Here is a 57,671-nt window from a genome sequence, read left to right as displayed (position 1 = left end):
CATAATGATATCCTATTAAAGTTGATGATGAACTTAGGTATTTTTCGATGTAGATTTTAGCATTTTGACAAGCTGCTTCAATAGTTTGATTTAGGGCTAAATTGGAAGCGATTGCCGAAGAAAGTACACAGCCTGAGCCATGTTTTTCAGAACAGTTTTTATTAGTTGGAAGTAAATCGATGATTTTGTTTTTCAAAAACAATTGATCCTTTCCAACTTCATTTAAATTATGGCCGCCTTTTAAAAGAATTGCACTAGAAGTTTCATTATCAATCCAAAGATGATCTTTTATGAAACCAGGAAGTAATTTTTCAATTTCTATATAATTTGGCGTAATCAAATCAATTTTTGAAAGGATTTTGTTTAAATCTAAGCGATCTTCAATATTTAAAAACTCGAATTTTGTAGTCGATTTTAAAACAGGATCCCAAACAATTTTGGTCGTTGGTGACAATAGTTTTATGGTCGAAAGAATTCGGTTTAAATAATGTAAAGAAGGAACGATACCAATTTTGACCACATTGATTTTATAGGTTAGAAAAAAGGTCTCAATAGATCGAATAACAAAGCTTAAATTGACCCACTGGATTTCATAAAATTTATTTTCGGTCTGAATAGTATTAGCAGTCGCAATGGCAAAACCAGTAACTTTATGCTGTTCAAATGTTTTGATGTCAGCTAAAATACCGGCACCTCCAGAAGGATCTAAACCTGCGATTGTAAGTACGAAAGGACGATTTGCTGACATAATTTAAATTGTTTTAATGGATTTTTGGCATTCCAAATTGTTCCTAAAAGTGCAACATCATCAAAACCATTTTTGAGCGTTTCTTGAATGTTTTCAGGAGTAATTCCACCTAAAGCGATCACTTTTGTTTTATAATTTGTTCTTGATTTTAAGGCTTCGAATAAATCAGTTTTGGGCAGATAATTTTTTTTGGAAATACTTTTAAAAACAGGGCTTAGAAAAGCATAATCAAAACCATTTTCCAAAGAATTAAAATCTTCAATTGAATGTGTTGATGTTGAATTATACCTACAAGGTTTTGGAAACCTTGCAGGATAGTCATCAATATGTTTTCTTTCTTTTTCAGAAAAATGAATTCGATTGATACCAAAGTCTTTAGCCAAATCATGATGACTGTGCAAAACCAATTTTGATCTAAATTCCATTTTTATCGGATGAACAAACTGCACCATTTCCAACTCAGAAAAATCAGGTTTCCGAATATGGAGCAAAGACAGACCTTCTTCAAATAAAGAATGAAGAATGTCTATTTCATTTTCAATTGCAGAAGGATTTGTAATGACAATCATATCTTTCCTCTTTCTTCTAGATTCTTAATTTTTCTATATTCTTTATTCTTTGCTCTATTTTCTTTTAAATATAAATCTCTTTCCCCTGTTCAATAAACTCCTCTGATTTCTCCTGCATTCCTTTTTCTGCGGCAGCGACATCTCTAATTTCCTGAGATATTTTCATAGAACAGAATTTCGGTCCGCACATCGAACAAAAGTGAGCTACTTTTGCACCATCGGCAGGAAGCGTTTCATCGTGGAATTCTCTTGCAGTATCTGGATCTAGAGCCAAATTAAACTGATCTTCCCAACGGAATTCAAAACGGGCTTTGCTCAGTGCATTATCTCTATATTGTGCTCCTGGATGACCTTTGGCCAAATCGGCAGCGTGAGCAGAAATTTTATAAGTAATCACACCATCTTTCACATCTTTTTTATTTGGTAAACCAAGATGCTCTTTTGGCGTTACATAACACAACATCGCACAGCCGTACCACCCAATCATTGCAGCACCAATTGCAGAGGTAATATGATCGTAACCCGGCGCAATATCTGTTGTTAAAGGCCCTAAAGTATAAAATGGCGCTTCATGGCAATGTTCTAATTGTTTGTCCATGTTTTCTTTGATCATGTGCATTGGTACGTGTCCAGGACCTTCAATAAAAACCTGAACATCGTGTTTCCAGGCAATTTTGGTTAATTCACCTAAGGTTTCTAATTCGGCAAACTGAGCTGCGTCATTCGCATCGGCAATGGAACCCGGACGCAAACCATCTCCTAAAGAAAAAGCGACATCATATTGTTTCATGATTTCGCAGATTTCTTCGAAATGTGTATACAGGAAGTTTTCTTTATGATGAAACAAACACCATTTTGCCATGATGGAACCGCCTCGAGAAACGATTCCGGTAACGCGATTTGCTGTTAGATGAATGTAGCGAAGTAAAACTCCGGCATGAATCGTAAAATAAGAAACGCCTTGTTCTGCTTGTTCAATTAAAGTATCGCGGAAAATTTCCCAAGTTAAATCTTCGGCAATTCCTTTTACTTTTTCCAATGCCTGATAAATAGGAACGGTGCCAATTGGAACAGGTGAATTACGAATAATCCATTCTCTGGTTTCGTGAATGTTTTTCCCTGTAGATAAATCCATAATGGTGTCAGCGCCCCATCGGCAGGCCCAAACAGCTTTTTCAACCTCTTCTTCAATGCTTGAAGTTACTGCACTGTTTCCAATATTGGCATTGATTTTTACAAGAAAATTACGTCCGACAATCATCGGTTCGCTTTCGGGATGGTTAATGTTGTTTGGAATGATAGCTCTTCCGCAAGCCACTTCAGAACGTACAAATTCAGGAGTGATTTTGCTTTTTGGAGTGTTGGCTCCAAAACTGTGACCGCCGTGTTGGCATTGCATGGCTTTGGTCTGTTCGTTTAAAAGTTCGATTCTTTGGTTTTCACGAATCGCAATATATTCCATTTCAGGCGTAATAATTCCTTGTTTGGCATAATACAATTGCGTTACGTTGGCGCCTTTTTTTGCTCTTTTTGGCTGATGTAAATATTCAAAACGAAGATGATGCAGCGTTTCATCTTTTAATCGGCTTTGACCGTAATCTGAAGTTATTTCGCTTAAAATTTCAACATCATTTCGGTTTAGGATCCAGCTTTCGCGTAAGCGTGGCAAACCTTTTCTAATGTCAATTTCAACATTTGGATCAGTGTAAGGACCAGAAGTATCGTAAACGGTTACGGGTGGATTTTTTTCAATTCCGCCATTTGAAAGTTTGGTGTCGCTAAGATGAATCTCGCGCATCGCCACTTTTATAGGGTGAATTTCACCATCTATATATACTTTTTTAGAATTAGGAAATGGTGTTCTGGATATTTGTTCTTCTGTAGTCATAGGGAAAGAAGTTATGAGTTATGAGTTATGAGTTATGAGTTATGAGTTATGAGTTATGAGTTATGAGTTACTGTAGAGGCGCACTGCAGTGCGTCTGCGTCCTAAATGGAATTGGAATTTGGATTTTTTTTATTGGAATTTATTTCTAACCTCCCTGCGTAGCAGAAATAATTAAAATTTCGTCAGTTTCTTGTACGAAGAATTCGTTCCATTTGGTTTTTGGAACAACGGTGTTGTTAATAGCAACGGCGATTCCGTTTTGTTTGTGCGGAATTTCGAGATCGAGCAATGATTGAACGCTTAGCGATTCAGCATTGAAATGTTTAGTTTGTTGGTTGATTTTTAGTTCCATTCCTTCTAAGTTTAGTATATAGTTATACTTTAGGAATGGCTACAATTACGCATAAAAATGCGCGCATAAGTCATCTTACTTTTCCCTACGCTAGTATGAACTAGATCAGGTTCAGAGGGTAAAATCTCAGCCTACAAGTTGTAGACACCCCTAAAGTGTGAAGCAAATATATGTAATTTTTTTTAGTTTTCAGTCGCGGTCTCAGTTTACAGTCTCTAATTTGTAATTTCAAGTTTTAAAAAACTGAGACTGCCACTGAAAACTGAAAACTATTTCGTCCTCGTCCAGCAATCTTCGGCGTGATCATTGACCATTCCGGTGGCTTGCATGTGCGCGTAAATAACGGTTGAACCAACAAATTTAAATCCTCTTTTCTTTAAATCTTTGCTGATTTCATCAGAAAGGGGAGTGGTTGCAGGAACTTCTTTTGAAGTTTTTGGGCTGTTTAGAATAGGTTTTCCGTCAGTATATTTCCAGATATAATCAGAGAAACTTCCAAATTCTTCCTGAACTTTCATAAAAGCCTGAGCATTTGAAACAGCGGCCTTAATTTTTAATTTGTTCCGAATAATGCCGGTATTCTGCATTAGTTCTTCAATTTTTTCTTCAGAATAATTAGCCACTTTTTTATAATCAAAATAATCAAAAGCGGCTCTGAAGTTTTCTCTTTTATTTAAAATCGTAATCCAGCTTAATCCTGCCTGAAAAGTTTCCAGAATTAAAAATTCGAATAGAGTAGGATCGTCATAAACAGGAACTCCCCACTCTTCATCGTGATATTTTTTGTATAAATCGCTGGAAGTACACCAGCCACATCGAATTAAATCTTCTTTTTCCATTATCTTCCTATTTGCCAGCTGTATCCTTTAACACTTGGAATATACGCCGAACGGCCAATTATTATTAAGTCGTTATAGATTTTTCTATTGTATTTTATGCCGATAGCATTACCGGACATATACATTTTATTTGCTTTGAATTTTACTATCATTTTACCGTCTTCAAGTTCGGCATCTGACACTTTTTCGACAAGCCAGGTTGACTTCCATTTTACGGATAGCTCATTTTCAGCAGTTTTAGTAACGCTTTTAACTAGTTTAACTGCTTCTTCAGGAATTTCAAAGTTTTGTGTCAGCTCTTTTTGAGATAAAGTCTGACCGATTTTGCAGTTATTGAGTATTTTTCTAACATTTACAAAATTCAGTAATTTATCATTGACTTCTTTTTTAATGTTAGGTTTCGAATTTTCTGTTTTGCTTGTTGGACTTGGAAGTGGCGTTATGCTGATAGTACTTTTTACTGCAAAAGTTTTTTGATTTACAGGAGGTTTTTTTGTTCCAATTTCTTTTGGAGCCTTAATATTTTTGGACGCGATTTTTACGCTAGTTTTTACGGGAGCCGGTGTCAGCATATTTACAGGCATGAGTGTTTTTTTAGGAGGCTTTTTTTCGTCACGGCCACAGCTAAAAGAGAGACATATTAATGCGAATAAAATAAGTAAGCTGACATTTTTCATAATCCAGATGTTTTTATTCTTTGTGAGGAGGATCTTCTTCTAAATATTTTTTAATCAAATGATGTCCGGCGTATATTAAAGGAGTTAAAAGTATTGCAATTGACAATTTAAACGTATATCCAATTAAAGCTGAAGAAATGAATGTATCAAAATTAATTTTTCCAGGCAGCCAAAACGCAATTCCGAGCACAATAAACGAATCAAATAATTGCGAAATTACAGTTGATCCAGTTGTTCTGAGCCATATTTTTCTTTCACCAGTACGTCTTTTGAAAAACCAAAAAATCCAGACATCGATTAATTGCGATGCCATGAAAGCAATCAAACTGCCGACAATAATCCACATACTCTGGCCGAAAACAGCTTGAAATTGATCGTCGTTTACGGGACTTATTCCTTTGGCAGCAGGAATTACAATAGCCATAAATAAAATCAAAAAAGCATAAGCAATTAAACAGGCTGTTATAAAAGAGAGTTTTTTTACTCCTTTTTCGCCAAAATATTCATTTATTAAATCGGTTGTCAAAAAAACTACAGGCCAAGGCAAAATCCCGATACTCATTACAAATGGGCCAATTTGAATCAGTTTTCCTCCAATTAATTCAGCTACAACTGCATTAGTTATAAATATTCCAGCCAAAATAACAAAGACAATTTCTTTTTTGGTTTTAAACATATACGCTTATAATAAAATCTGTTTTATTCAAAGTTAATTATTTTAAGCTGAAAATAAATTAAATATTCTTTTGCAAGTAGGATTTCATTTTCAGTTTTTTCTTTTTTGATGCTATCTAAGTAAATGAGTTATAAGCAGAAAGCTAATAATTGTAATTTGTTTTGGTTAGTGTATTGTGTTTTATTTCAATGATTTATGGGTTTTTCGTTGTGTTTTATGTTCGAAAACTTTTTAAAAAAAATCAGATTGTTTTATTTGTATCATTTTTTTAACATATTGTGATATGCTGCTGGTACATAAATTTTAGGTATTTTTGGAAGAAGAACAAGTTTCTATTATTTATAATCAAATTAATGAGAATGAAAAAATTAATGTCAATTTTTATCATGAGTACAACTTTCCTTGCGGCTTCCGCACAAAGCAATTCTGATAATCCGTTGCTAAAACCTTGGGCTGGGCCTTATGGAGGAGTTCCTGCCTTTAATGAGTATAAAGTTTCAGACTTTAAACCGGCAATTCAGTTTGCAATTCAGGAAAAATTAAATGAAGTAGATGTTATTGCAAACAATCCAAAACCTGCTACTTTCGAAAATACGATAGTTGCTATGGAGCGTTCAGGGCAAACCATCGAAAGAATTTTGACTGTTTATGGAATTTACAGATCAAACTTAAGCAGTCCTGAATTTAGTGCAATTGACAGAGAATTGTCGCCTAAATTTTCTGAGTTTTCAGATAAAATCAATCAGAATAAAAAATTATTTACCAGAATTGAAACGGTTTATAATTCAAAAGAAAAAAGCAAACTTACAGGAGAACAGCAGCGTTTAATTTGGTTGTATTACACCAATTTTGTTCGTCAAGGAGCTCAGCTGAATGAAGCAGATAAAGCAAAAGTTGCAGGAATAAACAAAGAATTGGCTACACTTTTTACACGTTTCAGTCAAAATTTATTGGCAGAAGAACATAATCAATATGTAGCTTTAAAAACAGAAAGCGATTTTGACGGTTTGCCAGCAGAAGTTAAAAATGCAGCTATAGCTGAAGCAAAAGAAAGAAAGTTAGATGCTTTAGGCTGTATTGCCAATACGCGTTCTTCAATTGAACCATTTTTGACATTTTCAACTCGAAGAGATTTAAGAGAAAAAGCGTTTGATATTTTTGTTAAACGTGGAGACAACGGAAACGAAAATGACAACAATGCAACACTTGTTTCAATTTTGCAATTGCGTACTCAAAAAGCAAAATTATTGGGTTATCCAACTTTTGCCGACTGGAGTTTGTCTAACAAAATGGCAAAAGATCCAAAAAAGACTTTGGCTTTAATGGAGTCAGTTTGGGAGCCAGCTGTTGAGCAAGTTCATAAAGACGTTGCCGAAATGCAAAAAATTGTTGATGCTGAAGGTGGAAACTTTAAAATTCAGCCTTGGGATTATCGTTTTTATGCTGAGAAAGTTAGAAAAGCAAAATATGATTTAGATCAAAACGAAGTTAAGCCTTATCTTCAATTAGAAAACTTACGTGAAGGTATGTTTTGGGTTGCTGGTGAATTGTTTAATTTAAGTTTCAAACAAGTTACAAATGTTCCGGTTTACCATCCAGATGTTCGTGTTTGGGAAGTAAGTAATAAAGTAACAGGCAAAGTAGTTGGTTTGTGGTATTTTGATCCTTATGCCCGCGCAGGAAAGCGTTCTGGAGCTTGGATGAATGCATACCGCGATCAGCAAAAACTTGATGGAAATGTACTTACAATCGTTTCTAACAACTGTAATTTTGTTAAAGGAGCGCCAAATGAGCCAATTTTAATTTCTTGGGAAGATGCAAGTACATTATTCCACGAATTTGGGCATGCACTTCACGGATTATGTTCAAATGTAACATACCCAAGTTTAGCAGGAACAGCTGTTGCGAGAGATTATGTTGAATTCCCTTCACAGTTATTAGAGCACTGGCTGGCAACTCCAGAAGTGTTGAATAAATTTGCTTTACATTATAAAACAAATCAGCCACTGCCTCAGGCTTTAGTGGACAGAATTGAAAAAGCATCTAATTTTGGTGAAGGTTTTTCTACTGTAGAGACGATTTCAAGTTCTTTAGTTGATATGAAGCTTCACTTAGCTACAGAACCTATTGATCCTCATAAATTTGAAAAAGAAACTTTAGATGCGCTTCATATGCCTTCAGAAATTGTAATGCGTCACCGTATTCCGCAATTTGGACATATTTTTTCAAGTGATGGATATGCTGCAGGTTACTACAGTTATTTATGGGCAGATGTTATCAATGCAGATGCATGGGAAGCTTTTACAGAAGGAAAAGGTCCTTATGATAAAGCAGTAGCAAAACGTCTTTATGATACTGTTTTTAGCGTTGGAAATACTATCGATCAGGAGAAAGCTTATGAAAATTTCAGAGGAAGAGCTCCAAAATCAGATGCTTTGATGCGTGCAAGAAATTTTCCAATTAAGGATAAAAAATAATAAGATGAGAATCTGATAAAAGTCCTCGAATAATTAGTTATTCGGGGATTTTTTATTGAATTGTATTGGAATTAAAAGCTCTTCAGTAGTTCCGGAAAGAACGAATTATATTGTAGAGATGGACTTCAGTCCAGTTTATGTCGAATAAAAAAAAGCCCTGAATCGTAAGATTCAGGGCTTTTTATATTGAAATAATAATATATTAACCTAAAGTAACTCTTTTGAAACCTGAGATTTCAACGTTGAATCCTTTAACGTAATCACCAACTTTTTTACTGTCATCTTTGATGAAGTTTTGATCTAGTAATGCTTTTTCTTGATCTAAAGTAGTGTTGTCAGAAATGAAACGTTGTACTTTTCCTGGGATAATTTTGTCCCAAATTTGTTCTGGTTTACCTTCAGCTTTTAATTCAGCTTTAGCATCTTCTTCAGCTTGTTTTAAAACTTCTGGAGTTAATTGAGAGAAAGAAATGTATTTAGGAACATTTTTCAAAGTTTTTCCTAAACGTTTTGCTTCTTCATTATCTTTTTCGATTACAGCAATACGAGCAGCAAGTTCAGATTCAACGAAAGCAGGATCAAAATCTTTGTAAGATAATGTATCAGCTCCCATAGAAGCAACTTGCATAGAAACATCTTTAGTTAAAACGTCAGCGTTAGGAATTGCAGCAGAAATTGCAGTTAAAGCAGCAATTTTGTTAACGTGAACATAAGATCCAACAAAAGCACCTTCTAAGATTTCAAAACCACCGATTTCGATTTTTTCACCGATAACACCAGTTTGCTCGATTAATTTTTCAGCAACAGTAATTCCGTTGAAATCTGAAGCTAAGAATTCTTCTTTTGAAGAAAAGTTGATAGCTTTTTCAACTAAACTTTTAGCTAAAGTTACGAAAGCTTCATTTTTACCTACGAAATCTGTTTCGCAGTTTAAAGTGATGATAGCTCCTTTAGTGTTGTCAGCATTAATGAAAGAAACAGCAGCTCCTTCAGAAGACTCACGGTCAGAACGGTTAGCAGCAACTTTTTGTCCTTTTTCTCTAAGGACTTGTATAGCTTTATCGAAATCTCCATCAGCTTCAACTAAAGCTTTTTTACAGTCCATCATTCCGGCACCTGTAGATTGTCTTAATTTATTTACGTCTGCAGCAGTAATTGTTGCCATAATATTTTGAATTTTAATGTTAAAAGTAAAAATTCCATCTTCTAAATCCCAAACTCCAATTTTATTAAATTATCAACATAACGTTTTTAATTTTGTATTTGGAATTTGGAATTTAAAATTTGGAATTTAAATTTGATTTATTCTTCAGTTGCAGGAGCAGCTTCAGCAGCTGGCGCAGCTTCAACAGCAGCAGCAACTTCTTCAGTAGCTTCAGTTTCTTTTTCAGAACCTCTGTCAGAAAGACCTTCGATTACAGCAGCAGTTACTAAAGATAAAATTTTGTCAATTGATTTAGAAGCATCATCATTTGCTGGAATAACGTAATCAACCTCTCTTGGGTCAGAATTCGTATCAACCATTGCGAAAACTGGAATGTTTAATTTTTGTGCTTCTTTTATTGCGATGTGTTCAGCTTTGATATCTACTACGAACAATGCAGCTGGTAGTCTAGACATGTCAGCGATTGAACCTAAGTTTTTCTCTAATTTAGCACGTAGACGATCAACTTGCAAACGCTCTTTTTTAGATAACGTCATGAAAGTACCATCTTTCTTCATTTTATCAATAGAAGACATTTTTTTAACTGCCTTTCTGATAGTTACGAAGTTCGTTAGCATTCCACCAGGCCATCTTTCAGTGATGTAAGGCATGTTTGCAGCTTTTGCTTTATCAGCAACGATGTCTTTTGCTTGTTTTTTGGTAGCTACGAATAAGATTTTTCTACCTGATGCAGCGATTTTTTTCAAAGCTTCATTAGCTTCTTCAATTTTAGCTGCAGTTTTATATAGATTGATAATGTGAATACCATTACGCTCCATATAAATGTAAGGGGCCATATTTGGATCCCATTTTCTAGTCATGTGTCCAAAGTGAACACCTGCTTCTAGTAAGTCTTTTACTTCTATTTTGTTTGCCATTTTTGTACTAGTTTACGTTCTGTTGATTAGCAATGTATAAATGGCGGTTTCCCAGGCTTTATACATTTAGATGCTAAACTATTTCCTACCTCGATAGGAGAGCAACAACAACTGTGTTTTTTAATTTCAATAAATAATTGATAGTCTTGTACCAATGTACAAGACAGGTAATATTAACGTTTAGAGAATTGGAATCTCTTACGAGCTTTCTTCTGACCGAATTTCTTACGTTCAACCATTCTTGGGTCTCTTGTTAATAAACCTTCTGGTTTAAGGATAGCTCTGTTTTCGATGTTCACTTCACACATTACACGTGCTAATGCCATTCTTACAGCTTCTGCCTGACCAGTTGAACCACCTCCGTAAACGTTTACTTTTACATCAAAGTTACCAGCATTTTCTGTCATAGATAATGGTTGTAAAACTTTGTATTGTAAAGTTGCAGTTGGAAAGTAAGTTGCGAATTCTTTTTTGTTTACAGTGATTTTTCCTGTTCCTTCAGAAACATATACACGTGCAACAGCGGTTTTTCTTCTACCGATTTTGTGAATAACTCCCATTACTTAAGATCGTTTAGGTTAACAGTTCTAGGTTTTTGAGCTCCATGTTTGTGCTCAGCTCCTACAACAACATTTAGATTTCTAAAAAGTTCAGCTCCTAATTTGTTTTTAGGTAACATACCTTTTACAGCTTTTTCTACTAGTAATGCAGGGTTTTTAGATTGCAATACTTTAGCAGTTAAAGTTCTTTGTCCTCCTGGGTAACCTGTATGACGCATGTAAATTTTGTCATTCAATTTTGTACCTGTAAGGTTAATTTTTTCTGAGTTGATAACAATTACGTTATCTCCACAGTCAACGTGCGGTGTGTAACTTGGCTTGTACTTACCTCTTAAGATCATTGCAACCTTTGAAGCAAGACGTCCTAAGTTATGACCTTCAGCGTCAACAACAATCCACTCTTTAGTTACAGTGGCTTTGCTAGCTGAAACTGTTTTGTAGCTTAATGCGTCCATAATATTATTTTAATTAAACATTCCATCCCCAATAAAGGGGATGCAAAAGTACAATTAATTATTTTAAAACCAAATACCTGAAAAGAATATTTTATATCCTGAAAATCAGGCCATCAGTTTTATATTTAAATCATTAAAAAAAAAACCACCTTCACGATAACGCGAAGGTGGTTCAATATTTTGATTTTTTTGTGTTAAACTATGAATAAATTTGCAATGTCAACAACTTGCTGTGTGTTCAGCGGTTCGTCATAAGCTTCTGATCCTGCGGCTGCTCCAAACAAACTGGCCGTATTATAGCCTGCCTGCATGGTAACACCTTCGCCATCATAAACGGCTTGTGTTGCTGGTGGCATACCGGCGCCTCTTTCTGCATTTGAAATCCATCCCTTTAATCCGCGCAAGCGTCGCACTTCAGATGCATGTCGTGCTTCAACTGAATGTATCTGCAATGCGGCAGTCAATAAATCGGGTGTTGAAATTAGATTGGCAGCCTGACCTTTATAAGCTCTTACGCCTGTATCTTCGAAGGCTTGTGCCAATGCCAAAAAGGTTTGGTAGTTGTGAAAAGGATCAAATGCTCCTCCTACAGTAAAGTCAAAAGTTGGTTTTGCAACAAAATTAGGACTCATTGTGCCGCCTAATCCAGCTATTAAAAATTTAACATGATTTGATTCATGTGCTGCTATTTGCTGAAAAACTTTTAAATCACGTCCGCCATTTTCAGAAGCTGGAATTACTCCGGAATCTAAGGCCATAGCATAAAATTCGTTTTCAAGATATTCTAAAGTCAGTGCAAACTGTAAAGCTCCAATTGGAGTTGCTGGTGTTGGTGTTATATCTTTTGCAAGCGCTTTATTGGCCATAGCAGATAATCCAAAAGGGATTGAGGCCAGCGCGAGATTTCTTCCAATATTTCCAAACTGATTAAAACTGTCTCTTCGTGAACCAGTGCTTCTCATTAAACTGTCATCAGTAAAGGTTTCTATAAATTTTAAAATATTCATAATTTCTAAGTTTTAGCTAGTTAATATTAAGGTAAGTATTTGGCAGTAAATTTTGTAGTAATAAATCCTCCGGCAATAGGTAATATCTTAGAAGGATCTTTCGCTACGTCTAAACCAGTTGATGTGCTTATAATATCGTCACCAGCAAAATCTTTAGAATTTGGGTTTATTAAGCTTCTTATGGCGGAGGCGTGTCTTGCTTCAACAGAAACAATTTTTCCGGCCAATAATAAATAGTCAGCGCTTTTAATTAGTTTTCCAGCACCGTTATATGCCGCAACTCCGGTGTCTTCCAGTGCTTTTGCAGTAGCAAGAACTTCGTTGCGGCTGTTAAAATTCATAGAGCCATAGTTAAAAGCTAAGGAGGGAAGCAATTGTGTGCTAGGATCAGGAAGAGCTCCAGTCAAAGCAGCTTTAAAAAAATCTCTATGAACTACTTCGTGATGATATAAATCGGTCAGAACTTGACGTTCAATATCATTAAAGGTAGAATTGAAACCGGAGGCATTTACAACTTTCGTGTAAAAATCGGCTTCTAACTGTTCTAGAGCATACGCGTACGTTAATACGCCAAAATCTCCTGAACCCAGATCAAACACTCCGTTCTTTATGCCTGGCAGGGTATTATCCTGCATATCGTTATCATCATCATTGTTGCTGCAACCAGCTAAAACCAAACCTGCGGTAACTAATGTTAGTCCACTGAGCTTAAGAAAGCTCCTTCTGCTATCCAGTGAAGGGTCAACTTCATGAATTTTAACTTCGTTTTTCATAATAAAGGTTTTTATTAAGGTTAATAACATGTATTAGGTTATTAACGAGATTTAGCGGCATGCGGTTTTGGATAATCATTCTTTTTTAATTTTATTTTAAAAAAGGCTTTATAATTTCAAATAGTGGTAGGGCTTTTTTGTTTTATTTTAGGTAATTCTACTATATTTGTATTAATTACATAAAATTTTAATAGATGAAAGCTAAAGCAACTCTTAAACAAATTGCGAAAGAACTAGGTGTTTCTGTGTCTACAGTGTCTAAGGCATTAAATGACAGTCCAGAAATTAGTGAGCAGACGAAGGTGAAGATTAAGGAGTATGCCAAACTCAAAAATTATAAGCCGAATGTTATTGGTTTGAATTTAAAGAATCGTAAAACCAAAACGATTGGTGTAATTATACCTAATATATTAAACTCTTTTTTCGCGAAAGTGTTTAGCGGTATCGAAAAAGTGGCAGACAAAAAAGGATATAATGTAATTACTTGTATTTCTAATGAATCTTTAGAAAAAGAAGTGCATACACTTGAAATGCTGAGCAACGGAACAATTGACGGATTCATTCTTTCTGTTTCTGAAGAAGCTCAAAAACTGCAGGATTACAATCATTTTTCGGCTATTATTAATGATGGAACACCAATTGTAATGTTTGACCGAATTGCAGATGAAGTAGATTGTGATAAAGTAGTAGTTGATGATTTTGATTCGGCTTTAAACTCAACACAGCATTTGATCAATTTAGGATGTAAACATATCGCACTTATTTCTTCAGTAGATAATTTAAGTGTTGGAAAATTAAGAGCCGATGGATATTTGAAAGCTTTAAAAGACAATAATATTCCGGTTGACGAAAATATCATTTTAAGAACGGATTCTGAAGATGATATGAAAGCTAAAATTGATGGACTTTTTGATCATAAAATCGACGCTATTTTTGCTTTAGATGAAAATGATTCAGTTGCCGCTTTAAGAGTAAGTTTGAAAAAAGGTTACCGAGTTCCAGAAGATATTTCAATCATTGGTTTTGCTGACGGAATTTTAGCTTCAAGACGCTTGTCTCCAAGTTTGACAACAGTAAGCCAGCACGGAATTGAAATTGGTGAAGTTGCTGCAAAACGATTGATCAAAAGATTGGAAGAAAGCGAAGAAGAAACTTCAGATTATGAAACAATCGTAATTAAGACAGTTTTGAAAGAAAGAGAATCGACTAGAAAAGTTAAATAATAAAGAAAAAACCATCAGCTAAAACTGATGGTTTTTTTGTGGTATGAAAAGATTATTTATTTTCATCTACGACTTGAGGGCTATGTGAATTTGGACCAGACCAATCAGTGTAGATTTTTAAATAATCTAAAAGAATTTTTTGATTTTTAGTGTCATATTTCTTGATATAATCTATGACTGAAGCTATATCTTTCTTGTTATAATAAAATAAATGTTTGTTGTTCTTTTCAAGGATTCCCCAATAATCATCTGCTCCTGAACCAAGGGAATAAAACCGTACTAGTAAAATGCTATCTTCTGATTTATTGGAAAAAATTTCAATGCATTTAGTTGTACCAATCGCATTTGAGTATTTTTTAATCAATGATTTTTTTGTTTCGTCTTTTGTTCCAAATTGATTATGATCAATTAAAAATTGAATCATTTCTTCTTGATACTTTTTTATACGATAATCTTTGTCTACTCTAAAACCTTTCTGGCTGTAAATGAATGATGTAGAAATAGAAAAGAAGAGAATTGAAATCAATTTAATTTTAAACATAAAAAAATCTAAAATAAATTAATGCGCTTCCAACCAATCTTTACCTAAACCTAATTCAACTTCCAACGGAACTGCCATTTTAAAAGCATTTTCCATTTCGTGTTTAATCATCGGCTGGATTTTTTCTAATTCGTCGTTGTGTACATCAAACACAAGCTCATCATGAACTTGAAGCAACATTTTAGACTTCCAGTTTTCGTCCTGTAATTTTTTATGAATGTTGATCATAGCGATTTTAATCACATCGGCAGCGCTTCCTTGAATTGGTGCGTTTACGGCATTTCGCTCGGCTGCGCTTCTCACAACTGCGTTTGCCGAATTAATATCTTTTAAATAACGGCGACGTCCTAAAATAGTCTGTACATATCCTTTTTCGCGGGCAAATTCAATTTGTTCTTGAATATAAGATTTCAGTCTTGGATAGGTTTTATAATAAGCATCGATCAAAGCAGCACTTTCACTTCGCGATAATGAAGTTTGATTACTTAATCCAAAAGCAGAAACACCATATATAATTCCGAAGTTTACGGTTTTGGCATTGCTTCTTTGTTCGCGGGAAACTTCTTCTAAAGCAACATTAAATACTTTTGCAGCCGTTGCTTTATGAATATCTTCTCCGTCCTGGAAGGCTTTAATCATGTTTTCTTCACCGCTTAAAGCAGCGATAATTCGTAATTCAATTTGCGAGTAATCGGCAGAGATTAAAGTATGGTTTTCATCGCGTGCTACGAAAGCTTTACGAATCTGACGCCCTCTTTCGGTACGAATCGGAATATTCTGCAAGTTCGGATTATTCGAACTCAAACGTCCCGTTGCAGCGACAGTCTGCATATAATCAGTGTGAACGCGTAATGTCTTTTTATCAACTTGTTCCGGCAAAGCCAAGATGTAAGTACTTTGCAGTTTCACCATTTGGCGCCAATCCAAAATTTGTTTTACAATTGGATTATCGTTGGCTAAATAAGTCAAAACTTCCTCTCCAGTTGCATATTGACCCGTTTTAGTTTTCTTTTGTTTTGCACCGCCAATTTTCATTTTATCAAATAAAATATCTCCTAATTGTTTTGGAGAAGCAAGGTTGAATTTCTCGCCTGCGGTTTCATAAATTTGCTGTTCCAAAGATTTGATTTCGACATCCATTTCTTTTGACATGGCACTTAAAAAATCAACATCTAAACGAATTCCTTCTGTTTCCATTGCTGCTAAAACGCTTACTAACGGAATTTCGATTTCATCAAATAACTTTTTAGTTTCTGTTTTATCTAATTCGGTTGTAAAGATTTCTTTTAATTGAAGTGTAACATCAGCATCTTCAGCGGCATATTCTTTAATGTCTTCCAATGCAACATCGCGCATCGAAAGCTGATTTTTCCCTTTTTTACCAATTAAAGTTTCAATAGATTTTGGAGAATATTTCAAATACGTTTCGGCCAAAATATCCATATTATGACGCATATCTGGATTGATCAAATAATGTGCAATCATCGTATCAAAAAGTTTTCCTTTTACAGTAACACCGTAATTCGCAAGGATTTTTAAATCGTATTTTAAATTCTGTCCTATTTTCTCGATGTTTTCATTCTCAAAAAACGGGACAAATTTATCAACTAAAGCTTTTGCTTCTTCCTGACTTTCCGGAAACGGAACATAAAATGCTTTTCCTTTTTCATAAGAAAAAGACATCCCAACAAGTTCAGCATGCAAGGCATCAATTCCTGTTGTTTCAGTATCAAAACAAACTGAAGTCTGACTTTGTAAATTCTGTAAAAGCAGTTTTATTCCTAAATCGCCTTGAATGGTCTGGTAGGAGTGAGGTGTGTTTTCTAAAGTATTATAAAATGAAGTTCTTGGAGTTTCTGCATCTTCATCTGCGGAAGCGCTTCCAAACAAATCAAATTGGTCTTCATTTTTAGGCTGTGGCTTTTTGTATAGTTTGGCATCTGGTTCTGCCGGCGCAGTTGTTTGAGTTCCGTCAGTTTTAAACAAATTATCAAATTGTTCGGCCATTCTTCTGAATTCCAATTCCTGAAAAATAGCATCTGTTTTTTCAATGTCAGGACGCGTTAATTCATAATCATTTTCATCAAAAGTTACTGGACAGTCTAATAAAATAGTGGCCAGTTTTTTAGATAAAAGTCCTTTTTCTTTATTAGCCTCAATGTTTTCTTTCATTTTTCCTTTTAGCTTATCTGTGTTAGCCAAAAGGTTTTCCATTGTACCAAATTCCTTCAAGAGTTTTTTGGCTGTAACTTCACCAACACCAGGAAGTCCCGGAATATTATCGGCAGCATCGCCCATCATTCCAAGAAAATCAATTACTTGTTCTGGACGTTCGATTTCAAATTTTTCTAATACTTCAGGAACGCCCCAAATTTCAATTCCGTTGCCCATACGAGCCGGTTTGTACATGAAAATATTTTCAGAAACCAACTGTGCAAAATCCTTATCGGGCGTTACCATAAAAACTTTGTAGTTTTCTTTTTCGGCTTGTTTTGCAATTGTTCCAATTAAATCATCGGCCTCAAAGCCGGCAACTTCAATAATAGGAATATGCATTGCTTTTAATAACTCACATATATAAGGTACAGCAATTTTGATTGCTTCGGGTGTAACATCACGATTTGCTTTGTATTCTGGAAATAAGTCGTTTCGTAATTGACTTCCGCCTTTATCAAAAGCAACAGCTAAATGATCTGGTTTTTCTCTTTTAATAACATCCAAAAGCGAGTTCATAAAACCCATAATTGCAGATGTATCCATTCCTTTTGAGTTGATTCTCGGGTTTTTTATAAAGGCATAATAACCACGAAAAATTAATGCATAAGCATCTAGAAGAAAAAGGCGTTTTTGAGTTGACATATTAAAAATATTAGTCTGTAAAAATAAACAATTGGGTTCTCAAAAATTAGACTAACAAGATTTTTTTTCCACCATATAAGTTATATAAGTTCAATTTAGCAATGTGCGCACTGTAGAGGCGCATAATGTAGAGGCGCACAGCAGTGCGTCTAATTTAATTCCCTTAAATTAAATGAACTTATATAACTTATATGGTGGAAAAAAACAGCAAAAGTTAATGTCTAGTTAAAAATATTTTATTCAGGGATTTCTTCACTTTGTCTTCATTTTGCGTAGGTAATTTTGATCTGTAAAATAAAAGGTAATTAATTTAAATCTTAGAAATCATGAGAAATTTATTGATGGTATTAGTGGCAGTTTTAGGAACAAGCGCAATGGTTCATGCGTTTCCTGCAAAAGATGGTAAAACAGTTCCTGTAAAAGAAATTAAAGCAACAAAACAGTCAAAAAGCAAAACTGATAAAAAAACAAAATCAGTAAAAAGTGAAGCTCCAAAAAAAGCTGAAACAGCAAAAGTAAAAAAATAAGAAAAACAACTTAAGAGAATAAAAAATAATAATTTAAAAATTAGAAATCATGAAAAATTTATTAATGGCAGCGGTATTGATTTTAGGAACAAGTGCAATGGTGAATGCTCAAACTGCGCCAACTCAGGCTGCACCGGCAAAAGAGGTAAAAGCAACTAAACACCATAATCACAAGTCTGATAAAAAAGAAAAATCAGCAAAAACTGAAGCTCCAAAAACAGAAGCGACTATGAAAAAATAAGGATTGTTTTTGATTTGTTTTCGATGCATTGTAAGGAAACAAAATAGAAATAATGGTTTATGGAGAATGCGGTTGGAAAAGGCTGATGAAGAAATTTGTCAGCTTTTTTTGTTCGTTAATTTTTTAATAATGCGCAACAGGGTTTTTTAAAATTGCTTAAATTTAATTGCGCTTAATAGCTGTATTTATGAATATTTTGATTGTTGAAGATAATAAAGAACTTGCTGCAGAAGTTTACGACTTTTTGTGCAATGCAGGTTATGTTTGTAAAATAACGCATACCTGCAATGACGCTCTCGAAGAAGTCGCTAGCAATGATTATGACGCAATGTTGCTTGATTTGGGTTTGCCAGACGGCGATGGCTTTGAGGTCTTAAGTGCCGTTCGAAAAACAAAATCAAAAATGGCTGTAATTGTGCTCACCGCCCGCGGTGAACTAGATGACAGAATAAATGGTCTTCATTTAGGTGCCGACGATTATTTGACGAAACCTTTTGCGCTAACGGAACTTAGTGCGAGATTGTTCGCTGTGATTCGCAGAATGCATGGTTTTACAGTAAATAGTTTGAGTATTCATGGATTTTTGCTGCAGCTTCAGGATTATAAAGTCACTTATAACGACGTGCCGCTGAGTTTGACCAAAAAAGAGTTTGATATTTTTCAGTATTTGGTTTTGAATAAAAACCGAGTTATTACCAGACTTCAACTAACAGAGCATATTTGGGGCGATATACTTGAAGTTAATTCTGATTCCAATTTTATAGATGTTCACGTTCGTAACCTCCGAAAAAAATTAGATAAACATAGATCTATAGATTGGTTTGAAACGGTTCGAAATGTGGGTTATCGCATAAGCGAATAAAAAAGTAAACTTGTGAAGATAAAACACCAATTAGCGATTTTTAATGCACTGACACGTTTGTTGGTGATTTTGGTTTTATGGCTGATGCTGCCAATTTTAGTCGAAAATGTCGTGTACAGACATATTAATAATGGGCTGATTGAAAAAAAGAAAAAATTTATAGATCATTTGAATCAAAATGAAATCAATGATTTTATTGAAGATGCTGATGATTCGACCGAAACGTATTCTCAGTTTTCTACTTTGCACAGCGAATTTCTTGTGCTGTCAAAGATTCCTGTAAAAGGAAATGAGAAAAAAACATTCTTTAATAACGAATACCGAATTATTGAAGGAGAAGAAAATGAATATCGAATTCTGCAATATCATTTTACCTACGAAAATCAAGGTTATCAGCTGGAAATTGGCAGCAGTTTGAGCGAAGTAAACGACCTTACGTTTATTATCAGGTTCTTTATTATTATAGTTTTAGTCGTGATTCTGCTCGTTACTTTTTTGGCCGATACTGTTTATATTGAATATCTTCTCAAGCCCTTTTATAAAATTATTGATACAAAAATAAGGCGTGTCAACGAACCTGAAGCTTTTGATCATACACCAATAAAAGCAAAATCTAGAGATTTTAGAGAACTGGATTTGGTTTTAAATCAAATGATGGATCGAATTGCGGAGCTTTTCAAAAAAGAAAAACAATTTATTTCCAATGTTTCTCATGAATTGCTGACGCCAATTGCATTATTGAAAAACAAATTTGAAAATTTATTACAGAATGAATCTTTAGATGATAATGCGGTAGATAAAATTGCAGGCTCATTGAAGACGCTGGATATGCTCAAAAAAATCATAAATAATTTATTGCTGATTTCCCGTATTGAAAACAATCAATATGAGGCAAATGAGAAAATAAATTTTCATGAAATTATTGATGATCTGCAGTCAGATTTTCAAGACCGAATGGAAGATCGCGAAATTCATTTTGAAAATCGTATGAAACAGGAATATGCTTTTACCGGAAATAAAACGCTAATTCATATTTTGATTTACAATTTGGTTACCAATGCAATAAAATACAATCGCCCGCAAGGAAATATAAGCATTGAAGATGGTTTTGAAAAAGGCCGTTATTTTATTTCAATAACAGATTCCGGACTCGGAATGAGTGAGGCACATCTTGAAAAAATATTTAATAGGTTCGCCAGAATCAGTTCAGATCAAGACGGGCAGGGTTTAGGACTTGCTATTGCTGAAAGTATTGCTTCTTTTCATCATATCGAAATCAAAGTTGTTTCAAAAGTAAATGAAGGAACAACCTTTACATTACTGCTTCCTGAAGGTGTAAAACATAATTAAAAGTTAATTTTTTCAGATGCATTCAATCTTCATTTAATCTTCATTTTGTGATTCTATCTTTGAAGTATAATAATGAAACAATAATCAGCAAAAAATTTAAAATTATGAAAAAAGTAATAATGTTAGCAGTAGCTGTTCTAGGAACAGTAGCAATGGTAAACGCTCAAACAACTCCAGCTCAAACAGCTCCAGCAAAAGAAGCTAAAGCTCCTAAAAAAGACAAAAAAGCTGATAAAAAAGCTAAAAAAGCAGAGGCAGCTAAGCCAGAAGCTGCAAAAACTCAAAAATAAAAGGCACAAGTTTGTTCAGCAAACTTTGTTTTGGTTTATAAAAGGTTTTAAAAAATTTGGTAGAGAAAAAGCTGGCAGAGAAATCTGCCAGCTTTTTGTTCTTTATATTGAGTTAAATTTTTGATAATAAAAAGCAATAAAATTTTCATTCTTTGTTTCTTTGCTTAAAACTATAACTGATGATCCTTCGTTTTGTAATTCTTTGCGCCCTTTTCTTGCTTATTGAATTTTATTCCTATCAAGCCTTTCGTACCCTTATTAAATTAAGATGGGTTTTAATAAGCTACCAAGTTATTAGTTTTTTGCTTTTAGCATTTATCATATATTCTTTTTCTCAGGTAGATCGTTCTGTTGGTCAAACCAAGCAATTTATGTTTACAACAGGATTGATGCTGTTGATTTATGTTCCAAAAATTGTACTGACATTAATAATGTTTGGTGAAGATATTTTTAGAATCGGAGCAAGTATCTTGAATTATTTCGTTTATAATGCTCCAAGAAAAGAGATAATGCCAGACAGAAGAAAATTTATCAGTCAAATTGCATTAGGCTTGGCTGCAGTACCTTTTTTGTCTTTGATTTATGGAATTTTTGAAGGAAAATATAATTTTAAAGTAATCAAGCAAACAATCTTTTTTCCCGATCTTCCAGATGCTTTTGATGGTTTTAGAATCACTCAGATTTCAGATGTTCACAGCGGCAGTTTTGATAATCCAGAAAAAATAAATTATGCGATTGATTTGATAAATGAGCAGGAAGCAGATATGATTTTGTTTACTGGCGATATTGTAAATACACATGCAAAAGAAATGCATCCTTGGCTGGAGACTTTTAGCAGAATCAAGGATTATAAATATGGTAAATTTTCGGTTTTAGGAAATCATGATTACGGAGAATATGTTACTTGGCCATCTGAAAAACAAAAAGAAGAAAATTTTCAGCAGATAAAGAACTTGTACGGCCAAATTGGTTTTAAACTAATGTTGAACGAACATACTTATATTCAGAAAGGCAATGATAAAATTGCTTTAATTGGAGTAGAAAACTGGGGAGTTAATTTTAAGAAAGCAGGCGATTTGCACAAAGCTTCTGAAAATGTTGCAAAGGAAGATTTTAAAATTTTAATGAGCCACGATCCAAGTCATTGGGATGCTGAAATTAACCAACACCCTAAGAATTTTCATTTAACGCTTGCAGGTCATACACATGGCATGCAATTTGGAATCGAAATTCCAGGTTATTTTAAATGGAGTCTTGCGCAATATATTTACAAACAATGGGCAGGTTTGTACGAAACAGCCGGAAGATACGTTTATGTTAACCGTGGATTTGGTTTTCATGCCTATCCAGGCCGAGTTGGTATAATGCCCGAAATAACAGTGATAGAACTAAAAAAAGGCAACAATGTGGCTTAATTCGTTAAAAATGCTACATTTGTAGAATATTTGCCTCGATGTAGTAAATTAAAAAATTTAAATTTTTGGTTTTATGTCAAAATTTGGAGAACTAATAAATGCTCAAGTCCCTGTGTTGATTGACTTTTACACAGATTGGAACGAATCTTCAGTTTCTATGCATCCGGTAATTAAGGATGTTGCGGCTGCACTTGGTGATAAGGCCAAAGTAATCAAAATTGATGTAGATAAGAATCAGGAACTAGCTGAGGCTCTTCGTATTAAGGGTCTTCCGACACTTATGATTTATAAAGAAGGACAGATGATCTGGAGGCAGTCAGGTGAGCTTGATGCGAATACAATTATAGGAATTGTTCAAGAGCAATTTAATCAATAATAAAATTTCTTTATTGATGTTTTTTAATGAATAACATCAAAAGCATATCCATTTTCTTTTAAAAAATGTAAAGTTTTAGGCAAAGCAAATTTTAAATTTTGTGATGCTTTTATACTGTCATGAAAAACAATTACACTTCCTGAAGTTACATTTTTAGTAACGTTTTCAAGGCATTTCTCAGGCGTAATCGATTGGTCAAAGTCGGCGCTTAAAACATCCCACATTACTATTTTATAACCAAGATTTCGCAAAATTTTAGACTGCGCTTTTTTGATTTTTCCGTACGGAGGACGAAATAGTAAACTGTTCAGTTTTTGCTCATTGGCTAAAATAGAGGCACAGTTTTTTACGTTTTCAATATAATCATTGGTTTGACTTTTCCATCCGTTGATATGATTCATTGTATGGTTGCCAATGGCATGTCCTTCGGCAATTAATCTTTCAAATAAAGTGGCATTTGCGTTAATGTTTTTTCCAATACAGAAGAAAGTAGCTTTTGCATCAAATTTTTTCAATTCAGATAAAACCCATTCGGTAATCTCTGGGGTAGGGCCATCATCAAATGTGAGGTATATTTTCTTTTCTTTGTTTGGAATGTCCCAACAATACTTAGAAAATACCCTTTTTATAAATGAATTTGTTTTTACCCAATAAAAGCTCATTTTGAATGGATTTACAGATACTGTAAAATTAAAAAATGCAGTGCTATTTATCTAACAGCACTGCATTTTTTTAATCAGTATATTTTTCGTATATTATTATTCTTTTTCACGTCCAAAACGTTCGAATACATTTACATACGTATTAAAAGTCTTTTTGTGCTTTTCGTAAAAAGCTTTGTCATGGTTGTGGCTCATTACTTGTAAAAGACTTCTGTATCGCTCAATATCAGTAATGATATCCATCGCAAGATCAGTCTGGTCTCCTGGAGGCAATGTTGCATAATAATTTAGGTTTTCATTGTATTTTTTAACCAATTTATTAAGCAAGTCCTGGGCTTTTGCAGTTTCTCCTACTTTGTAATATCCATTTGCAAAAGGTTCTACTAATGAATAATAGCCAAATTTGTCTAACGGCAGTTTCGTCATTGCTAAATTGATAACATTTTTAGCTTTGTCAATTTTACCTTCAGCAATAAGCTGATCCATTAAGCGGGATAAGTTTGTACGGTAAGTAATACTGTTTCTTCTGGTTTCAGGATCATGATAAATCTTATCACTTTCGCTGTTACCCCAGTCCCATTTCATTACAATATCATACATTTTATCAGCATCAATTTGTCCCATATCCATTGGTCCGCCATCTTTTGATGGAACGTTTTTAACAGGAACTAATTTGTAAACCATTCCATCTAATTGCAGATAATCTTTCAGCCATAAATAATCTTCATCATCAAAAGCACCTCCACTAAAATAAATTGGGCGTTTCCAATTATTATTAGCCAAAATATCAAGCATCATTAAGCGGTTTTTGTACAATGCGCTTCCTTTAATGTCAATATCTAAATAAGGTACAATAGAATCGTTGTATTTAGGATTTACGACCTTGTTCTTGATAATTGCATTTTTATCAACAGGAACTCTTATCTTATTTGTTGGATAGAAATGAATTGTCTGACCATTTTGAAGACCAACAGTTGATTTTGGATTTTTAATAAAATTGATAAAATCAGTGATGTTCCAGCGTGTGTCAATTTTTTCAATATGCGCAACGTAATCCAATTTATCTCCAACATAATCATCATGCGTGAAAGATATTGGCAATGGATCAGATTCGTAAGCTTTGGCTTTCATCTGGTCAATATACCAATCTGTCATAAATAAACTTGTATTTACGATTTTAACATCGGTTCTAAAATGCTCAATTTCCTGTGCATACCATAACGGGAAAGTATCATTATCTCCAATCGTGAATAGAATCGCGTCTTTGTCACAAGAGCTTAAATATGCTTTTGCCATAGCAACAGCAGTATATCTTCCTGATCTGTCGTGATCATCCCAGTTTTGAGAAGCCATTAAAACTGGCGCTGCTAATAAAGTTCCGGCAATAATTACTGGTCCGGCAATTTTTGGTGCAATATATTTTTGAATGCTTTCATATAGCGAATAAACTCCAAAGCCTATCCAGATCGCAAAAACATAAAATGATCCTACAAGGGCATAATCTCTTTCACGAGGTTCAAACGGTCTTTCGTTCAAATAGATTTTTAAGGCAATTCCGGTAAATAAGAATAATGCTAAAAGCACGTAAAAACTTTTAAGGTCTTTATTAGCATGGTACATTATTCCGATAAGACCTAAAATAAAAGGAAGGAAATAGTAAACATTACGGCCTTTATTGTTTAAAACATCTGAAGGCAGATTATCTTGAGAGCCCAAATGTAGAGAGTCAAGTGCTTTAATACCGCTGATCCAGTTTCCGTCTAAATTGTCGTATTTTCCTTGAACATCGCTTTGGCGTCCAACAAAATTCCACATTAAATATCTCCAGTACATATATCCAAATTGATATTCGAACATAAAAGAGAAGTTATCTGTTGCAGTTGGTTTTTCAATAATTAAATATTGACCGTAGCTTTTTAAGAATTTAACATAGCCTTCGTTGTCAATTTGTTTTTGAGCAAATGCCTTTCTGAATTCTGAAACTGTTTTTTCAACTTCATTTCTCAATTGAGCGGTAGCTTTATTGTATTCCTCTTCACTTAATTGGCTTGCGTCGATTCCATATTTGCTTAATTCCTCTCCGAAATCATAATTCGGATTGATTTTAAACTTAGGCGGATTTGTAAAGTTGATGTAATTTTGAATGTGTGCCATTTCGGTGCTCCACATTCTTGGCAGAATCGTTTTTTGATTGTCATCAGAATTTTGATCTGCGTTTTTATAGTTATTGGTAATGATATATTTACCAGTTTTATAATCTCTTTCGTAGTTTGGCTTTTTGTCCAAATAAGGAGTTTTTTCGTCAAGACCGGCAAAGTATTCTGTGTACTGCGGTCCATAAAACAATGGATTTACACCATATTGTTCACGATTGTAATAAGCAAGAACCTCAATCGCATCTGATGGTTTATTTTCGTTGATTACCGTATTTGCGTTAGCACGAACAGGAAGCATCATCCAAGTAGAGAAACCAATCAGGATGAATAAAATACAAAGTATAATTGTGTTATAAAAAATTAAACCTTTTTGTTTCGTGTATTTTAATCCAAAATAAAAGAAAGCCACAAAAAGCAGGGCAACAAAAATAGTTCCTGAATTAAAAGGAAGTCCTAAACTGTTAACCATGTATATCTCGGTTTTTCCGAAGAAGGCCATGGTTAAAGGCAGTAATAACTTGAAAATGAATAATAAAATTCCAATTACAACAACATTTGCAATAAGGAAATTTTTGATCGTAACTTTTTCGTAATGTTTAAAATAATATAGAAAACCTATAGATGGAATAGTCAGTAAGGCCATAAAGTGAACACCAAACGAAAGACCTATAACTAATGAAATAATCAAAAGCCATTTGTTTCCTTTTGGTTTGTCCATATCTTGTTCCCAACGAAGACCAAGCCAAAAAAGCAATGCAATTAAAAGAGAAGCCATTGCATAAACTTCGGCTTCGACTGCATTAAACCAAAAACTGTCAGAGAAAGTGTAAGCTAGTGCTCCAACAAAAGAACTTCCTAAAATAACAATAGAATTACTTTGATCAATTTCGGCAAAACGAGCTACAATCTTTTTTAAGATCATAGACGAAGACCAAAACATAAATAGAATTGTAAATGCACTAGAAAAAACAGACATCATATTTACCATCACTGCTACATGTTGTGCGTCTATAGCAAACATTGCAAAAAAGGCGCCCATCATTTGGAATAAAGGTGCTCCTGGAGGGTGGCCAACTTCTAGTTTAGCTGCTGTGGCAATATATTCGCCACAATCCCAAAAGCTCATTGTAGGTTCGACAGTTAAAGTGTAGGTAATTAAAGCGATTGCAAATGCAAACCAACCAATAATTGTATTCCATTTATTGAAATTGAATTGTGCCATATTTAGGTGTTAAAATTTTGTATGTTTTCTATCCTACAAAGAAAATGTTTTTTTATGTAAAGAAACGACCATTAACAAAAAATTCTGTAAAACTATCTATGAAAAGTAATTTGTTGTCTATGAGTAGTTTCCGTTGTTCTAGGGAGTTCTAAAGCGAAAAAAAAATAAAAAAATGATTTTTTTTCGTTAAAAAGTTTGCACAAACTAAATAAAGCCTTAAATTTGCACTCGCTTAACAGCACTGCTGGTCTATGGTGTAATGGTAACACAACTGTTTTTGGTGCAGTCTTTCTAGGTTCGAGTCCTAGTAGACCAACATAAAAAGCCTCTCAGAAATGAGAGGCTTTTTTTTATGTAAAAAAGTTTTCTAAAAAACTTGCATAAACTAAATAAAGTTCTAATTTTGCACCCGCTTAACAGCACTGCTGGTCTATGGTGTAATGGTAACACAACTGTTTTTGGTGCAGTCTTTCTAGGTTCGAGTCCTAGTAGACCAACATAAAGCCTCTCAGAAATGAGAGGCTTTTTTTATGCTGTAAACTCAGTATGGTATTTTTGAGGTTATCTTTTTTAATCGCAAAGCGCGTTAAGGTATGTGAAAAGGGCTTAAGGATGTTTTTAAAGAATATTTCGTATTTTAAATATAGCCCTTGGTTTTAACCACGGGAGGCTTATTTTTGGTTTAAAGAAGAAGGAACTATGCCGAATTTCTTTTTAAAAGAAAATGAAAAATGAGATAAATCTTCAAAACCAACTCCGATATAAACCTCTGATGGCGGATTGCCTTGGCTTATTAAATAATAGGCTTCCTGAAGTCTTTTGTTTAGTAACCATTTTCCAGGTGTCTGTTGAAATGTTTTCTGAAAATCTCTTTTAAATGTTGCTAAACTGCGTCCTGTTAAGTAAGCAAAACGATGTAGGTGAACATTGAAATGGAAATTTTTGTTCATAAAAGCTTCGATGTCAATTTTTCCGGGTTCATTAAAATCAAATAGAATGTCTTTTAGTTCTGGATTTACTTTTAATAAAAGATGAACGGCTTCTTTTATTTTTAAATTAAATAAAGCTTCATTGTTTTCTTGTTCAACTTCAAGGTAGGAAATTAATGATTCCATGAAAGATTTATAAAGCGGATTTGGAGCCAGAGTGATCATGGCTTCTGAATCGGCTTTTTTGTTGATTTTAAAATCATATTCTTTGCTTATTTCACGAAGAATTTCTTGGTCTAAAAAAAGAGAGATTGCTTTAAATTCTCCATTCTCAGGCGGAATCTTGGTGAATTTTGCCAAATGATTTCTTTTGCTGAAACGAAAATCTCCAGCCTTTGTGTGATAAGTGTTTTTGCTGTCTGTAGCTGTCATTTCTCCAGAAATTTGATAGCTAAAAACGTGTTCCGGAATAAAATGTTCTCCTTCTCGGCTGCGTGCATAATAGCAGGAGTAAAGTATTTTTGGTTTTGGATTTGCTTTTGTAGTCATATCGTAAAATTACTAAAAGATCCGGAAAATCTTTTTATGAAAAGAATTCCGGATCTCAAATGATTATTTTGGCTGAATCAGTGCTTTTGGTTCTAAATAAGCTTCAAGTCCAATTGTTCCAAATTCTCGGCCAATTCCAGATTGTTTGAACCCGCCGAAAGGAGCTAGTGGATCGTGTCCAATTCCATTTATTTGAACGCGTCCTGCGTTGATTTGTGAAGCGATCTGGTGAGCTCTTTCGTTGTCTGAAGAGCTTACATAAGCTTGCAATCCATAAGTTGTGTCGTTGGCAATTTCAACTGCTTCTTCATCGGTTTTATAAGTGATGATGGTTAGTACAGGACCAAATATTTCTTCTCTGGCAATACGCATTTGATTGTTTGCATTTACAAAAACGGTTGGTTTTACAAAATTTCCTTTTTCTAAACCTTCAGGTTTTCCTGATCCTCCAACTAAAATTTCGGCACCTTCATTAATCCCAATTTGAATGTAATCTTGAACGCGGTTAAATTGCTTTGTGCTTACCATTGGGCCTACTGCAGTATTTGGATTTTTAGGATCTCCAACAATTATGTTTGAAATGATTTCTTTAATTAGAATTTTGGTTTCTTCTAGTTTGTTTTCAGGAATCAATAATCGTGTTCCGGCAATACAGGCTTGTCCATTATTCATAAATGCGGCGCTTATGGCGAGGGGAATTGCTTTTGAAAAATCGGCATCGTCTAAAATAATATTTGGAGATTTTCCTCCAAGTTCCAGAGTCACGCGTTTCATTGTGTCGACGGCTTCTTTCGCTATAATTTTCCCGATAGTTGTGGATCCGGTAAAAGAGATTTTTGCAATATCAGGATTACGGCTAATTTCTCCGCCGACTACTTCTCCTAATCCGTTGACGATATTTACAAGACCTTTTGGGAGTTGTGCATCGTGTAGGCATTCCATCATCAGCTGTGTTTGCTGAGCACTCATTTCGCTTGGTTTGATTACAGTTGTGCATCCCGCAGCAATTACTGTTGATAATTTGCTGCTAATAAAACCGTTGCTTGAATTCCAAGGAATGATAATTCCGACAACGCCAATTGGAGTCATTTGAACTTCAGATTCTCCCATTGTTTTAATAAAATTGTAACTGCTTAACAAGTTGATTGCCGAATCAAAGCCTTTCAGCATATATTCATAGCTTATAGAGGCAAATTGAAATGTGCCTCCATATTCTTCAATCATTACATCAATGAAGCCTGTTTTTCTCTTTTCAACAGAAGTCTTGATGTTTTTTAAGTATTGAATTCTTTCTGAAATAGAAGTTTTGGAAAAGGTTTTAAAAGCATTTTTGGCTGCGTTTATTGCATTTTGAGTGTCTTCGGTATTTCCTAGGCGAACTTTTCCCAGTTTTTCATTTGTGGTTGGGCTTATTAGTTCAAAATATTCTGTTCCTTTTGGTGAAACAAATTCCCCGTTAATGTAAATTTTGTCTATTGTTTTCATGTTGTATGATTTAATGAATTTTTATTTGACAAATTTCAGAATTAATAAGGCGCATAACTTTGTTGTAAAGCTCAATTTAACTTTGTTATAAAGCTCATATTGCGAAGTCGAATTAATAAAAAAAATCGCCTTCCAGACGAAAGGCGATTTTTGTAAAGTTGATATTTATTTGTTTAAATTTTTAAAGTAATAACGGGTCTGATAGCGTGATTTACTAGCCCCTCGCTGATGCTTCCGTTGAAAAAATGTGCAAATCCAGTTCGGCCATGCGTGCACATTCCAATAATGTCTGCATTTATACTGTTAGAAAAGTTGATAATCCCTTTTTCAATATTAGTGTCGTTATAGATGTGAGTGGAGTAATTGGTGATGTTAAATTGCGTTACAAATTCGTTCATGGCTTTTTGAATAACGTGCGTTGGTTTAAAGCTGTTTGGTGTGCAAATTGTAACAAGATGAATTTTTGAATCAAAAAATTTGATAAAATTCAGCAGTTTTTCAAATGGTTTTTTAGTTTCTTCAGAGAAATCAGAAGCAAAAACAATGTCGTCAACTTTAAAATTAGAAATGTCTTTTTTAATTACTAAAACAGGAATTTCAGAATTTCGTACTACTTTTTCAGTATTAGAGCCTATTAAAAGTTCCTCAACACCAGACGAGCCATGAGATCCCATAATGATTAGATCAACCTCGTAATCTTGACTTACTTGTTTAATTCCGTGAATTGGTTTGTCTATTTTTACAATTTCGGTCACAGAAATTCCGTCCAGATAAGGTTTTGATGATATTTCGTCAAGCATTTCATTTGCCTTTTTCATAAAAAGCATGGTTTCGGGGATGCTTGCGCCGCCAAGGATGGCGTCATTCATTTGGTGCGGCAATTCAAGCATGTGCAAAATGATAATTTCAGAATCATTTTTTTTAGCAATTTGTGCAGCAACTTTTAAGGCATCTTCAGCATGTTCTGAAAAATCAGTAGGGACTAGAATTCGTTTCATAATTTTTTAGGTTAAATTATTTGGGTAATCTCTTATTTTAATGCTACTATAAAGATAAGAAATATTTTTAGAGCAATCAATTTATTTGGTTTATAAAAAAATCACTATATTTGCACCGTTATTTATTAAAATCTAAATAATGAGGGGACTAAGTGTCCCCTCTTTTTATAAAATTATGACATTTAAAGAAAAAGTAAACGGATTAATTACAGAAGCTCTTCTGGAAAAGCCTTCAATCTTTTTGATTGATTTGTCTATTTCGGATTCTTTCAAAATTAGTGTTGGTTTAGACGGAGATAATGGAGTAGCACTGCAGGATTGTATTGACGTAAGTCGCGCAATCGAGAATAATCTGGATCGTGAAGAGCAGGATTTTTCGCTTGAAGTAGCATCAGTTGGAGTAGGATCACCTTTGAAATTAACCAGACAATACAAGAAAAATATTGGTAGAACGCTGATTGTTACTACAAATAATGAAAAAATTGAGGCAGAATTGGTTGAAGCTAACGATGTTTTTATAATTTTGTCTTGGGAAGCAAGAGAACCGAAAAAAGTAGGAAAAGGAAAAGAAACAGTTCAAAAAGAGCAACAAATACCTTATACAGAAATTAAAGAGGCAATTGTTACAGTAACATTTTAATTAAAGAATTCGCATGGAAAATTTAGCATTAATCGATTCATTCTCAGAGTTTAAAGATAATAAACTTATTGATCGTGTAACGCTTATGGCAATTTTAGAGGACGTGTTTAGAAATGCATTAAAGAAAAAATACGGTTCTGATGATAACTTCGACATCATTATAAATCCTGATAAAGGAGATATGGAGATTTGGAGAAGAAGAGTAATTGTTGCTGACGAAGATCTTGATTTTGAAAATGAAGAAATTACTTTGACTGAAGCAAGAATGATTGAAGCGGATTTTGAAATTGGTGAAGAAGTTTCTGAAGAAGTTAAATTGATTGATTTAGGAAGAAGAGCTATTTTGGCTTTGCGTCAAAACTTAATATCTAAAATTCACGAACACGATAATACAAATCTTTACAAACAATTTAAAGATATTATTGGTGATATTTATACTGCCGAAGTACACCACGTACGTCCTAGAGTAGTTATCTTAGTTGATGATGAAGGGAACGAGATTGTACTTCCAAAGGAAAAACAAATTCCATCTGACTTTTTCCGTAAAGGAGATAACGTTCGTGGAATTATAGAAAGCGTTGAATTAAAAGGAAATAAACCTCAAATTATTATGTCTAGAACTTCTGAAAAGTTCTTGGAAAAATTATTTGAGCAAGAAATTCCTGAAGTTTTTGACGGATTAATTACAGTTAAAAATGTAGTGCGTATTCCTGGTGAAAAAGCAAAAGTTGCGGTTGATTCTTACGATGATAGAATTGATCCGGTTGGAGCTTGTGTTGGTATGAAAGGATCTCGTATTCACGGAATCGTTCGTGAGTTAGGAAACGAAAATATTGACGTAATCAACTATACAAATAATATTCAATTGTTTATTACAAGAGCATTAAGCCCTGCAAAAGTTTCTTCAATCAAAATCGATGAAGAAAATAAAAGAGCTGAAGTTTTCTTGAAATTAGAAGAAGTTTCTAAAGCAATTGGTAGAGGTGGTCACAATATTAAATTAGCGGGTCAGCTGACAGGTTACGAGTTAGATGTTATTCGTGAAGGAGATGTTGCAGGTGCAACTGCTGACGAAGACGATGTTGAATTGACAGAGTTTTCAGACGAAATCGAAGGCTGGGTAATTGAAGAATTTGCTAAAATAGGTTTAGATACTGCAAAAAGTATCTTAAAACAAGAAGTAGAAGATTTAGTAAGAAGAACAGATTTAGAAGAGGAAACTATTCTTGATGTTATGAAAATACTAAAAGAAGAGTTTGATAGCTAGGAAATAGCTGATATCTGCTCTAACAACACAACGAAAAAGGTAATAATAAAAAGGTTATATGTCTGAAGAGAGAGTAATAAGAATAAACAAGGTTTTAAGGGAATTAAATATCTCATTAGAAAGAGCTGTTGATTATCTAAAAGATAAGGGAATTGCTATTGATGCAAATCCGAACGCTAAAATTTCTGATAGCGAGTTTAATATCCTACAAAGCCAATTTGCGGGCGATAAGGGGAATAAGGAAGCTTCTAAAGAGGTAGGAGAAGAGAAAAGAAAAGAAAAAGAGGCATTACGTGTTGAACGTGAGAAAGAGATTGAAGACAAACGCAGACAAGACGAAGAACGTCAAAAACAGCAAGAGATTATAAAAGCGAGAGCTGTTGTAACTGGACCTGTTCAAGTTGGTAAAATTGATTTAAATCCAAAGAAACCTGCAGTTGTTTCTACTCCTTCTGAGGAACCAGTTAAAACTGAAGAACCGAAAGCAGCAGTCGTTACTCCAACTCAACCAGAAAAACCTGTTCAAAAAGAAATTGTACAGCCTGAGCCAGTTGCTCCTGTAGTTGTTTCTGAAGAGAAAAAGGTGGAAAAACCTATTATTACTGAGAAAAAAGAAGTGAAAAGTGAAAATTCTAAAACGGCTCAGGAGCCTATTGTTTCAACAGATCCTGCAACCGCTGAAGAAACAATCACTACTCAATATCAAAAATTATCTGGAACTACTCTAACAGGACAAACAATTGATTTATCTCAATTTAATAAGCCTAAAAAGAAAAAAGAGGAGCCAAAAATTACTCCAAATAAACCAGGAGCTCCTGGAGCTGGAAATAATAATAACGCTAATAAAAATAAGCGTAAAAGAATTGCTCCTAAACCGGGTGCGCCAGGTGCGCCAAAACCTGCAACAGGAAATGCGCCAGGGACACCAAACCCTAACAAAATTACTCCAAATACAGGAGGCGGAGGTTTTAATGCTAACAGAAGTGCAAGACCTGGTTTTGTAAAAGGAAACCGTCCTGCTATTGTTGCAAAAGTTGAGCCTACTGAAGAAGAAGTAAAAAACCAAATTAGAGAAACTCTTGAAAAACTTCAAGGTAAAGGGGGTAAATCTAAAGCGGCTAAATACAGAAGAGATAAAAGAGAAACACACCGTCAGAAATCTGATGATGAACAAAGAGCGCTTGACGAAGGAAGCAAAACTATTAAAGTTACAGAATTCGTTACAGTAGGTGAAATTGCTATCATGATGGATGTGCCAATTACTAAGGTAATTGGAACTTGTATGTCTCTTGGAATCATGGTTACAATGAATCAGCGTTTAGATGCTGAGACCTTAACTATCGTTGCTGATGAATTTGGTTATGAAGTTGAGTTTATCACTGTTGATATTGAAGAAGCTATCACTGTAGTTGAAGATAGAGAAGAAGATCTAGTAGTGAGAGCGCCAATTGTTACTGTAATGGGTCACGTTGACCACGGTAAAACATCTTTACTGGATTATATTCGTAAGGAAAATGTTATCGCTGGTGAGTCTGGAGGTATTACACAGCACATTGGAGCATATGGAGTAACTTTAGATAATGGTCAAAAAATTGCTTTCTTAGATACACCAGGTCACGAGGCGTTTACCGCGATGCGTGCACGTGGAGCTCAAGTTACCGATATTGCTATTATCGTTGTAGCGGCGGATGATGACATCATGCCACAAACAAAAGAAGCAATTTCTCACGCACAAGCTGCGGGAGTGCCAATTATATTTGCAATCAATAAAATTGATAAACCAAATGCTAACGTTGAGAAAATCAAAGAGCGTTTGGCTGGGATGAATTTACTTGTTGAAGATTGGGGTGGAAAAATTCAGTCACATGATATTTCTGCAAAAGTTGGAACAGGTGTAAAAGAATTATTAGAGAAAGTTTTATTGGAAGCTGAAATCTTAGATTTAAAAGCGAATCCTAATAAAGCGGCTCAAGGAACTGTTGTTGAGGCTTTCTTAGATAAAGGAAAAGGATATGTATCTACAATTTTGGTTCAGCAAGGAACATTAAAAATTGGAGATTATATGTTGGCTGGAAAGCATCATGGTAAGATTAAAGCGATGCATGATGAAAGAGGGCATACTGTTTTAACGGCAGGACCTTCAACTCCGGTATCTGTTTTAGGTTTAGATGGAGCTGCTACGGCGGGTGATAAGTTCAATGTTTTTGAAGATGAAAAAGAAGCAAAACAAATTGCATCTAAACGTTCTCAATTAATGCGTGAACAGTCTGTACGTACTCAACGACATATTACACTTGATGAAATTGGACGTCGTATCGCTCTTGGTCAGTTTAAAGAATTAAACGTGATTCTTAAAGGAGACGTTGATGGATCTGTTGAAGCTTTATCAGACTCGTTCTCTAAACTTTCTACAGAAGAAGTTCAAATTAATATTATTCATAAAGGTGTTGGTGCAATTACTGAAACCGACGTTAACTTGGCTTCTGCATCAGATGCTATTATTATCGGATTTAATGTTCGCCCTGCTGGAAATGCAAGACAGCTTGCAGATAAAGAAGAAATTGATATCCGTTACTACTCTATCATCTATGCGGCAATCGATGACTTGAAAGATGCGATGGAAGGAATGTTAGCTCCTGAAATGAAAGAAGAAGTTTTAGGAACTGCTGAAATTCGTGAGATTTTCAAAATTTCTAAAGTGGGTTCAATCGCAGGTTGTATGGTAACCGATGGTAAGATCTTGAGAAGTTCTAAGATTAGAGTTATCAGAGAAGGAGTTGTTGTTCATACAGGTGAACTTGTTGCTTTAAAACGATTCAAAGATGATGTTAAAGAAGTAACAAAAGGATACGATTGTGGTATTCAGATTAAAGGATTTAATGACATCGAAGAAAGAGATGTTATTGAAGCATACCATGAAGTTGCAATCAAAAAGAAATTGAAATAATTTTCAATTAATATATTTAAAAGTCTCAATGAAAATTGAGACTTTTTTTATGCTTGTACTTTTAGGATGGAAGTGTGATTTTTGCCAGTATCTTATTTGTTTTAATTTCTTATTTTTGAGTAAAATTATTTAATGATGAAAAAATTAATTTACACAGCTGTTCTTTTTATTGGTATTTCTACTTTTTCTTTTGCTCAAGAAGCGGTAGAAAAAAGCGCTCCACCGGCGGGTAATGCTGTATTAGGAGATTATTATGGTGCTGATGTTTCTGGCATTGCGGTTGGCAAGGCAATCTCTGTTGAAAAATTAGAGAGTAAATTTAAAGATCAGAAGAAAGTTGAAAATATTGCGGTAAAAGGAGAGGTGACAGATGTTTGTGAAAAAAGAGGATGTTGGGTAACTATTAAAACGGAAAATGGTTCGTCTTTTTTTGTGAAAATGAAAGATTATGGTTTTTTTGTACCAACAGCATTAAAAGGAAAAAATGTTGTTTTAGAGGGCGATGCCAAGAAAAAAATCACATCAGTTGATGAGCTGAAACATTACGCTAAAGACGCTAAAAAATCACAAGCGGAAATAAATGCAATTACTGCTCCAAAAGAAGAAATTCGATTTGTAGCGAGTGGAATTAAGGTGGTGAATTAGGTTTAAATTAGTGTTGTTGTAAAGTTTAAAATAACAAAAAAAGCGAGATTTAATCTCGCTTTTTTTGTTATGTTTAACAGCTGTTTTTATTTGCCTGGCTTAAGTAAAAAGACACTTTTGTATCTGTCTTTTATATCGGCCAAATTTCGCTCTGCCTCAATTCGGGTTTTAAAATTCCCAACTATTACTTTGTAGTTTGGCGTATTGAAAATTATTGTTCCGTCAATAGTGCTGAATTCTCTTTTAAAATCAGCGAGCGTTTTTTTTGCCTCGTCGCTTTTTCCGCTAAAAATTTGAATTCTGTATGTGTCGTTTGTACTTATTGATGTGTTAATTTTTCGTTTCTCATTCAATAACTGTTCAAATTTAGGGTCTTGATTTACTGTTAAATTTTGATCCTGAGCATGAATATTATATGCTAACATGAATACTGTCAGTGTTAAGAAAACTCTTTTTGAAGGGGTTAAAATTCTCATAATGTGATGGTTTTTATGCAAAAATAGTATTTAAAGTTTGTATGGAAAATTTTAATATTATTTAGAATTGATATAAATTGATATTTAAGACTATTTTAAGGTTTTGAGAATAGTTCATAAGTCGTATTTTTGTGCAAGTTTTAAAAGAGGGTATTTGTTTTTACAGCTTTGTTACAGTAAAAATCATACCAAAAAATTAGTAGATAATTATTATACTATATGAAAAAGGTGGGTAACCATAATTCGATCTCAAGAAAATTGCTCCTTAGCTTATCGCTAACGCTGATTTTCTCCCTAACTTCATTTGCTCAAGATGCTGCTGCTCCTGCGGCGCCTGAAGCTGCTGCTCCTGCAGCAACTGCGGGTGGTGATCCAGCAAAAGGGAAAGAACTATTTAATGCAAATTGCGCTGCATGTCACAAATTAGATGCTAAATCAACAGGTCCTGCGTTAAGAGGGGTTGCTGACAGGCATGAAATGGCTTGGATTTACAAGTGGGTGCACAACAGTTCTGATATGATTAAGTCAGGAGATGCTGCTGCTGTTAAGCTTTTTGAAGAAAATAATAAGGCAGTAATGACTCCTTTTCCTCAATTATCTGAGGGTGATATTAATAATATTATTGCTTATACTTCTGAGAAAAAAGTTGAAGCGGCTGCGGTTCCAGGTGGAGCAGCTACGCCTCCAGGTACTGCTGTAGAGAGCGGTGCTATTTCTAATAATGTTATTTTAGGTGCTCTTGCTCTTGTAATGGCTATTTTAGTAGTGATGTTGTTCATGGTGAACAAAGTGTTGACTAAAGTGGCAAGTAATAACGGTATTGAAGTTACTCCTAAAGAAGGTAGATTGCCGATTTGGAAAGCTTTTGCTAGAAATCAATTTTTAGTATTGGTTACTTCGATTTTCTTGCTTTTGGCGAGTGGTTATTTTGTTTACGGATATTTAATGCAAGTTGGTGTAGATCAAAACTATGAGCCAATTCAGCCTATTCATTATTCTCATAAAATTCACGCTGGAGATAACGAAATCAATTGTAAATATTGTCACTCTGCTTCTCGTGTTAGTAAAACTGCAGGTATTCCTTCTTTGAATGTTTGTATGAACTGTCATAAAAATATTTCTGAAGTTGCTGAAACTACTGCTACTCCTGAGTACAGCAAAGCATTTTATGATGCTCAAATTCAAAAATTATATGATGCTGTTGGTTGGGATAAAACTAAACAAGCTTATACTGGAAAACCACAGGCTGTAAAATGGGTTCGTATTCATAATCTTCCTGATTTTGTATATTTCAATCACTCACAACACGTTTCTGTTGCGGGAATTGAGTGTCAGACTTGTCATGGTCCGGTACAAGAATTTGAAATCATGAAGCAATATTCTAAATTAACAATGGGATGGTGTATTGATTGCCACAGAAAAACTGATGTTAAGATGGAAGGAAATGCTTACTATGATAAAATTCATGCTGAACTTTCTAAAAAATACGGTGTAGAGAAATTGACTGCAGCGCAAATGGGAGGTTTAGAATGCGGTAAATGCCACTATTAATCGAATTATTAAGATTTTAATATTTATATACAATGTCATCAAACAAAAAATACTGGAAAAGTGTTGAAGAACTAGAGAATGGTTCTATTGTTGAGGCGCTTAGAAATAACGAATTTGTTGAAGAAATTCCTACTGATGAATTCTTAGGAAATGCAGAGGCTTTAGCTTCTTCAGGAACTTCACGTCGTGACTTTTTAAAGTACGTAGGATTTAGTACTGCAGCTGTTACACTTGCTGCTTGTGAGGGTCCTGTGCACAAGTCTATCCCTTATGTTTTACAACCAGAGCAAATCATTCCTGGTGTTGCTGATTATTATGCAACTACTGTTTTTGATGGTTTTGATTTTGCAAATCTTTTGGTAAAAACTCGTGAGGGTCGTCCAATTAAAGTTGAAAACAATACTATTGAAGGTGCTAAATTTGCTGCTAATGCTAGAGTTCATGCATCAATCTTAGGATTATACGATAGTTCTCGTTTGCAAGAGCCAAGATTGAAAGGAAAAAAGAGCAGCTGGCCTGCTGTTGATTCAGAAATTAAAGCGAGTCTTGCAGAAGCAAAAGCAAAAGGAGGTCAAGTTGTATTGTTAACAAATACTTTAGCAAGTCCATCTACTGAGAAATTAATAGGTGAGTTTATTGCTAAAAACCCTAATGCAAAACATGTTGTTTATGATGCAGTTTCTTCTTCTGAGGCGTTAGATGCATTCGAAACAGCTTATGGAGAAAGAGCATTAGTTGATTATGATTTTTCAAAATCTTCATTAATTGTATCTGTTGGTGCTGATTTCTTAGGAGACTGGCAAGGTGGAGGATATGATTCTGGATATGCGAAAGGAAGAATTCCATCTGGATCTGAAGGGAAAAAAACAATGTCTCGTCATATTCAGTTTGAATCAAACATGACATTATCTGGAGCAGCTGCTGATAAGCGTGTTCCAATGACTACTGCTGATCAAAAACAAGCGTTAGTTCAAATTTATAATATAGTTGTAGGTGCTTCTATTCCTGTTTCTTTAGATGGTGCTTTTAAAGCTGAAGTAGTAAAAGCTGCTCAGAATTTAAATTCAGCAGGTTCTAAAGGGGTTTTAGTATCTGGAATCGAAGATAAAAATGCTCAGTTGTTAGTTTTGGCTATTAATCAAAAATTAGCAAGTGAGGCTTTTAGTACTGTTGGTACTAGACAAATTAGAAAAGGTTCTAATGCAGTTGTTGCTCAATTGGTAAAAGATATGAATGCAGGAAGTGTTCATACTTTAATCATGAGTGGAGTTAATCCTGTTTACACATTAGCTGATTCAGCTGCTTTTGTATCTGGATTGAAAAAAGTAGAAACTTCTGTTGCTTTTTCTTTAAAAGATGATGAAACTGCTTCTATTGTAAAAATTGCGGCTCCTGCACCTCATTATTTAGAGTCTTGGGGAGATGTTGTTATTACAAAAGGAACATATAGTTTAACACAGCCAACAATTCGTCCAATCTTTAATACAAAACAATTTCAAGATGTTTTATTGTCTTTAAATGGTGTTGGTGGAACTTTCTACGATTACCTTAAAGCTAATTCTGCTGGTTTAATTGCTGGTTCTTCTTGGAATAAAGTATTACATGATGGTGTTTTTGTAACTGGTTCAGCTGCTTTATCTGGCGGAGCTTTTGATTCGGCTGGTGCAGCAAGTGCGCTTTCTAAATCAAAATCTGTTGGAGGTCTTGAATTAGTATTGTATACTAAAACAGGTTTGGGTGATGGACAACATGCAAACAATCCTTGGTTGCAAGAGTTTCCAGATCCAATCACAAGAGTTTCTTGGGATAACTATATTACTGTTTCAAACGCAGATGCTAAGAAATACGATTTATCAAATGAGATCGTTGCTAATGGTGGTTTGAATGGTAGTTATGCTACAATCACAACTGCTGATGGTGTGAAAATCGAAAATGTTCCAGTTATTGTTCAACCAGGACAAGCTGTTGGAACAATTGGATTTGCAGTTGGATATGGTCGCAAGGCAGACTTAAAAGAAGAAATGCAAGTAGGTATTAATGCTTACGCTTTATATAAAAACTTCAATAATGTTCAGTCTATAACTTTAGCTAAAGCTAATGGTGTTCATGAGTTTGCTTGTGTTCAAGGACAAAAAACGTTAATGGGTAGAGGGGATATTATTAAAGAAACTACTTTAACAGTATTCAATTCTGAAGATGCTGAGCATTGGAATGAAAAACCAATGGTATCTTTAGATCACCAAGAAGTTGAAGCTACAACTGTTGACTTATGGGAATCATTTGATCGTTCAACAGGTCATCATTTTAATCTTTCTATTGATTTAAATGCTTGTACTGGATGTGGAGCATGTGTTATTGCATGTCACGCAGAGAACAATGTACCTGTAGTTGGTAAAGCTGAAGTTAGAAGAAGCCGTGATATGCACTGGTTGCGTATTGACAGATATTATTCTTCTGAAAGTACTTTCGAAGGTGATAACAAAAGAAAAGAAGGAATTGCTGGTTTATCAAGTTCATTGTCTACATTCAATGAAATGGAAAAAGCTGGAGAAAATCCACAAGTGGCATTCCAACCTGTAATGTGTCAACACTGTAATCACGCACCTTGTGAAACAGTTTGTCCTGTTGCTGCTACTTCTCACGGACGTGAAGGTCAAAACCACATGGCATATAACAGATGTGTTGGTACTCGTTACTGCGCAAATAACTGTCCATATAAAGTTCGTCGTTTTAACTGGTTCTTGTATAACAAAAACAGTGAATTCGATTATCATATGAATGATGATTTAGGTCGTATGGTATTAAACCCAGACGTAAATGTTCGTTCTCGTGGAGTAATGGAAAAATGTTCTATGTGTATTCAAATGACACAAGCTACTAAATTGAAAGCTAAAAACGAAGGTCGCCCAGTTAGAGATGGTGAATTCCAAACTGCTTGTTCAAGTGCTTGTTCTTCTGGAGCAATGATATTTGGTGATGTAAATGACGCTGATAGTAAGGTAGCAAAATTAGCTGCTGATGAAAGATCATATCACTTATTAGAGCATGTAGGAACAAAACCTAATGTGGTGTACCACGTTAAAGTTAGAAATACTTAGTAAAATTATTAATAAGAAACAATATAAAGGATTATGTCGTCTCACTACGAAGCACCCATTAGAAAACCTTTAGTTATTGGTGATAAATCTTATCACGATGTAACTGTAGATGTGGCAGCGCCTGTTGAAGGACCTGCAAATAAACAATGGTGGATTGTATTTTCAATCGCATTAATAGCCTTCCTTTGGGGGTTAGGTTGTATAATTTACACCGTATCTACCGGTATTGGAACATGGGGATTAAATAAAACAGTTGGCTGGGCTTGGGATATTACTAACTTCGTTTGGTGGGTTGGTATTGGTCACGCTGGAACTTTGATTTCTGCAGTACTATTACTTTTCCGTCAACGTTGGAGAATGGCTATTAACCGTTCTGCAGAAGCAATGACTATCTTCTCAGTAGTTCAAGCAGGTTTATTTCCAATTATTCACATGGGACGTCCATGGTTAGCATACTGGGTTTTGCCTATTCCAAATCAGTTTGGATCATTATGGGTAAACTTTAACTCACCATTATTATGGGACGTATTTGCGATTTCAACTTATCTTTCAGTTTCATTAGTTTTCTGGTGGACTGGTTTATTACCTGACTTTGCAATGCTTCGTGATAGAGCTATTACTCCATTTAACAAAAGAGTTTATTCTATCTTAAGTTTTGGATGGAGCGGTAGAGCAAAAGACTGGCAGCGTTTTGAAGAAGTATCATTAGTATTAGCTGGTTTAGCTACTCCTCTTGTACTTTCTGTACACACGATTGTATCGATGGACTTTGCTACTTCTGTAATTCCAGGATGGCATACAACAATCTTCCCTCCATACTTCGTTGCTGGAGCGGTATTCTCAGGATTTGCGATGGTAAACACATTGTTGATTGTTATGAGAAAAGTTTCTAACCTTGAAGCGTATATCACATTACAGCATATCGAATTAATGAACATCATTATCATGATTACAGGTTCGATCGTAGGTGTGGCTTACATCACTGAGTTATTTGTAGCTTGGTATTCAGGTGTAGAGTATGAACAATATGCATTCTTAAATAGAGCTACTGGACCTTACTGGTGGGCATATTGGTCAATGATGACTTGTAACGTTTTCTCTCCACAATTTATGTGGTTCAAAAAATTAAGAACAAGTATCATGTTTTCATTTATTATTTCGATTGTGGTAAACATCGGAATGTGGTTTGAAAGATTCGTAATCATTGTTACTTCTTTACATAGAGATTACCTTCCATCTTCTTGGACAATGTTCTCACCAACATTTGTTGATATTGGAATTTTCATCGGAACAATTGGTTTCTTCTTTGTATTGTTTTTATTATACTCTAGAACATTCCCTGTAATTGCTCAGGCGGAGGTAAAAACAATTTTGAAAGGAACAGGAGATAATTACATTAGAGAAAGAGCAAATAGTAAAGATTCACATCATGAGTAATAAAGTAATATACGCCATTTATAATGACGATGATATTTTGATGGATGCAGTAAAGAAAACCAGAGCTGCTCATCATCATATTGAAGAGGTTTTTACTCCATTCCCAGTTCACGGATTGGATAAAGCCATGGGCTTAGCACCAACAAGATTAGCAATTTGTGCTTTCCTATATGGATGTGTTGGTATTTCTGTTGCAACAACAATGATGAGTTATATCATGATTCATGACTGGCCACAGGACATTGGTGGAAAACCAAGTTTTAGTTTCATTCAAAATATGCCTTCTTTTGTGCCAATTATGTTTGAGATGACTGTATTTTTTGCTGCGCACTTAATGGTAATTACTTTTTATATGAGAAGTAGATTATGGCCATTTAAGGAAGCCGAAAATCCTGATGTAAGAACAACAGACGACCATTTCTTAATGGAAGTGGCTGTAAACGATAATGAAGCTGAATTGGTTTCTTTCTTCGAAGGTACAGGAGCTGTTGAAGTTAAAGTAATTGAAAAGAATTAATTGTAGCTATGAAAAGGATATATAAAATAACACTTTTAGTTGGTATAACTATTTTAGTTTCTTCTTGCCACAATAATTCGGCACCAAACTATCAGTATTTCCCAAATATGTATGAGTCTGTAGGTTATGAGCCTTACGCAGAAGCGAAAATATTTAAGGAAGGAAAAGAAGGTCAGCTTCCTGTTAAAGGAACTATTAATAGAGGTTTTGAACCTTATGAGTATGAAAATTCGACTGCAGGTTATGAATTGGCAAAAGCTAATTTAAAATCGCCTTTGACTGAAGCAGATAGAAATTCTGGAAAAGGAAAAGAACTTTTCGAAATTTATTGTATTAGCTGTCATGGTGCAGCTGGTAACGGTAAAGGTAAATTAGTTGAAAGAGAAAAATTTCTTGGTGTACCTAGTTATAAAGACAGGGTAATTACTGAAGGAAGTATCTTCCACGTTGAGACTTATGGTTTAAATGCAATGGGTTCACACGCAAATCAATTAAGTGCCCACGAACGTTGGTTAGTTGCTGACTATGTTCTAAAACTAAAAAGCCAATTATAATTGTTGAACAAACTGATCGTAATAGATATGTATACATTTTCAAGTAAATTAAAAACTTTTTCTATCATCTTAATGGTTCTTGGACTATTAGGAATTGGGTATGGTTTTTTAAGTGCACCTAAAGATATTCAAGAAGTTGAAAAAATACTAGCAGCAGATGCTCATGGGGCTCATGGTACTGCACATGAGGAGTCTGCAGAGGCATCTCATAAAGAAGCAGGTCATCATGAAGCTGCTGAAGCTTCACATGAAGAACACAAAGGAGCAAAGCATGCAGAAGTTTCTGGTGCTGACGAACACGAAAAACATTTGGAGCACGTTTTGCACCAATTGCAAAATAAGCCTTGGTCTGCATTATATGTAGCATGTATTTTCTTTTTACTGCTTTCTATGGGAGTTTTAGCATTTTATGCTATTCAACAAGTTGCTCAAGCAGGTTGGTCTCCAGTTTTATTTAGAGTAATGCAGGGTATTACTGCTTATTTGCCAGCTGGTTCAATAATTTTCTTTGTAATATTAATTTTATGCGGATTGCATTTCAACCATATTTTTGTTTGGCTTGGAGAAGGAGTTACTAAACCGGGTGATCCAAACTATGATGCAATTATCGCTGGAAAATCAGGTTATTTAAATTTTCCTTTTTGGATTGCTAGAGCATTTGTCTTTTTATTAGGATGGAATCTTTACAGAATTTATTCTAGAAAGAACTGTTTAGCTCAAGATGAGGCTAATGATGATCTTTACTACAAAAAGAATTTTAAAATGTCTGCGGGCTTCTTAGTATTCTTTATTGTGTCAGAATCTATTATGTCTTGGGACTGGATTATGTCATTTGATCCACACTGGTTCAGTACATTGTTCGGATGGTATGTATTTGCTTCTTTCTTCGTAAGTGGTATTACGAGTATTGCATTGGTAACAATTTATTTGAAATCAAAAGGATATTTAGAATATGTAAATACAAGTCACATTCACGACTTAGCTAAATTTATGTTTGGTATCAGTGTTTTCTGGACTTACTTATGGTTCTCTCAATTTATGTTAATCTGGTATGCTAACATTCCAGAAGAAGTAACTTACTTTGTAACAAGAATTCAATTATATAACTTGCCATTCTTTGGTGCTGTGGTTATGAACTTTGTATTCCCATTGTTAATATTAATCAATACAGATTTTAAACGTCTTAATTGGGTAATTGTAATGGCAGGTATTGTTATCTTATTAGGTCACTATGTAGATTTCTTTAATATGATTATGCCTGGTACTGTTGGAGACAAATGGTTTATTGGTGTTCCTGAAATTGCATCTATTCTTTTCTTCTTAGGTTTATTTATTTTTGTTGTATTTACTGCATTAACTAAAGCTCCTTTGTTGGCAAAAAGAAATCCTTTCATTGAAGAAAGTAAACATTTTCATTATTAATATTTAAAGAAGTAAACAGATGACAAGTTTGTTGGTAATTATAGTTGTAGTTTTATTAGCAGTTGCATTATGGCAATTGACGAAGATATTTGATCTTACTCAGGTCGGTTCATCTTCGGACGATTCGCAAGTTGCATCAGATAATGATAATAATGTGCAGGGATATGTTATGTTTGGCTTTTTAGCTTTCATTTATATATTTACGATTTACGGTTTGCTAAAATGGGGTGGTTTAGCACTTCATACTCCAGCTTCAGAGCATGGGCTTTTAGTGGATAATTTGATGAATATTACTTGGGTTTTAATTTTTGTAGTTCAATTTATTACACAAGGTTTATTGTATTGGTTTTCTTTTAAAAATAGAGGACATAAAGATAGAAAAGCTTTATTCTTTGCAGATAGTAATAAACTTGAAGCAATTTGGAGTATCATTCCATCAGTAGTTCTTGCTTGTTTAATTCTTTACGGATTATATGCTTGGAACAATATTATGTTTGTTGATAAAGACGAAGATGTTATTGAGATTGAATTATATGCTCAACAGTTTAAATGGACTGCAAGATATGCTGGTGCTGATAATACTTTAGGAAAGGCAAACGTACGTTTAATTGAAGGTATTAATACTTTAGGTGTTGATATGTCTGATCCTAATGCTCAAGATGATATTGTAGTTACTGAATTACATATTCCAAAAGGGAAAAAAGTGCATTTCAAAATGCGTTCTCAGGATGTTTTGCACTCAGCTTATATGCCTCACTTTAGAGCGCAAATGAACTGTGTACCAGGAATGGTAACTGAATTTGCTTTTATTCCAACTTATACAACTGCTGAATATAGAGAGTTAGACTTTATGAAAGAAAAAGTGGCTAACATTAATAAACTTAGAGCAGAAAAAAGTGTAGAGTTAGTTGCTAAAGGCGGTACAGCTTTAGATCCTTATACATTTGATTATTTATTATTATGTAATAAGATTTGTGGGGCTTCTCACTACAACATGCAAATGAAAGTTGTTGTTGATACTCCTGAAGATTATAAAAAATGGTTAAGTGAAAAAACTACTTTAGCTCAAGATATTAAAGCGGCGGCAGCTGCTGAAAAAGAAAAAGCAGCTGAAGCAACTGCTCCAACAACTGATACAACTGCAAAAGTAATAGATACCGTTAAAGCGGTTATTGACACTGTAAAAGCAGCTGTAGCTAAAGTTGCGGTTAAATAATATTATTAAGAAAATTTAAAGTACACATATATGTCAGCAGAAGCGCACGGTCACGATCACGGACACGATCACGAGCACGAACATCATCATAAAGACACGTTCATTACTAAATATATTTTTAGTATTGATCACAAAATGATTGCCAAACAATACTTGATTACTGGTATTATTATGGGGATTATTGGTATTGCAATGTCTTTGCTTTTCAGAATGCAATTGGCATGGCCAGAAGAGTCTTTTAAAATATTTAATGTTTTACTAGGAGATAAATTTGCACCTGATGGAGTAATGGCAAATGATATTTATCTGGCTTTAGTTACAATTCACGGTACCATCATGGTATTCTTTGTATTGACAGCTGGTTTAAGTGGAACTTTTAGTAATTTACTTATTCCACTTCAAATTGGAGCGAGAGATATGGCGTCTGGATTCATGAATATGATTTCGTATTGGTTATTTTTCTTGTCTGCTGTAATAATGTTATCTTCTTTATTTGTTGAAGCTGGACCAGCTTCTGCAGGTTGGACAATTTATCCTCCATTAAGTGCATTGCCACAAGCAATTCCAGGTTCTGGAACTGGTATGACTTTATGGTTAGTTTCAATGGCTATCTTTATTGCATCTTCATTAATGGGATCATTAAACTACATTGTAACTGTTATTAACTTAAGAACAAAAGGAATGTCTATGACTAGACTTCCTCTTACAATCTGGACATTTTTTGTAACAGCTATTATTGGTGTTATTTCATTTCCAGTATTATTGTCTGCAGCTTTATTGTTGATTTTTGATAGAAGTTTTGGTACTTCATTCTTCTTATCTGATATCTATATTGCTGGAGAAGTTTTACACTACCAAGGAGGTTCTCCGGTATTGTTTGAGCACTTATTCTGGTTCTTAGGTCACCCTGAGGTTTACATCGTAATCTTACCAGCAATGGGTCTTGTTTCTGAAATTATGGCTACGAACTCTCGTAAACCAATCTTCGGATATAGAGCGATGATTATGTCAGTTCTTGCAATTGCATTTTTATCAACTATTGTATGGGGTCACCACATGTTTATCTCTGGTATGAATCCTTTCTTAGGATCTGTATTTACTTTCACAACTTTATTGATTGCGATTCCATCTGCTGTAAAAGCGTTCAACTGGATTACAACTTTATGGAAAGGTAACTTACAATTCAATCCTGCAATGTTATTCTCTATTGGAATGGTTTCTACTTTCATTACTGGAGGTTTAACAGGAATCATTTTAGGAGATAGTACTTTAGATATTAACGTTCACGATACATATTTTGTAATTGCTCACTTTCACTTAGTAATGGGTATATCTGCACTTTACGGAATGTTTGCTGGTATCTACCACTGGTTCCCTAAAATGTACGGAAGAATGTTGAATAAAAACTTAGGTTATATTCACTTCTGGGTAACTGCTGTTTGTGCTTATGGGGTATTCTTCCCAATGCACTTTATTGGATTAGCTGGTTTGCCAAGACGTTATTATACAAACACAAACTTTCCATTATTTGATGATTTACAAAATGTGAATGTTTTAATTACAACATTCGCGCTTGTAGGTGGTGCTTTCCAATTAGTATTCTTATACAACTTCTTTAGCAGTATATTCTACGGTAAGAAAGCAGTTCAGAATCCATGGAGATCTACAACATTAGAATGGACTACACCAGTTGAACATATTCACGGAAACTGGCCAGGTGAAATTCCTCATGTATATCGTTGGCCGTATGACTATAGTAACCCAAATCACGATGTAGATTTTGTTCCTCAAAATGTACCGATGAAAGAAGGTGAAGAAGTTTTACACCACTAGAAATATTTAAAAAGACTATCAGAAATGATAGTCTTTTTTTTGTTTAGTTAAAATTTTAAACGTAGTGGTTTACTGTTTTACAAACTGATTAGTTTCTATATCTTTGTAAGATGAATGAAAATCTTGATCCTACTACAAAAGGATATAACCCAGAAGAATTAGATCTTGAAAAAAGATTGCGTCCGCTGTCATTTGACGACTTTGCCGGACAAGATCAAGTTTTAGAAAATTTAAAAGTTTTTGTTGCTGCGGCTAATCAGCGTGGTGAAGCACTTGATCATGCACTTTTTCATGGACCTCCGGGACTTGGTAAAACTACATTGGCTAATATCTTGGCTAATGAACTTCAAGTTGGAATTAAAATAACTTCTGGACCTGTATTAGACAAACCTGGCGATTTAGCAGGGTTATTGACTAATTTGGATGAACGAGACGTTTTGTTTATTGATGAAATTCATCGATTAAGCCCTGTTGTTGAAGAATATTTATATTCGGCAATGGAGGATTTTAAAATCGATATTATGATCGAATCTGGCCCTAATGCCAGGACAGTGCAAATTAATTTGAACCCGTTTACATTGATTGGAGCTACTACACGCTCTGGTTTATTGACCGCTCCAATGAGAGCCCGTTTTGGAATTTCATCTCGTTTACAATATTATACTACTGAACTTTTAACTACAATTGTTGAAAGAAGTGCAGGAATATTAAAAATGCCTATTGATCTAGAAGCTGCAATTGAAATCGCGGGCCGTAGCCGAGGAACTCCTCGTATTGCAAATGCATTATTACGAAGAGTACGTGATTTTGCTCAGATAAAGGGAAATGGAAGAATTGATATCGAAATTTCAAGGTATGCCTTAAAAGCTTTAAATGTTGATGCGAATGGGCTTGATGAAATGGATAATAAAATCTTATTGACTATTATTAATAAATTCAAAGGCGGACCAGTTGGACTTTCAACTTTAGCTACTGCGGTTTCTGAAAGCAGCGAAACCATCGAAGAAGTTTACGAGCCGTTTTTAATTCAAGAAGGATTTATTATGCGTACTCCTCGAGGACGTGAAGTTACTGACAAAGCGTATAAACATCTAGGTAAAATAAATACTAATATTCAAGGAGGGTTGTTTTAAATTCATCTTTATGTCTTCAGACAAAAAATATAATTATCCCAATAAACTTCCGCTATTTAGATTTTTTCTTGATGCTGAGGGTATCCGTAGAAATCCGATTCCTTTTCATAAAAGATATTTTGATAAATTGGGGGATTCGTTTTCTTTAAAAATTGGATTCTCTAAACACTTAATTCTATCCAGAGATAATGAAATTGCGGAGTACATTTTGGTTAAGAATCAAAAGAATTATCAAAAGTCAAAGTTCCAGTCTGTTTATCTTTCTAAATATTTAGGAAAAGGGCTTTTAACAAGTGATGGTGATTCTTGGTTAAAACAACGAAGACTTATTCAGCCCGCATTTCATAAACAAAAAATGAATATGCTGGTTGATAATATGAATAAGACTATCATTTCTGAAATTGATACTTTAAAAGAAAATGAAATCTTTAATGCTTTTCCAGCGATGAGCCAATTGGCGTTTAACGTTGTGGCAAAGTCATTATTTGAATTTTCAATTTCTGAAGAAAAACTCCATCGTATTAAATTTATAATTGAAGAAGTTCAAAAATTTTTAGTTAAAGAAATAAGGCTTCCTCATAAGGCTTTATGGTTCTCATTAAGTGGCCAGGTTAAAAAACATTTGAAATTAGCTGACGAAAATAACCAAATTATTAAGGAAATTATCGAAGAGAGAAGTGCTTCGAATGAAGACTTTAATGATTTGCTTAATATGCTGATGGAAACTAGGTATGAAGATACTGGGGAGTCTATGGCAATGCAGCAACTAATTGATGAAATTAAGATTTTGTTTATTGCAGGTCATGAAACGACTGCAAATGCATTGACTTTTACGCTTCATTTTTTAGGAAGTAATCCTGACGTTCAGCAAAAGGTTTTTGATGAGATTACAGAAATTGAATCGGAGACCGATAATGTTATTGAACAGCTGCAAAAAATGACATATATAAATGCGGTTTTGAATGAATCTATGCGTTTATATCCTCCAGCTTGGATTACAGATAGGCAAAATGTTGAAGATGACACTTTGGGTAACTTTAAAATCAAAGAAGGGACTTTGATTGGAGTTTCATTTTATGAACTGCATCGAAATCCAAAATATTGGCAAGATCCTGATAAATTTATTCCAGAGCGCTTTCTTGGTGAACAAAAGAAGGAGTCGATGAAATATTTTTATCCCTTTGGAGCTGGACCGCGAATGTGTATTGGAGCTGGTTTTGCTATTTATGAAATGTGCTTGGCACTCTCTCATATTGTCAAACGTTATGTTATTGTATCAAATACAGCCACTGTAGAATTTAACCCTTTGGTTACTTTGAAACCTGTTAATGTTGAAATTTCATTGTCTAAAAGATGAGCATTAATTCGAAAGAGACATATTCAAAGTTTATAAAAGAAGAAGCTAAGAGACTTGGTTTCCTTTCTTGTGGCATATCAAAAGCTGGTTTTCTTGAAGACGAGGCACCTCGTCTTGAAAAATGGCTGAATAATAACCACAACGGTCAGATGACTTATATGGAAAATCATTTTGATAAACGTTTAGATCCAACTTTACTGGTTGACGATGCTAAAAGCGTAGTCTCTCTCCTGCTTAATTATTTTCCTTCAGAATCTCAGAATAGTACCAGCTTTAAAATATCAAAATACGCCTATGGCCAAGATTATCATTTTGTTATTAAAGAAAAGCTAAAAGAATTGCTGCATTCTATTCAAGAGAATATTGGTGACGTTTCAGGTCGAGCATTTGTTGACTCTGCGCCAGTTCTGGACAAAGCTTGGGCAGCAAAAAGCGGTTTAGGCTGGATTGGGAAAAACAGTAATTTAATAACGCAGAAAGTAGGTTCTTTTTATTTTATTGCAGAACTTATTTTGGATCTCGATTTAGAATATGATCACAAAGTAACTGATCATTGCGGTTCTTGTACTGCGTGTATTGATGCTTGTCCTACGCAGGCAATTGTTGCTCCTTATGTTGTTGATGGCAGTAAATGCATATCCTATTATACTATCGAATTAAAAGAAAATCTTCCGTATGAAATGAAGGGAAAATTTGATGAATGGATGTTTGGATGTGATACTTGCCAAGATGTTTGTCCGTGGAATCGTTTTTCAAAACCTCATTCAGAACCTTTATTTAATCCCAACCCTGATTTACTTTCTTTTTCCAAAAAAGATTGGACAGAAATTACAGAGGAAACCTTCCGTATCGTTTTTAAAAATTCTCCAATTAAAAGAACCAAGTTTGAAGGATTAAAACGAAATATTTCTTTTTTAGAATAAATTAATTCGGATATAGTTTTAAATTTCCACTCAATTATATTCTCTTTTTCATTTGTAAATCTTCACTCGAGCAGGACACATTTTTTTGTAAGAAGCTATGTTTTAGTTTAATACGTGTGTCTTTTTGCCTATGTAAGAAATAAAACACATCGAATGTAGTTTGTCGATACTAATTATCGACAAATGACATACCAGCTCATGATTTGTTTCATAATCTACCTTTAATTTTAATTTCCTATTTATTATTAGCAATAAATGGCTTGTAAAGTTTATCTTATATGAACGAATCTAAGGTTGAATCAGTTTTCTTCGAATAAAATAGAATTCCAAATTATGTATAAAAATTGGTTGATTTATAATATTATAAATTAATTATTTTAAAACACTGATAATCAGTTGTTTTGTTTTTTAAAACAGACTTAGTATAAAATTAAGTCTAAAATTAACATTGTCTTTCTTTGCTAGTAAAATAGTTAAAAGGAAAATTTTATATAAAAAAAACAGATTTGGAAAAATTAAAATATTGTGATTTGGAATGAATAAAAAAAGCAAACAAATGTTAAAAAAATTCATGCTATTTAAAATTGTTTATTTTGTAAGATATTTTGATGTTTTTCTTTTAAATATTTGATATTTATGAGTTATTATTAATAATTTAGGAAAATTCTTCTGTTTTGTTGCGAAATAAGTAATTTTACTGATTTTTGAAACTGAATTTAGCTGTAAAAAGGTGTTATTCAACGTTTTTATAGGTAGTTTATCGACTAATGTAGCTAGTTATTAGGTGTTTATATACTTTCGCGAGACCAAAACTACCCAAATAACCTATGAGACAATTTTTATGTCTTGAACCTTTAGAGGTTCAAATGTATTTTGATTTTGATAAAAATCTGAAACAAGATTTTATTTTTTATTCAAAATCCAATCCCTTCATTTTTTCGTATCTGTCCAATATGCTGAAAAACATAGTTGTTTTTTCAGCTGGCAATATTTGCTCTCAAATCTCACTTGCGTATGCGTAACTCTACTTCTAATCAGTCTAGATTTTCTAGGCTCACCTTTTTTATTGCATTTTTATTATTGATTAGTTACAATGCTTCGGCTCAGTTCTATACAAAACACTATATAGCACCTGCACCATGGCAATATTTTAGTAAATCGAATGAAATTGTAATTGCAACCAATTCAGTAACGCCCGTAACCATTACTCTGTCTAGAAGTAACGGTGTTGTAGAGACAACTTTAACAGCAGTAAAAGGAAGCCCGGCAATTTACAGATTTACGCTTTTGGCAAAAAATCTACCAATGTATGCGCTAAATACTGTGATTGATGGAGCAGGATTGATTGTTACAAGTACTGGACCTACATCGGTAAACATGAGAAATGTTGCTTCTGATGATGGATCTGGAGATAATAATGATGCTTATCTTAAAGGAAATGCCGCATTGACAAGTTTTGGTGATGCAGGACTTGGAGTACGATTTAGAGTTGGTTATTACAGAGATGGTTCTTTAGGAAACTTCAACAACTATGGGGATCAGCGACCGATTTATACCATTATGTCTACGGTTGCTAATACCACAATAAAAATAAATAATTTAATTGTAACTACTTTAAATGCTGGTCAAAGTTATTTATTTAAAGCGCCAATTGGAACTTTAGTAGAGTCTTCGAGTCCGGCTGTGATGAATACATCAGCGGCAATTGACACGCCTGATGGTTGTGGTGATAGTGCTTATAATCAGATTCCTCCAGAATCAGTTTTGGGGACTGAATATTTTATCGAAAGAGGAAAAGGAAATGATACCGCTGAGAGAACGACTATTGTCGCTACTAAAGACGATACAAATTTAGTGATCAATACCTATTCAACTGCAGGTGCTGTAACAGGAACGACAAATGTTAATCTAGCGACCGCAGGAAGTTTTTATACTTTTAACAATGGTATTTTAGCAACACCTTTCTCTGCCTCGCGAGTTTCTGCCGATAAAAAAATTGTGGTGTATTCAGGTACAGCGCAATCTTGTGAAGTTGATATATCTACAATTGCCCCAGTATCTGAATGTGGCGGTTCTAATTTTATAGAAACAGCAAAATTTAGAAATTACGGCACAGGTACATTGCCTTATTTTGGCTATATCCTCTTGAGAAGTGCTACTGATGCAGTAATGGTCAACGGGACAAATATTGAAACGGTGAGTGGTATTGCAGCTCGTCATCAATTAGGAACTACAGGCTGGTATTTAATAAATTTTGAAGATACTCAAATAGGAAGTCCAGATGTTCTCTCTATTACAAGTGCTACTAAAATGACGGTATCAATTGTACAGCAAGGAGGAGGGTTTTCGATGGCAGGATTTTTCTCTAATTTTGCTGCGCAGCCAGAAGATCCAACTTTAACTTATATTTCTGGTGGAGGATGTACCAATAATACTGCTGAACTTACAACCCCAGCAAATTTTGCTCCATACCAATGGTATTTTAATGGAACAGCAATCACTGGAGCAAATTCATCAACTTATACAGCTACTAAAACTGGTAACTATTCTGTATCATCAACTTTGGCTTGTGGAGCTCAAACCCAATCAAAGCCAGTTAGTGTTACTTTATGTACTGATCTTGGAATTACAAAAACGGTTGACAATGCATCGCCATGTATTGGATCTAATGTAGAATTTACTGTTAAGGTCAGCAATTTAGGAGGAAATAATGTATCTGGAGTTTCGGTAACTGATTTACTTCCTTCAGGGTACACGTACGTAAGTTCAACTCCATCAGTTGGTATTTATGATTCTACAGCAGGAACTTGGAGTATTGGTGATGTAGATGCTCAGACATCGGTTACATTAAAAATTACGTGTACTGTAAAATCATCTGGGAATTATACAAATACGGCATCATTGCCAGCTTCGATAGATACAAATACGGCAAATAATTCGGCAAGTGCGGCAGTGAATCCAAATCCTATTCCCACTCTTGTAACTAACCCTATAGTCGTTTGTTCACCTGCAACTGGTGATTTAACAGCTGCTGCAGTTACTGCTGGAAGTTCTAGTAATTTGACTTTTTCATATTTTACAAATGCGGCAGCAACGGCAGTATATTCAACTCCAACGGCGGCAACGGCAGGAACTTATTATATAAAAGCAGTTTCAGCTGAAGGATGTTCAACTGTAAAATCAGTTGTGATGACAGTAAATTCAAAGCCAAATACTCCGACAATTAGTGTTACTGCGGGAGCGGCATCTTGTGGCAGTACCGCTGGAAACATCACTTTAAGATCAGATGGTAATTCGAGCTCATATGGAGGAAGCAGTTATTTATGGTCCAATGGAGCGACCAGCCGAAGCATTACAATTAGTGCTGATGGAACTTATTCTCTTAGAATAGTCAGCAGTTCAGGATGTATCAGTGATAGTTCAAATTCAATAACAGTTACTCTTAAACCAGCCACTCCAACAGCTGCTAATCAATCATTTTGTGCTTCTGAAAATAAGACTGTAGGTGATCTGGTAGCGACAGGGACAAATTTAAAGTGGTATAATGCATCAACAAATGGAACGCAATATGCAACAAATATAGCGCTGACGGCTGGTACCTATTATGTAAGTCAAACAGGAACAAATGGTTGTGAAAGTGATAGAAGATCAGTTCAGGTAACGATAAGTTCTTCTTCTGCACCAGTAGCTTCAGCTCAGTCTTTTTGTGTGGCTGAGAATAAGATAATAAATAATTTAATTGCTACGGGAAGCAACTTAAAATGGTATAATGCTTTAACGGGAGGAACACAATATGCAGGAACTGAGACGTTGGTTACTGGAAATTATTATGTTAGCCAGACAGCGAATAGTTGTGGGGAAAGTGCGCGAACTTTAGTAGCAGTAACAATAAATGATATTCCATCTGCACCGACTGCATCATCGCAAGTTTTTTGCGGTACCGATCAAAAAACAGTAAATAATTTAGTTGCAACAGGAACTAATTTAAAATGGTATAATCAGTTAACAGGAGGTACACTTTATGATGGAACAGAGATTCTTTCTTCAGGAAGTTATTATGTAAGTCAGACAAATAGCTGTGGCGAGAGTGCAAGAAGAATGGTTGTTGTTACGGTAAATAACACGGCTGCACCAACAGCTTCATCTCAATCATTCTGTTTGCCAGATGCGAAAAAAGTCAGTAATCTAGTTCCTACAGGAACAGGTATTAAATGGTATAGTGCTAGTACTGGTGGGACGCTTTATACAGGTTCAGAGACGCTAACTACTGGGACTTATTATGTAACTCAGACGTCAAATAGTTGTGAAAGTGTAAGGACACCAGTAGCAGTCACGATTTATAATACAGCAGCTCCAACAGCTAATTCTTTAACATTTTGTACTATCGATGCTAAAAAAGTCGCTGATTTAACTGTTACAACAGGAACAAATTTAAAGTGGTACAGTGCTAGCACAGGAGGCACACTTTATAATGGAACTGAAACTGTAGTATCGGGAAATTATTATGTAAGCCAAACGCTTAACAATTGTGAAAGTGGAAGAATTTTGGTTGCAATTACCGTAAATCCTACGCCAACAACACCAAGTATTTCTGCAGGAGGTTCAACAACATTCTGTACAGGCGGAAATGTAGTTTTGACTGCAACTAGCGGAATAGGTTATTTATGGTCGAATGGAGCGACAACTCAATCTATTACGGTTTCAAATTCTGGAAATTATAGTGTTCAGGTTTCAAATGCTTCTGGTTGCTATAGTGCATCTTCAACAGCTGTGAATGTGACTGTGAATACTATTCCTTCGGCTCCTTTAGCTTCAGATCAAACATTTTGTTTTGTAGATGGAAAAAAAGTAAGTGATTTAGCTGCAACAGGAAACGATTTAAAATGGTACAATGCCAATTCTGGGGGAACATTATATTTAGGAACTGAAACTCTTGCAAATGGGACTTATTATGTAAGTCAGACTACAAATAGTTGTGAGAGTATTAGAACCGCTGTAAATGTTACAGTAACTCCGAAACCGGCAAAAGTAATCACGACAGCGACTATCTGCTCTGGCGATACTTACACATGGTCAGCAAACTCAACAGCTTATACAACAGGCGGAACTTACACAGTTGCAAACAATGGATGCACGGCAGATCAGGAACTGCAGTTGACTGTTACTCCAAAACCGGCAAAAGTGGTTACGACAGCAACAATCTGCTCAGGCGATACTTACACATGGTCAGTAAACTCAACAGCTTATACAGCAGGCGGAACCTATACAGTTGCAAACAATGGATGCACGGCAGATCAGGAACTGCAGTTGACAGTAACTCCAAAACCGGCAAAAGTAATCACGACAGCGACTATCTGCTCTGGTGATACTTACACATGGTCAGTAAATTCAACAGCTTATACAACAGGTGGCACTTATACCGTTGCAAATAACGGCTGTACAGCAGATCAGGAACTTCAGCTGACAGTTACTCCAAAACCGGCGAAAGTGGTTACGACAGCAACAATCTGCTCGGGTGCTACTTATACATGGTCAGTAAACTCAACAGCCTACACAACAGGCGGAACTTACACAGTTGCAAACAACGGATGCACTGCAGATCAGGAACTGCAGCTGACAGTAACGCCGAAACCGGCAAAAGTAATCACGACAGCGACTATCTGCTCTGGCGATACTTATACATGGTCGGTAAACACAACAGCTTATACAACAGGCGGAACTTACACAGTTGCAAACAATGGATGCACGGCAGATCAGGAACTGCAGTTGACTGTTACTCCAAAACCGGCAAAAGTGGTTACGACAGCAACAATCTGCTCAGGCGATACTTACACATGGTCAGTAAACTCAACAGCTTATACAGCAGG

Annotated in this window: 46 protein-coding genes, 2 tRNA genes, 1 pseudogene and 1 riboswitch (2 of these 50 only partly in view); of the genes and pseudogenes, 27 read left to right on the top strand and 22 right to left on the bottom strand. The window is 34.7% G+C overall.

Translation table 11 applies throughout. From position 1 onward, the window contains the following. Positions 1 to 3, bottom strand: partial view of a thiamine phosphate synthase gene (locus tag GKZ88_RS04680; protein WP_155101242.1) — the beginning only. It extends 636 nt beyond the left edge of the window; the window shows 3 of its 639 coding nt (coding positions 1-3); the start codon lies at positions 1 to 3; the stop codon falls past the left edge of the window. Next, on the bottom strand, positions 1 to 748 hold the 5' portion of the coding sequence (locus GKZ88_RS04675; RefSeq protein WP_155101241.1) for a hydroxymethylpyrimidine/phosphomethylpyrimidine kinase. 5 nt of this gene lie to the left of the window's left edge; only the first 748 of its 753 coding nucleotides appear in the window; its start codon is at positions 746 to 748; its stop codon lies beyond the left edge, outside the window. Before GKZ88_RS04675 ends, GKZ88_RS04680 begins: the two co-directional genes overlap by 8 nt. After that, positions 706 to 1,317, bottom strand: coding sequence for a thiamine phosphate synthase (locus GKZ88_RS04670; protein ID WP_155101240.1), 612 nt, complete (start codon positions 1,315 to 1,317; stop codon positions 706 to 708). Before GKZ88_RS04670 ends, GKZ88_RS04675 begins: the two co-directional genes overlap by 43 nt. A gap of 64 nt (positions 1,318 to 1,381) precedes the next feature. Then, on the bottom strand, positions 1,382 to 3,205 hold the full coding sequence (gene thiC, locus GKZ88_RS04665) for a phosphomethylpyrimidine synthase ThiC (RefSeq protein WP_155101239.1): 1,824 nt from the start codon (positions 3,203 to 3,205) through the stop codon (positions 1,382 to 1,384). A gap of 145 nt (positions 3,206 to 3,350) precedes the next feature. Then, complete coding sequence (gene thiS / locus GKZ88_RS04660) at positions 3,351 to 3,557, bottom strand: sulfur carrier protein ThiS (protein ID WP_035645352.1); 207 nt, start codon at positions 3,555 to 3,557, stop codon at positions 3,351 to 3,353. Positions 3,558 to 3,622: 65 nt separating this feature from the next. After that, a riboswitch (TPP riboswitch) is annotated at positions 3,623 to 3,719 on the bottom strand. 107 nt (positions 3,720 to 3,826) lie between these two features. After that, entirely contained in the window at positions 3,827 to 4,396 is a 570-nt protein-coding gene (locus tag GKZ88_RS04655; RefSeq protein ID WP_155101238.1) for a DNA-3-methyladenine glycosylase I, read from the bottom strand. Continuing rightward, positions 4,396 to 5,073: a hypothetical protein gene (locus tag GKZ88_RS04650; protein WP_155101237.1), complete on the bottom strand. Its 678-nt coding sequence runs from the start codon at positions 5,071 to 5,073 to the stop codon at positions 4,396 to 4,398. Before GKZ88_RS04650 ends, GKZ88_RS04655 begins: the two co-directional genes overlap by 1 nt. Before the next feature lie 13 nt (positions 5,074 to 5,086). Continuing rightward, entirely contained in the window at positions 5,087 to 5,749 is a 663-nt protein-coding gene (locus GKZ88_RS04645) for a queuosine precursor transporter (RefSeq protein ID WP_155101236.1), read from the bottom strand. 359 nt (positions 5,750 to 6,108) lie between these two features. Between GKZ88_RS04645 and GKZ88_RS04640 the strand changes: the two genes are divergently transcribed. Beyond that, positions 6,109 to 8,226 (top strand): M3 family metallopeptidase, encoded by a 2,118-nt coding sequence (locus GKZ88_RS04640; protein WP_155101235.1) that lies wholly within the window; start codon positions 6,109 to 6,111, stop codon positions 8,224 to 8,226. Positions 8,227 to 8,428: 202 nt separating this feature from the next. Here the strand turns inward: GKZ88_RS04640 and tsf are convergent, their stop codons facing one another. The 6 genes from tsf to GKZ88_RS04610 all read right to left on the bottom strand — a co-directional run bounded on the left by tsf (position 8,429) and on the right by GKZ88_RS04610 (position 13,103). Continuing rightward, positions 8,429 to 9,391 carry a translation elongation factor Ts gene (tsf, locus tag GKZ88_RS04635; RefSeq protein ID WP_155101234.1) on the bottom strand — a complete coding sequence of 321 codons (963 nt, stop codon included), beginning with the start codon at positions 9,389 to 9,391 and terminating at the stop codon, positions 8,429 to 8,431. Between the two features lie 137 nt (positions 9,392 to 9,528). Then, complete coding sequence (rpsB, locus tag GKZ88_RS04630; protein WP_155101233.1) at positions 9,529 to 10,308, bottom strand: 30S ribosomal protein S2; 780 nt, start codon at positions 10,306 to 10,308, stop codon at positions 9,529 to 9,531. 173 nt (positions 10,309 to 10,481) lie between these two features. Continuing rightward, positions 10,482 to 10,868: a 30S ribosomal protein S9 gene (gene rpsI, locus GKZ88_RS04625; protein WP_116752865.1), complete on the bottom strand. Its 387-nt coding sequence runs from the start codon at positions 10,866 to 10,868 to the stop codon at positions 10,482 to 10,484. Continuing rightward, positions 10,868 to 11,323, bottom strand: coding sequence for a 50S ribosomal protein L13 (rplM, locus tag GKZ88_RS04620; protein WP_133526449.1), 456 nt, complete (start codon positions 11,321 to 11,323; stop codon positions 10,868 to 10,870). The genes rpsI and rplM overlap by 1 nt, the downstream gene beginning before the upstream one ends. Positions 11,324 to 11,517: 194 nt before the next feature. Then, positions 11,518 to 12,330, bottom strand: coding sequence for a ferritin-like domain-containing protein (locus tag GKZ88_RS04615; protein ID WP_155101232.1), 813 nt, complete (start codon positions 12,328 to 12,330; stop codon positions 11,518 to 11,520). 26 nt (positions 12,331 to 12,356) lie between these two features. After that, entirely contained in the window at positions 12,357 to 13,103 is a 747-nt protein-coding gene (locus tag GKZ88_RS04610; protein ID WP_155101231.1) for a ferritin-like domain-containing protein, read from the bottom strand. A 194-nt stretch (positions 13,104 to 13,297) separates the two neighbouring features. On the opposite strand from GKZ88_RS04610, the gene GKZ88_RS04605 reads away from it, so the two are divergent. Continuing rightward, positions 13,298 to 14,326, top strand: coding sequence for a LacI family DNA-binding transcriptional regulator (locus GKZ88_RS04605; RefSeq protein ID WP_155101230.1), 1,029 nt, complete (start codon positions 13,298 to 13,300; stop codon positions 14,324 to 14,326). A 52-nt stretch (positions 14,327 to 14,378) separates the two neighbouring features. On the opposite strand, the gene GKZ88_RS04600 is transcribed toward GKZ88_RS04605, so the two are convergent. Together GKZ88_RS04600 and polA are read right to left on the bottom strand one after the other, a co-directional pair. Continuing rightward, entirely contained in the window at positions 14,379 to 14,852 is a 474-nt protein-coding gene (locus GKZ88_RS04600; protein ID WP_155101229.1) for a hypothetical protein, read from the bottom strand. A 33-nt stretch (positions 14,853 to 14,885) separates the two neighbouring features. Then, positions 14,886 to 17,726 (bottom strand): DNA polymerase I, encoded by a 2,841-nt coding sequence (gene polA, locus GKZ88_RS04595; RefSeq protein ID WP_155101228.1) that lies wholly within the window; start codon positions 17,724 to 17,726, stop codon positions 14,886 to 14,888. A 326-nt stretch (positions 17,727 to 18,052) separates the two neighbouring features. Between polA and GKZ88_RS04590 the strand changes: the two genes are divergently transcribed. From GKZ88_RS04590 to GKZ88_RS04560, 7 genes are all read left to right on the top strand, one after another. Then, positions 18,053 to 18,253, top strand: a complete 201-nt coding sequence (locus GKZ88_RS04590; protein WP_155101227.1) for a hypothetical protein — start codon at positions 18,053 to 18,055, stop codon at positions 18,251 to 18,253. A gap of 49 nt (positions 18,254 to 18,302) precedes the next feature. Beyond that, on the top strand, positions 18,303 to 18,494 hold the full coding sequence (locus GKZ88_RS04585) for a hypothetical protein (RefSeq protein ID WP_155101226.1): 192 nt from the start codon (positions 18,303 to 18,305) through the stop codon (positions 18,492 to 18,494). A 187-nt stretch (positions 18,495 to 18,681) separates the two neighbouring features. After that, complete coding sequence (locus GKZ88_RS04580; protein ID WP_155101225.1) at positions 18,682 to 19,356, top strand: response regulator transcription factor; 675 nt, start codon at positions 18,682 to 18,684, stop codon at positions 19,354 to 19,356. Positions 19,357 to 19,368: 12 nt separating this feature from the next. Next, positions 19,369 to 20,706 (top strand): HAMP domain-containing sensor histidine kinase, encoded by a 1,338-nt coding sequence (locus tag GKZ88_RS04575; protein WP_347343852.1) that lies wholly within the window; start codon positions 19,369 to 19,371, stop codon positions 20,704 to 20,706. A 104-nt stretch (positions 20,707 to 20,810) separates the two neighbouring features. Then, on the top strand, positions 20,811 to 20,996 hold the full coding sequence (locus tag GKZ88_RS04570; protein ID WP_155101224.1) for a hypothetical protein: 186 nt from the start codon (positions 20,811 to 20,813) through the stop codon (positions 20,994 to 20,996). 179 nt (positions 20,997 to 21,175) lie between these two features. Beyond that, on the top strand, positions 21,176 to 22,411 hold the full coding sequence (locus GKZ88_RS04565) for a metallophosphoesterase (RefSeq protein WP_155101223.1): 1,236 nt from the start codon (positions 21,176 to 21,178) through the stop codon (positions 22,409 to 22,411). A 73-nt stretch (positions 22,412 to 22,484) separates the two neighbouring features. Next, positions 22,485 to 22,787, top strand: coding sequence for a thioredoxin family protein (locus GKZ88_RS04560; protein ID WP_026728605.1), 303 nt, complete (start codon positions 22,485 to 22,487; stop codon positions 22,785 to 22,787). Between the two features lie 23 nt (positions 22,788 to 22,810). On the opposite strand, the gene GKZ88_RS04555 is transcribed toward GKZ88_RS04560, so the two are convergent. Together GKZ88_RS04555 and GKZ88_RS04550 are read right to left on the bottom strand one after the other, a co-directional pair. Beyond that, the gene (locus tag GKZ88_RS04555) at positions 22,811 to 23,449 is read right to left on the bottom strand and encodes a polysaccharide deacetylase family protein (protein ID WP_155101222.1); all 639 of its coding nucleotides are present in this window, start codon (positions 23,447 to 23,449) and stop codon (positions 22,811 to 22,813) included. A gap of 96 nt (positions 23,450 to 23,545) precedes the next feature. Further along, positions 23,546 to 26,827: a DUF2723 domain-containing protein gene (locus GKZ88_RS04550; protein WP_155101221.1), complete on the bottom strand. Its 3,282-nt coding sequence runs from the start codon at positions 26,825 to 26,827 to the stop codon at positions 23,546 to 23,548. A 245-nt stretch (positions 26,828 to 27,072) separates the two neighbouring features. Here GKZ88_RS04550 and GKZ88_RS04545 point away from each other — a divergent pair. Together GKZ88_RS04545 and GKZ88_RS04540 are read left to right on the top strand one after the other, a co-directional pair. Further along, positions 27,073 to 27,143, top strand: a tRNA-Gln gene (locus GKZ88_RS04545). Positions 27,144 to 27,253: 110 nt separating this feature from the next. After that, positions 27,254 to 27,324, top strand: a tRNA-Gln gene (locus GKZ88_RS04540). 174 nt (positions 27,325 to 27,498) lie between these two features. Here GKZ88_RS04540 and GKZ88_RS04535 read toward each other — a convergent pair. The 3 genes from GKZ88_RS04535 to GKZ88_RS04525 all read right to left on the bottom strand — a co-directional run bounded on the left by GKZ88_RS04535 (position 27,499) and on the right by GKZ88_RS04525 (position 30,788). Continuing rightward, positions 27,499 to 28,305 carry an AraC family transcriptional regulator gene (locus GKZ88_RS04535; protein WP_155101220.1) on the bottom strand — a complete coding sequence of 269 codons (807 nt, stop codon included), beginning with the start codon at positions 28,303 to 28,305 and terminating at the stop codon, positions 27,499 to 27,501. A gap of 63 nt (positions 28,306 to 28,368) precedes the next feature. Beyond that, positions 28,369 to 29,790, bottom strand: a complete 1,422-nt coding sequence (locus GKZ88_RS04530; RefSeq protein WP_155101219.1) for an aldehyde dehydrogenase family protein — start codon at positions 29,788 to 29,790, stop codon at positions 28,369 to 28,371. Between the two features lie 173 nt (positions 29,791 to 29,963). Further along, positions 29,964 to 30,788, bottom strand: coding sequence for a universal stress protein (locus GKZ88_RS04525; RefSeq protein WP_155101218.1), 825 nt, complete (start codon positions 30,786 to 30,788; stop codon positions 29,964 to 29,966). 175 nt (positions 30,789 to 30,963) lie between these two features. Between GKZ88_RS04525 and rimP the strand changes: the two genes are divergently transcribed. The 4 genes from rimP (at position 30,964) to GKZ88_RS04505 (ending at position 36,287) form a co-directional block, all read left to right on the top strand. Then, positions 30,964 to 31,428 carry a ribosome assembly cofactor RimP gene (gene rimP, locus GKZ88_RS04520; protein WP_196216447.1) on the top strand — a complete coding sequence of 155 codons (465 nt, stop codon included), beginning with the start codon at positions 30,964 to 30,966 and terminating at the stop codon, positions 31,426 to 31,428. Between the two features lie 13 nt (positions 31,429 to 31,441). Beyond that, positions 31,442 to 32,695, top strand: coding sequence for a transcription termination factor NusA (gene nusA, locus GKZ88_RS04515; protein ID WP_017498147.1), 1,254 nt, complete (start codon positions 31,442 to 31,444; stop codon positions 32,693 to 32,695). A 58-nt stretch (positions 32,696 to 32,753) separates the two neighbouring features. Beyond that, positions 32,754 to 35,642, top strand: coding sequence for a translation initiation factor IF-2 (infB, locus tag GKZ88_RS04510; RefSeq protein ID WP_155101216.1), 2,889 nt, complete (start codon positions 32,754 to 32,756; stop codon positions 35,640 to 35,642). 135 nt (positions 35,643 to 35,777) lie between these two features. Continuing rightward, positions 35,778 to 36,287 carry a DUF4920 domain-containing protein gene (locus tag GKZ88_RS04505; RefSeq protein ID WP_155101215.1) on the top strand — a complete coding sequence of 170 codons (510 nt, stop codon included), beginning with the start codon at positions 35,778 to 35,780 and terminating at the stop codon, positions 36,285 to 36,287. A gap of 86 nt (positions 36,288 to 36,373) precedes the next feature. Here the strand turns inward: GKZ88_RS04505 and GKZ88_RS04500 are convergent, their stop codons facing one another. Beyond that, positions 36,374 to 36,763, bottom strand: coding sequence for an SPOR domain-containing protein (locus GKZ88_RS04500; protein WP_155101214.1), 390 nt, complete (start codon positions 36,761 to 36,763; stop codon positions 36,374 to 36,376). Between the two features lie 219 nt (positions 36,764 to 36,982). On the opposite strand from GKZ88_RS04500, the gene GKZ88_RS04495 reads away from it, so the two are divergent. From GKZ88_RS04495 to GKZ88_RS04440, 12 genes and pseudogenes are all read left to right on the top strand, one after another. Next, positions 36,983 to 38,314: a c-type cytochrome gene (locus GKZ88_RS04495; protein WP_155101213.1), complete on the top strand. Its 1,332-nt coding sequence runs from the start codon at positions 36,983 to 36,985 to the stop codon at positions 38,312 to 38,314. A gap of 32 nt (positions 38,315 to 38,346) precedes the next feature. Beyond that, entirely contained in the window at positions 38,347 to 41,412 is a 3,066-nt protein-coding gene (locus GKZ88_RS04490) for a TAT-variant-translocated molybdopterin oxidoreductase (RefSeq protein ID WP_155101212.1), read from the top strand. A gap of 33 nt (positions 41,413 to 41,445) precedes the next feature. Then, positions 41,446 to 42,849 carry an NrfD/PsrC family molybdoenzyme membrane anchor subunit gene (nrfD, locus tag GKZ88_RS04485; RefSeq protein ID WP_008466839.1) on the top strand — a complete coding sequence of 468 codons (1,404 nt, stop codon included), beginning with the start codon at positions 41,446 to 41,448 and terminating at the stop codon, positions 42,847 to 42,849. Beyond that, positions 42,842 to 43,366: a DUF3341 domain-containing protein gene (locus GKZ88_RS04480; protein ID WP_127337706.1), complete on the top strand. Its 525-nt coding sequence runs from the start codon at positions 42,842 to 42,844 to the stop codon at positions 43,364 to 43,366. Before nrfD ends, GKZ88_RS04480 begins: the two co-directional genes overlap by 8 nt. Before the next feature lie 8 nt (positions 43,367 to 43,374). After that, positions 43,375 to 43,920, top strand: coding sequence for a cytochrome c (locus tag GKZ88_RS04475; RefSeq protein WP_155101211.1), 546 nt, complete (start codon positions 43,375 to 43,377; stop codon positions 43,918 to 43,920). A 27-nt stretch (positions 43,921 to 43,947) separates the two neighbouring features. Next, positions 43,948 to 45,342 (top strand): DUF4779 domain-containing protein, encoded by a 1,395-nt coding sequence (locus GKZ88_RS04470; RefSeq protein WP_155101210.1) that lies wholly within the window; start codon positions 43,948 to 43,950, stop codon positions 45,340 to 45,342. Between the two features lie 19 nt (positions 45,343 to 45,361). After that, positions 45,362 to 46,558: a cytochrome c oxidase subunit II gene (locus GKZ88_RS04465; protein ID WP_155101209.1), complete on the top strand. Its 1,197-nt coding sequence runs from the start codon at positions 45,362 to 45,364 to the stop codon at positions 46,556 to 46,558. Positions 46,559 to 46,588: 30 nt separating this feature from the next. After that, positions 46,589 to 48,391 (top strand): cbb3-type cytochrome c oxidase subunit I, encoded by a 1,803-nt coding sequence (locus GKZ88_RS04460; protein WP_155101208.1) that lies wholly within the window; start codon positions 46,589 to 46,591, stop codon positions 48,389 to 48,391. 110 nt (positions 48,392 to 48,501) lie between these two features. Then, entirely contained in the window at positions 48,502 to 49,524 is a 1,023-nt protein-coding gene (ruvB, locus tag GKZ88_RS04455; RefSeq protein ID WP_155101207.1) for a Holliday junction branch migration DNA helicase RuvB, read from the top strand. 10 nt (positions 49,525 to 49,534) lie between these two features. Then, positions 49,535 to 50,881: a cytochrome P450 gene (locus GKZ88_RS04450; protein WP_155101206.1), complete on the top strand. Its 1,347-nt coding sequence runs from the start codon at positions 49,535 to 49,537 to the stop codon at positions 50,879 to 50,881. Next, complete coding sequence (gene queG / locus GKZ88_RS04445; protein WP_155101205.1) at positions 50,878 to 51,804, top strand: tRNA epoxyqueuosine(34) reductase QueG; 927 nt, start codon at positions 50,878 to 50,880, stop codon at positions 51,802 to 51,804. The genes GKZ88_RS04450 and queG overlap by 4 nt, the downstream gene beginning before the upstream one ends. 1,014 nt (positions 51,805 to 52,818) lie before the next feature. Continuing rightward, positions 52,819 to 57,671: pseudogene (locus GKZ88_RS04440) on the top strand (DUF11 domain-containing protein); the annotation flags it as partial.

Source organism: Flavobacterium sp. LC2016-01, assembly GCF_009711135.1.
Classification (GTDB): Bacteria; Bacteroidota; Bacteroidia; order Flavobacteriales; family Flavobacteriaceae; genus Flavobacterium.
The sequence above is the reverse complement of the archived record's forward strand: the minus strand, read 5'-3'. Positions and strand labels throughout refer to the sequence as shown.

Excerpts from the sequence above, each read along its gene's own strand:
- rplM (WP_133526449.1), bottom strand. The coding sequence starts at position 11,323 with ATGGACGCATTAAGCTACAAAACAGTTTCAGCTAGCAAAGCCACTGTA.
- GKZ88_RS04480 (WP_127337706.1), top strand. The coding sequence starts at position 42,842 with ATGAGTAATAAAGTAATATACGCCATTTATAATGACGATGATATTTTG.
- GKZ88_RS04655 (WP_155101238.1), bottom strand. The coding sequence starts at position 4,396 with ATGGAAAAAGAAGATTTAATTCGATGTGGCTGGTGTACTTCCAGCGAT.
- GKZ88_RS04615 (WP_155101232.1), bottom strand. The coding sequence starts at position 12,330 with ATGAATATTTTAAAATTTATAGAAACCTTTACTGATGACAGTTTAATG.
- GKZ88_RS04590 (WP_155101227.1), top strand. The coding sequence starts at position 18,053 with ATGAGAAATTTATTGATGGTATTAGTGGCAGTTTTAGGAACAAGCGCA.
- GKZ88_RS04505 (WP_155101215.1), top strand. The coding sequence starts at position 35,778 with ATGAAAAAATTAATTTACACAGCTGTTCTTTTTATTGGTATTTCTACT.
- tsf (WP_155101234.1), bottom strand. The coding sequence starts at position 9,391 with ATGGCAACAATTACTGCTGCAGACGTAAATAAATTAAGACAATCTACA.
- queG (WP_155101205.1), top strand. The coding sequence starts at position 50,878 with ATGAGCATTAATTCGAAAGAGACATATTCAAAGTTTATAAAAGAAGAA.
- GKZ88_RS04610 (WP_155101231.1), bottom strand. The coding sequence starts at position 13,103 with ATGAAAAACGAAGTTAAAATTCATGAAGTTGACCCTTCACTGGATAGC.
- GKZ88_RS04530 (WP_155101219.1), bottom strand. The coding sequence starts at position 29,790 with ATGAAAACAATAGACAAAATTTACATTAACGGGGAATTTGTTTCACCA.
- GKZ88_RS04550 (WP_155101221.1), bottom strand. The coding sequence starts at position 26,827 with ATGGCACAATTCAATTTCAATAAATGGAATACAATTATTGGTTGGTTT.
- rpsB (WP_155101233.1), bottom strand. The coding sequence starts at position 10,308 with ATGGCAAACAAAATAGAAGTAAAAGACTTACTAGAAGCAGGTGTTCAC.
- GKZ88_RS04650 (WP_155101237.1), bottom strand. The coding sequence starts at position 5,073 with ATGAAAAATGTCAGCTTACTTATTTTATTCGCATTAATATGTCTCTCT.
- GKZ88_RS04565 (WP_155101223.1), top strand. The coding sequence starts at position 21,176 with ATGATCCTTCGTTTTGTAATTCTTTGCGCCCTTTTCTTGCTTATTGAA.
- GKZ88_RS04670 (WP_155101240.1), bottom strand. The coding sequence starts at position 1,317 with ATGATTGTCATTACAAATCCTTCTGCAATTGAAAATGAAATAGACATT.
- GKZ88_RS04460 (WP_155101208.1), top strand. The coding sequence starts at position 46,589 with ATGTCAGCAGAAGCGCACGGTCACGATCACGGACACGATCACGAGCAC.
- GKZ88_RS04555 (WP_155101222.1), bottom strand. The coding sequence starts at position 23,449 with ATGAGCTTTTATTGGGTAAAAACAAATTCATTTATAAAAAGGGTATTT.
- rpsI (WP_116752865.1), bottom strand. The coding sequence starts at position 10,868 with ATGGGAGTTATTCACAAAATCGGTAGAAGAAAAACCGCTGTTGCACGT.
- thiS (WP_035645352.1), bottom strand. The coding sequence starts at position 3,557 with ATGGAACTAAAAATCAACCAACAAACTAAACATTTCAATGCTGAATCG.
- polA (WP_155101228.1), bottom strand. The coding sequence starts at position 17,726 with ATGTCAACTCAAAAACGCCTTTTTCTTCTAGATGCTTATGCATTAATT.
- GKZ88_RS04525 (WP_155101218.1), bottom strand. The coding sequence starts at position 30,788 with ATGAAACGAATTCTAGTCCCTACTGATTTTTCAGAACATGCTGAAGAT.
- GKZ88_RS04470 (WP_155101210.1), top strand. The coding sequence starts at position 43,948 with ATGTATACATTTTCAAGTAAATTAAAAACTTTTTCTATCATCTTAATG.
- nrfD (WP_008466839.1), top strand. The coding sequence starts at position 41,446 with ATGTCGTCTCACTACGAAGCACCCATTAGAAAACCTTTAGTTATTGGT.
- GKZ88_RS04585 (WP_155101226.1), top strand. The coding sequence starts at position 18,303 with ATGAAAAATTTATTAATGGCAGCGGTATTGATTTTAGGAACAAGTGCA.
- GKZ88_RS04645 (WP_155101236.1), bottom strand. The coding sequence starts at position 5,749 with ATGTTTAAAACCAAAAAAGAAATTGTCTTTGTTATTTTGGCTGGAATA.
- GKZ88_RS04450 (WP_155101206.1), top strand. The coding sequence starts at position 49,535 with ATGTCTTCAGACAAAAAATATAATTATCCCAATAAACTTCCGCTATTT.
- infB (WP_155101216.1), top strand. The coding sequence starts at position 32,754 with ATGTCTGAAGAGAGAGTAATAAGAATAAACAAGGTTTTAAGGGAATTA.
- GKZ88_RS04570 (WP_155101224.1), top strand. The coding sequence starts at position 20,811 with ATGAAAAAAGTAATAATGTTAGCAGTAGCTGTTCTAGGAACAGTAGCA.
- GKZ88_RS04500 (WP_155101214.1), bottom strand. The coding sequence starts at position 36,763 with ATGAGAATTTTAACCCCTTCAAAAAGAGTTTTCTTAACACTGACAGTA.
- GKZ88_RS04560 (WP_026728605.1), top strand. The coding sequence starts at position 22,485 with ATGTCAAAATTTGGAGAACTAATAAATGCTCAAGTCCCTGTGTTGATT.
- GKZ88_RS04465 (WP_155101209.1), top strand. The coding sequence starts at position 45,362 with ATGACAAGTTTGTTGGTAATTATAGTTGTAGTTTTATTAGCAGTTGCA.
- GKZ88_RS04535 (WP_155101220.1), bottom strand. The coding sequence starts at position 28,305 with ATGACTACAAAAGCAAATCCAAAACCAAAAATACTTTACTCCTGCTAT.
- ruvB (WP_155101207.1), top strand. The coding sequence starts at position 48,502 with ATGAATGAAAATCTTGATCCTACTACAAAAGGATATAACCCAGAAGAA.
- nusA (WP_017498147.1), top strand. The coding sequence starts at position 31,442 with ATGGAAAATTTAGCATTAATCGATTCATTCTCAGAGTTTAAAGATAAT.
- thiC (WP_155101239.1), bottom strand. The coding sequence starts at position 3,205 with ATGACTACAGAAGAACAAATATCCAGAACACCATTTCCTAATTCTAAA.
- GKZ88_RS04490 (WP_155101212.1), top strand. The coding sequence starts at position 38,347 with ATGTCATCAAACAAAAAATACTGGAAAAGTGTTGAAGAACTAGAGAAT.
- GKZ88_RS04495 (WP_155101213.1), top strand. The coding sequence starts at position 36,983 with ATGAAAAAGGTGGGTAACCATAATTCGATCTCAAGAAAATTGCTCCTT.
- rimP (WP_196216447.1), top strand. The coding sequence starts at position 30,964 with ATGACATTTAAAGAAAAAGTAAACGGATTAATTACAGAAGCTCTTCTG.
- GKZ88_RS04640 (WP_155101235.1), top strand. The coding sequence starts at position 6,109 with ATGAAAAAATTAATGTCAATTTTTATCATGAGTACAACTTTCCTTGCG.
- GKZ88_RS04580 (WP_155101225.1), top strand. The coding sequence starts at position 18,682 with ATGAATATTTTGATTGTTGAAGATAATAAAGAACTTGCTGCAGAAGTT.
- GKZ88_RS04605 (WP_155101230.1), top strand. The coding sequence starts at position 13,298 with ATGAAAGCTAAAGCAACTCTTAAACAAATTGCGAAAGAACTAGGTGTT.
- GKZ88_RS04475 (WP_155101211.1), top strand. The coding sequence starts at position 43,375 with ATGAAAAGGATATATAAAATAACACTTTTAGTTGGTATAACTATTTTA.